Annotated in this window: 58 protein-coding genes, 1 pseudogene and 1 riboswitch (2 of these 60 cut by a window edge); of the genes and pseudogenes, 12 read left to right on the top strand and 47 right to left on the bottom strand. The window is 61.8% G+C overall.

The window, feature by feature from the left end:
• Positions 1 to 255 carry the 3' portion of a GNAT family N-acetyltransferase gene (locus CDV44_RS00770; RefSeq protein WP_087686279.1) on the top strand. 231 nt of this gene lie to the left of the window's left edge, so 255 of the gene's 486 nt are visible here — the last part of the coding sequence; its start codon lies off the left edge, out of view; the stop codon is at positions 253 to 255.
• A gap of 75 nt (positions 256 to 330) precedes the next feature.
• On the opposite strand, the gene CDV44_RS00775 is transcribed toward CDV44_RS00770, so the two are convergent.
• Genes CDV44_RS00775 through CDV44_RS00790 form a run of 4 tightly spaced genes read right to left on the bottom strand, consistent with a single transcriptional unit; the run spans position 331 to position 3,760 of the window.
• Positions 331 to 1,560: a thiamine phosphate synthase gene (locus CDV44_RS00775; protein WP_249277358.1), complete on the bottom strand. Its 1,230-nt coding sequence runs from the start codon at positions 1,558 to 1,560 to the stop codon at positions 331 to 333.
• Entirely contained in the window at positions 1,557 to 2,405 is an 849-nt protein-coding gene (locus CDV44_RS00780) for a thiazole synthase (protein ID WP_087686280.1), read from the bottom strand. Before CDV44_RS00780 ends, CDV44_RS00775 begins: the two co-directional genes overlap by 4 nt.
• A 1-nt stretch (position 2,406) precedes the next feature.
• A complete protein-coding gene (thiS, locus tag CDV44_RS00785) occupies positions 2,407 to 2,604 on the bottom strand; it encodes a sulfur carrier protein ThiS (RefSeq protein ID WP_087686281.1) in 198 nt (65 codons plus the stop codon).
• A gap of 16 nt (positions 2,605 to 2,620) precedes the next feature.
• Positions 2,621 to 3,760: an FAD-dependent oxidoreductase gene (locus tag CDV44_RS00790; RefSeq protein ID WP_087686282.1), complete on the bottom strand. Its 1,140-nt coding sequence runs from the start codon at positions 3,758 to 3,760 to the stop codon at positions 2,621 to 2,623.
• Positions 3,761 to 3,893: 133 nt separating this feature from the next.
• Positions 3,894 to 4,019, bottom strand: a riboswitch (TPP riboswitch).
• A gap of 310 nt (positions 4,020 to 4,329) precedes the next feature.
• Between CDV44_RS00790 and CDV44_RS00795 the strand changes: the two genes are divergently transcribed.
• The 3 genes from CDV44_RS00795 (at position 4,330) to CDV44_RS00805 (ending at position 8,445) form a co-directional block, all read left to right on the top strand.
• The gene (locus CDV44_RS00795) at positions 4,330 to 6,135 is read left to right on the top strand and encodes an ABC transporter ATP-binding protein/permease (protein WP_087686283.1); all 1,806 of its coding nucleotides are present in this window, start codon (positions 4,330 to 4,332) and stop codon (positions 6,133 to 6,135) included.
• A 156-nt stretch (positions 6,136 to 6,291) separates the two neighbouring features.
• Complete coding sequence (locus CDV44_RS00800) at positions 6,292 to 7,080, top strand: SDR family oxidoreductase (RefSeq protein ID WP_087686327.1); 789 nt, start codon at positions 6,292 to 6,294, stop codon at positions 7,078 to 7,080.
• Positions 7,081 to 7,185: 105 nt separating this feature from the next.
• Positions 7,186 to 8,445, top strand: coding sequence for an MFS transporter (locus CDV44_RS00805; protein ID WP_087686284.1), 1,260 nt, complete (start codon positions 7,186 to 7,188; stop codon positions 8,443 to 8,445).
• Between the two features lie 172 nt (positions 8,446 to 8,617).
• On the opposite strand, the gene CDV44_RS00810 is transcribed toward CDV44_RS00805, so the two are convergent.
• The 6 genes from CDV44_RS00810 to CDV44_RS00835 form a co-directional block, all read right to left on the bottom strand.
• Positions 8,618 to 9,586, bottom strand: a complete 969-nt coding sequence (locus CDV44_RS00810; protein ID WP_087686285.1) for an SMP-30/gluconolactonase/LRE family protein — start codon at positions 9,584 to 9,586, stop codon at positions 8,618 to 8,620.
• Positions 9,583 to 10,407: an NAD(P)-dependent oxidoreductase gene (locus CDV44_RS00815; RefSeq protein ID WP_087686286.1), complete on the bottom strand. Its 825-nt coding sequence runs from the start codon at positions 10,405 to 10,407 to the stop codon at positions 9,583 to 9,585. The genes CDV44_RS00810 and CDV44_RS00815 overlap by 4 nt, the downstream gene beginning before the upstream one ends.
• A gap of 154 nt (positions 10,408 to 10,561) precedes the next feature.
• The gene (locus CDV44_RS00820) at positions 10,562 to 11,872 is read right to left on the bottom strand and encodes an MFS transporter (protein ID WP_087686287.1); all 1,311 of its coding nucleotides are present in this window, start codon (positions 11,870 to 11,872) and stop codon (positions 10,562 to 10,564) included.
• 442 nt (positions 11,873 to 12,314) lie between these two features.
• Positions 12,315 to 13,781 carry a glutamate synthase subunit beta gene (locus tag CDV44_RS00825; RefSeq protein ID WP_087686288.1) on the bottom strand — a complete coding sequence of 489 codons (1,467 nt, stop codon included), beginning with the start codon at positions 13,779 to 13,781 and terminating at the stop codon, positions 12,315 to 12,317.
• A gap of 96 nt (positions 13,782 to 13,877) precedes the next feature.
• Positions 13,878 to 18,611 (bottom strand): glutamate synthase-related protein, encoded by a 4,734-nt coding sequence (locus CDV44_RS00830; RefSeq protein ID WP_371328714.1) that lies wholly within the window; start codon positions 18,609 to 18,611, stop codon positions 13,878 to 13,880.
• A gap of 390 nt (positions 18,612 to 19,001) precedes the next feature.
• Positions 19,002 to 19,703, bottom strand: a complete 702-nt coding sequence (locus CDV44_RS00835) for a transposase (protein WP_087686289.1) — start codon at positions 19,701 to 19,703, stop codon at positions 19,002 to 19,004.
• 198 nt (positions 19,704 to 19,901) lie between these two features.
• Between CDV44_RS00835 and CDV44_RS00840 the strand changes: the two genes are divergently transcribed.
• The 3 genes from CDV44_RS00840 (at position 19,902) to CDV44_RS00850 (ending at position 22,445) form a co-directional block, all read left to right on the top strand.
• Positions 19,902 to 20,750, top strand: a complete 849-nt coding sequence (locus CDV44_RS00840) for an OmpW family protein (protein WP_087686290.1) — start codon at positions 19,902 to 19,904, stop codon at positions 20,748 to 20,750.
• A gap of 268 nt (positions 20,751 to 21,018) precedes the next feature.
• On the top strand, positions 21,019 to 21,771 hold the full coding sequence (locus tag CDV44_RS00845) for an OmpW family protein (RefSeq protein ID WP_087686291.1): 753 nt from the start codon (positions 21,019 to 21,021) through the stop codon (positions 21,769 to 21,771).
• Between the two features lie 296 nt (positions 21,772 to 22,067).
• Positions 22,068 to 22,445: a YqjD family protein gene (locus CDV44_RS00850; protein WP_087686292.1), complete on the top strand. Its 378-nt coding sequence runs from the start codon at positions 22,068 to 22,070 to the stop codon at positions 22,443 to 22,445.
• Positions 22,446 to 22,500: 55 nt separating this feature from the next.
• On the opposite strand, the gene CDV44_RS00855 is transcribed toward CDV44_RS00850, so the two are convergent.
• From CDV44_RS00855 to pilM, 6 genes and pseudogenes are all read right to left on the bottom strand, one after another.
• Positions 22,501 to 23,637, bottom strand: coding sequence for a deoxyguanosinetriphosphate triphosphohydrolase (locus CDV44_RS00855; protein ID WP_087686293.1), 1,137 nt, complete (start codon positions 23,635 to 23,637; stop codon positions 22,501 to 22,503).
• A 15-nt stretch (positions 23,638 to 23,652) separates the two neighbouring features.
• Positions 23,653 to 24,729: a 3-dehydroquinate synthase gene (gene aroB / locus CDV44_RS00860; protein ID WP_087686294.1), complete on the bottom strand. Its 1,077-nt coding sequence runs from the start codon at positions 24,727 to 24,729 to the stop codon at positions 23,653 to 23,655.
• Positions 24,730 to 25,018: 289 nt separating this feature from the next.
• Positions 25,019 to 25,537, bottom strand: a pseudogene (locus CDV44_RS00865) (shikimate kinase); the annotation flags it as partial.
• Complete coding sequence (gene pilQ, locus CDV44_RS00870) at positions 25,443 to 28,028, bottom strand: type IV pilus secretin PilQ (protein ID WP_170935813.1); 2,586 nt, start codon at positions 28,026 to 28,028, stop codon at positions 25,443 to 25,445. The gene pilQ and the pseudogene CDV44_RS00865, both read right to left, overlap by 95 nt.
• Before the next feature lie 166 nt (positions 28,029 to 28,194).
• Positions 28,195 to 28,854, bottom strand: a complete 660-nt coding sequence (locus CDV44_RS00875) for a PilN domain-containing protein (RefSeq protein WP_087686296.1) — start codon at positions 28,852 to 28,854, stop codon at positions 28,195 to 28,197.
• The gene (gene pilM, locus CDV44_RS00880) at positions 28,845 to 29,921 is read right to left on the bottom strand and encodes a type IV pilus biogenesis protein PilM (RefSeq protein WP_170935814.1); all 1,077 of its coding nucleotides are present in this window, start codon (positions 29,919 to 29,921) and stop codon (positions 28,845 to 28,847) included. Before pilM ends, CDV44_RS00875 begins: the two co-directional genes overlap by 10 nt.
• A 266-nt stretch (positions 29,922 to 30,187) precedes the next feature.
• Here pilM and CDV44_RS00885 point away from each other — a divergent pair, with 266 nt between their 5' ends.
• On the top strand, positions 30,188 to 32,584 hold the full coding sequence (locus CDV44_RS00885) for a penicillin-binding protein 1A (protein WP_087686298.1): 2,397 nt from the start codon (positions 30,188 to 30,190) through the stop codon (positions 32,582 to 32,584).
• Between the two features lie 71 nt (positions 32,585 to 32,655).
• Here the strand turns inward: CDV44_RS00885 and cyaY are convergent, their stop codons facing one another.
• On the bottom strand, positions 32,656 to 32,976 hold the full coding sequence (gene cyaY / locus CDV44_RS00890; protein WP_058379944.1) for an iron donor protein CyaY: 321 nt from the start codon (positions 32,974 to 32,976) through the stop codon (positions 32,656 to 32,658).
• 57 nt (positions 32,977 to 33,033) lie between these two features.
• Here cyaY and CDV44_RS28695 point away from each other — a divergent pair, with 57 nt between their 5' ends.
• Positions 33,034 to 33,261, top strand: a complete 228-nt coding sequence (locus tag CDV44_RS28695; protein WP_367649234.1) for a lipoprotein — start codon at positions 33,034 to 33,036, stop codon at positions 33,259 to 33,261.
• A 148-nt stretch (positions 33,262 to 33,409) separates the two neighbouring features.
• Positions 33,410 to 34,672 carry a diaminopimelate decarboxylase gene (gene lysA, locus CDV44_RS00895; protein ID WP_087686299.1) on the top strand — a complete coding sequence of 421 codons (1,263 nt, stop codon included), beginning with the start codon at positions 33,410 to 33,412 and terminating at the stop codon, positions 34,670 to 34,672.
• 188 nt (positions 34,673 to 34,860) lie between these two features.
• Here lysA and ccsB read toward each other — a convergent pair whose 3' ends face one another.
• The 3 genes from ccsB to CDV44_RS00910 all read right to left on the bottom strand — a co-directional run bounded on the left by ccsB (position 34,861) and on the right by CDV44_RS00910 (position 39,016).
• On the bottom strand, positions 34,861 to 36,045 hold the full coding sequence (ccsB, locus tag CDV44_RS00900; protein ID WP_087686300.1) for a c-type cytochrome biogenesis protein CcsB: 1,185 nt from the start codon (positions 36,043 to 36,045) through the stop codon (positions 34,861 to 34,863).
• An 11-nt stretch (positions 36,046 to 36,056) separates the two neighbouring features.
• A complete protein-coding gene (locus CDV44_RS00905; protein ID WP_087686301.1) occupies positions 36,057 to 38,192 on the bottom strand; it encodes a cytochrome c biogenesis protein ResB in 2,136 nt (711 codons plus the stop codon).
• 167 nt (positions 38,193 to 38,359) lie between these two features.
• Positions 38,360 to 39,016: a cytochrome c gene (locus tag CDV44_RS00910; RefSeq protein ID WP_058376363.1), complete on the bottom strand. Its 657-nt coding sequence runs from the start codon at positions 39,014 to 39,016 to the stop codon at positions 38,360 to 38,362.
• 298 nt (positions 39,017 to 39,314) lie between these two features.
• On the opposite strand from CDV44_RS00910, the gene yihA reads away from it, so the two are divergent.
• Together yihA and hemB are read left to right on the top strand one after the other, a co-directional pair.
• A complete protein-coding gene (yihA, locus tag CDV44_RS00915; protein WP_087686303.1) occupies positions 39,315 to 39,983 on the top strand; it encodes a ribosome biogenesis GTP-binding protein YihA/YsxC in 669 nt (222 codons plus the stop codon).
• A gap of 560 nt (positions 39,984 to 40,543) precedes the next feature.
• Positions 40,544 to 41,542, top strand: a complete 999-nt coding sequence (gene hemB / locus CDV44_RS00920; protein ID WP_087686304.1) for a porphobilinogen synthase — start codon at positions 40,544 to 40,546, stop codon at positions 41,540 to 41,542.
• Between the two features lie 193 nt (positions 41,543 to 41,735).
• Here the strand turns inward: hemB and dsbD are convergent, their stop codons facing one another.
• The 27 genes from dsbD to rplB form a co-directional block, all read right to left on the bottom strand.
• Positions 41,736 to 43,709: a protein-disulfide reductase DsbD gene (gene dsbD / locus CDV44_RS00925; RefSeq protein ID WP_249277360.1), complete on the bottom strand. Its 1,974-nt coding sequence runs from the start codon at positions 43,707 to 43,709 to the stop codon at positions 41,736 to 41,738.
• A 49-nt stretch (positions 43,710 to 43,758) separates the two neighbouring features.
• Complete coding sequence (gene cutA, locus CDV44_RS00930) at positions 43,759 to 44,091, bottom strand: divalent-cation tolerance protein CutA (protein WP_087686306.1); 333 nt, start codon at positions 44,089 to 44,091, stop codon at positions 43,759 to 43,761.
• Between the two features lie 193 nt (positions 44,092 to 44,284).
• Positions 44,285 to 44,677 carry a 50S ribosomal protein L17 gene (gene rplQ, locus CDV44_RS00935; RefSeq protein ID WP_058376367.1) on the bottom strand — a complete coding sequence of 131 codons (393 nt, stop codon included), beginning with the start codon at positions 44,675 to 44,677 and terminating at the stop codon, positions 44,285 to 44,287.
• A 156-nt stretch (positions 44,678 to 44,833) separates the two neighbouring features.
• Entirely contained in the window at positions 44,834 to 45,811 is a 978-nt protein-coding gene (gene rpoA, locus CDV44_RS00940) for a DNA-directed RNA polymerase subunit alpha (protein WP_058376368.1), read from the bottom strand.
• Positions 45,812 to 45,913: 102 nt separating this feature from the next.
• Entirely contained in the window at positions 45,914 to 46,537 is a 624-nt protein-coding gene (rpsD, locus tag CDV44_RS00945) for a 30S ribosomal protein S4 (protein WP_058376369.1), read from the bottom strand.
• 153 nt (positions 46,538 to 46,690) lie between these two features.
• Positions 46,691 to 47,095, bottom strand: a complete 405-nt coding sequence (gene rpsK / locus CDV44_RS00950) for a 30S ribosomal protein S11 (RefSeq protein ID WP_010804113.1) — start codon at positions 47,093 to 47,095, stop codon at positions 46,691 to 46,693.
• Positions 47,096 to 47,113: 18 nt separating this feature from the next.
• Positions 47,114 to 47,479, bottom strand: coding sequence for a 30S ribosomal protein S13 (gene rpsM, locus CDV44_RS00955; protein WP_058376370.1), 366 nt, complete (start codon positions 47,477 to 47,479; stop codon positions 47,114 to 47,116).
• Between the two features lie 35 nt (positions 47,480 to 47,514).
• Positions 47,515 to 47,631 carry a 50S ribosomal protein L36 gene (rpmJ, locus tag CDV44_RS00960; protein ID WP_084656468.1) on the bottom strand — a complete coding sequence of 39 codons (117 nt, stop codon included), beginning with the start codon at positions 47,629 to 47,631 and terminating at the stop codon, positions 47,515 to 47,517.
• 19 nt (positions 47,632 to 47,650) lie between these two features.
• Complete coding sequence (infA, locus tag CDV44_RS00965; RefSeq protein ID WP_010804116.1) at positions 47,651 to 47,869, bottom strand: translation initiation factor IF-1; 219 nt, start codon at positions 47,867 to 47,869, stop codon at positions 47,651 to 47,653.
• A gap of 12 nt (positions 47,870 to 47,881) precedes the next feature.
• On the bottom strand, positions 47,882 to 49,219 hold the full coding sequence (secY, locus tag CDV44_RS00970) for a preprotein translocase subunit SecY (protein ID WP_058376371.1): 1,338 nt from the start codon (positions 49,217 to 49,219) through the stop codon (positions 47,882 to 47,884).
• A gap of 23 nt (positions 49,220 to 49,242) precedes the next feature.
• A complete protein-coding gene (rplO, locus tag CDV44_RS00975) occupies positions 49,243 to 49,677 on the bottom strand; it encodes a 50S ribosomal protein L15 (protein WP_039393709.1) in 435 nt (144 codons plus the stop codon).
• A gap of 11 nt (positions 49,678 to 49,688) precedes the next feature.
• Entirely contained in the window at positions 49,689 to 49,874 is a 186-nt protein-coding gene (rpmD, locus tag CDV44_RS00980) for a 50S ribosomal protein L30 (RefSeq protein WP_058379946.1), read from the bottom strand.
• Positions 49,875 to 49,885: 11 nt separating this feature from the next.
• Positions 49,886 to 50,404, bottom strand: coding sequence for a 30S ribosomal protein S5 (rpsE, locus tag CDV44_RS00985; protein WP_058376372.1), 519 nt, complete (start codon positions 50,402 to 50,404; stop codon positions 49,886 to 49,888).
• Positions 50,405 to 50,417: 13 nt separating this feature from the next.
• Positions 50,418 to 50,783 carry a 50S ribosomal protein L18 gene (rplR, locus tag CDV44_RS00990; protein WP_039393713.1) on the bottom strand — a complete coding sequence of 122 codons (366 nt, stop codon included), beginning with the start codon at positions 50,781 to 50,783 and terminating at the stop codon, positions 50,418 to 50,420.
• 11 nt (positions 50,784 to 50,794) lie between these two features.
• Positions 50,795 to 51,328, bottom strand: coding sequence for a 50S ribosomal protein L6 (rplF, locus tag CDV44_RS00995; RefSeq protein WP_087686307.1), 534 nt, complete (start codon positions 51,326 to 51,328; stop codon positions 50,795 to 50,797).
• 15 nt (positions 51,329 to 51,343) lie between these two features.
• Positions 51,344 to 51,739, bottom strand: a complete 396-nt coding sequence (gene rpsH, locus CDV44_RS01000; RefSeq protein WP_087686308.1) for a 30S ribosomal protein S8 — start codon at positions 51,737 to 51,739, stop codon at positions 51,344 to 51,346.
• A 13-nt stretch (positions 51,740 to 51,752) separates the two neighbouring features.
• Positions 51,753 to 52,058 carry a 30S ribosomal protein S14 gene (gene rpsN, locus CDV44_RS01005; RefSeq protein WP_058376374.1) on the bottom strand — a complete coding sequence of 102 codons (306 nt, stop codon included), beginning with the start codon at positions 52,056 to 52,058 and terminating at the stop codon, positions 51,753 to 51,755.
• 7 nt (positions 52,059 to 52,065) lie between these two features.
• A complete protein-coding gene (gene rplE, locus CDV44_RS01010) occupies positions 52,066 to 52,605 on the bottom strand; it encodes a 50S ribosomal protein L5 (protein ID WP_058376375.1) in 540 nt (179 codons plus the stop codon).
• A gap of 19 nt (positions 52,606 to 52,624) precedes the next feature.
• Complete coding sequence (gene rplX, locus CDV44_RS01015; RefSeq protein WP_058376376.1) at positions 52,625 to 52,936, bottom strand: 50S ribosomal protein L24; 312 nt, start codon at positions 52,934 to 52,936, stop codon at positions 52,625 to 52,627.
• An 11-nt stretch (positions 52,937 to 52,947) separates the two neighbouring features.
• Positions 52,948 to 53,316, bottom strand: coding sequence for a 50S ribosomal protein L14 (gene rplN / locus CDV44_RS01020; RefSeq protein WP_010804127.1), 369 nt, complete (start codon positions 53,314 to 53,316; stop codon positions 52,948 to 52,950).
• Between the two features lie 264 nt (positions 53,317 to 53,580).
• Positions 53,581 to 53,853 (bottom strand): 30S ribosomal protein S17, encoded by a 273-nt coding sequence (gene rpsQ / locus CDV44_RS01025; RefSeq protein WP_039374937.1) that lies wholly within the window; start codon positions 53,851 to 53,853, stop codon positions 53,581 to 53,583.
• The gene (gene rpmC, locus CDV44_RS01030) at positions 53,850 to 54,044 is read right to left on the bottom strand and encodes a 50S ribosomal protein L29 (protein WP_058376377.1); all 195 of its coding nucleotides are present in this window, start codon (positions 54,042 to 54,044) and stop codon (positions 53,850 to 53,852) included. The genes rpsQ and rpmC overlap by 4 nt, the downstream gene beginning before the upstream one ends.
• A 14-nt stretch (positions 54,045 to 54,058) precedes the next feature.
• Entirely contained in the window at positions 54,059 to 54,475 is a 417-nt protein-coding gene (rplP, locus tag CDV44_RS01035) for a 50S ribosomal protein L16 (RefSeq protein WP_010804130.1), read from the bottom strand.
• A 2-nt stretch (positions 54,476 to 54,477) separates the two neighbouring features.
• The gene (gene rpsC / locus CDV44_RS01040) at positions 54,478 to 55,281 is read right to left on the bottom strand and encodes a 30S ribosomal protein S3 (RefSeq protein WP_058376378.1); all 804 of its coding nucleotides are present in this window, start codon (positions 55,279 to 55,281) and stop codon (positions 54,478 to 54,480) included.
• 9 nt (positions 55,282 to 55,290) lie between these two features.
• Positions 55,291 to 55,620, bottom strand: coding sequence for a 50S ribosomal protein L22 (gene rplV / locus CDV44_RS01045; protein ID WP_058376379.1), 330 nt, complete (start codon positions 55,618 to 55,620; stop codon positions 55,291 to 55,293).
• 11 nt (positions 55,621 to 55,631) lie between these two features.
• Entirely contained in the window at positions 55,632 to 55,907 is a 276-nt protein-coding gene (gene rpsS / locus CDV44_RS01050) for a 30S ribosomal protein S19 (RefSeq protein ID WP_010804133.1), read from the bottom strand.
• An 11-nt stretch (positions 55,908 to 55,918) separates the two neighbouring features.
• A protein-coding gene (rplB, locus tag CDV44_RS01055; RefSeq protein WP_058376380.1) for a 50S ribosomal protein L2 crosses the window boundary here: on the bottom strand, positions 55,919 to 56,568 show its 3' portion. It continues 178 nt past the right edge of the window; 650 of the gene's 828 nt are visible here — the last part of the coding sequence; its start codon lies off the right edge, out of view; the stop codon is at positions 55,919 to 55,921.

Genomic DNA, 56,568 nt, shown 5'->3' on the forward strand with positions numbered 1-56,568 from the left:
GATTGCTGGTACGTCCACGATATGGCGCTCGCGCCACGTACGCGAGGCGCGGGCGTAGCGGCTCGCCTGTACGAAGCCGCATTGGCCTCGGCACAGACACTTGGGCTTGCCGCCTCCGCGCTCGTTGCAGTGCAGCAATCGCAAGGCTTCTGGGCGCGTTTCGGCTACGTGGCCGCTGCCGACGTCTCACCGCTGATCGCGGCGAAGCTGGCCGGTTACGGCGACGGCGCGGTGTTCATGACGCGTACGTTGTAATTCGGGCGGCAGTGCACGGCACATCGCCGCCACCCTCACCACCTCCCGCACACGACGTCACGCCCTCACCCGTCGTCATGCCCGTTTCGCAAATTCCGTTTGCATGCCCTTGACGGCCACTGCCACGTCGGCGGCCTCCGTCACGGCGCGCACCACAGCCGTGCAACCCACGCCAGTCTCCAGCACCTGCGGCAAGTTCTGCGCATCGATGCCGCCGATGGCAACGAGCGGGTAGTGCGGCGAAATCAGCTTCACGTAGCGCGCGAGCTTGGCCAGCCCTTGCGGCGCGGTGGCGATGACCTTGGTCGTCGTCGGGAACACGGCCCCCACGGCCAGATAGCTCGGGCGGAAGTGGTGAGCCGCGAGAATCTCGTAATAGCCGTGCGTGCTGATGCCCAGTCGCATGCCGCTTGCGTGCAGCGTTTCAACTTCAGCGGCGGAAAGCGCCGCCATGTCCTCCTGCCCCAGATGCACGCCGTAGGCGTTTGCCTTCGCCGCTTCGCGCCAATGGTCATTGATGAACCATGCGCTGTCGTGTGTCACGCGCTTGCCGGCGGCCACCGTGCGCGCGATCTCCGACGTTAGCGCGGGATGGGCCGGGTCCTTGACGCGAAGCTGCACGGTGCCGACCTGAAGGTCAGCCATGCGCTCGCACCAGTCGGCATCGGGGAGGACCGGGTACAACCCCAGCCGTGCCGGACACGCGGGAAATTCACCGGGGCTCGGCACCTGACCAACCACTTCCGGGAACGTCGCCAACACCGTCGGCCAATCCCCCAGTGCGTCGGCATCTTCTGCCCGCGCATGGCTTCCGTCGGTACGCCACGCGCGGCCAAGCACGAGTGCGTCGTGCGGCGCAAAGCCGCAATCGAGAAACGCGGCGAACGCGGGGAAAAACGCAGGATCGTCCACGCCGGCCACGCGATAGATCTCGCCGTCCGCATACAACGTGTCTTCGACGCCACCGCGCGGCAACGCACGCGAGCACAGCACAACCGCACCCGCCGCACGCCACACGTCGATCTGCACCGAGGTGCCGGTATCCAGTGCACCTTGCGGCGTCAGCGGCCACCAGAACACGTCACCTTTGGCAAAACCGCCCGGCGGCACCTGCGCGTGCAGTCGCCATTGCGCGGTAGTCCGGGCATCCGGCCAAGGCGCGAGACGAGCGCGGATCGCGCTGGCCGCCTGTTGCCACGCCAGCGCAAGCGGCGCATCCGCCGGCAGGCACTGCACGTGATGCAAAGGATCGATATGCCCTGAATCACCGGGCGTTCGTGCAGCCGCGCGGGCGGACATCGTCATGAGTAGTCCTTGCTGTGCCAGAACGGCACGCCGACCACCGGCGTGCTGGCCTCGGCGCTCTCGCGCTCGGCCATCGGCCCGGCGAGCCACGCACTGCGACCCGCCTTGATGGCAGACGCGAACGCACCGGCCATTTCCACCGGTTGCGCCGCCAGCGCCACGGCCGTGTTCAGCAGCACGCCATCGAAACCCCATTCCATCACCTGACAGGCATGCGACGGCAGACCGAGACCCGCATCGACGATGAGCGGCGTGTCGGGCAGGCGATCGCGCAGCAAGCGCAGGCCATACGGATTGATCACACCCTTGCCGGTGCCGATCGGCGCGCCCCACGGCATCAGCGCCTGACAACCGACGTCGAGCAGACGGCGGCACAGCACCAGATCCTCGGTGCAGTACGGCAGCACCTTGAAGCCGTCGCGAATCAATTGTTCAGCGGCCGTGACGAGACCAAACGGGTCGGGCTGCAACGTGTAGTCGTCACCGATGAGTTCGAGCTTGATCCAGTCGGTCTCGAACACTTCGCGCGCCATTTGCGCGGTGGTCACCGCTTCCTGGACGGAATGGCAGCCCGCCGTATTGGGCAGCACGGGCACGGCGAGGCGTCGCAGCGTGTCCCAGAAATGGCTTTCCGACGCCTGCGCGCCGGTGCCCGAGAGTTGACGGCGCAGCGCCACGGTCACCATGCCGGGGCGGGCGGTGTCGATGGAATCGTTCAGCGCCTGCAACGACGGATAGCGCGCGGTGCCGAGCAAAAAGCGGCTGCCGAAGCGGGTGTCATAGAGGGTCAGCGCGTCGCGCGTGCTGCCTGCGGCCACGTTGGCCGATTCGGTAATTGCGTTCATTTCAGCCTCCGGCGACCGGTTGCACGACATCGACTTTGTCGCCCGGCACGAGCGCGCGCGCAGCGTATTGGGTCTTGGGCACGAACTGCCCGTTCACGGCGGCCGCGAACGGCGGCTTGGCGCCGTAGGCCGCCAGTGCGTCGGCAAGCGTTGCCGCGTCTGCCACGCTCAGCGTCTGTTGATTGATCTGGATATCCATTGCGTACTGTTCCCTCTCAAGCCCGGCGGAACAGGTCCGGCCAAGGCCGGCTTGCTCGCCACGTCTCCCAATCGAGCGCGTCTCCTACTGCCGTTGGCGCGCCCTTCGTTTGCATCAATGCCTGCGCCAGTGCGCACGCTTCGCCCGTCACCGCCGGCGCCAGCAGATAGCCGTGCCGGTAGAGGCCGTTCACGCGCAACAGCCGCGCACCGTCCCACTGCACGCGCGGCAGGTGATCGGGCAGCGCCGGGCGGCAGTTGACGTTCAACTCGACGATGCGCGCCTCACCGAACGCAGGGTTCAGCGAATGCGCCGCCGAGAGCAATTCGAGCGCCGAGCGCACCGTCATCGGCGACATGTCTTCAGATTCGAGCTCGGTCGCGCCGATCACATAGAGATCGTTCTCTTTAGGCGCGATGTAGATCGGATAGCGCGGATGCAGCAATCGCACCGGACGGCGCAGGCCGATCCCCGGCGCGTGAATGCGCACGACTTCGCCGCGCACACCGCGAAGCTGCGTGAGCGCAGCGCGTGCGCCCAGGCCGCGACAGTCGATGACGAGACCCGCGTCGGGGTAGTCCCCTTCGGTAATTTCGGTGTTCCAGTGCAATTCGGCACCGGCTTTTGCCAGCCCAGCGGCGAGTGCACGCAGCAACTGGCGGTTATCGAGCTGGCCCTCGTTGGGCAGCAGCCAGCCTTCCTGAAAGCGTCCGGCGAGCGCGGGCTCGACTTCGGCGAGCGATTTCGCCCCTTGGCCGCCGAGGCGTTCTACACCACCACGCAGCAACTCAGGCGGGGCGTTGGCGCGCATGCGGCGGTCGAACATCACGGCTTCGGCGCGGTCGGGCTGGTGCCACACGACGAGCGTGCCGTTGCGTTGGAAAAACACGTGTTCGGGCAGGCCGTCGATCAGCCCGGGCCAGCGCTCGAGCCCGACGGCGCCCATTTCGACGATGCTCGGCTCGGCCACGGCCGCTTCGGCCAGCGGCGCGAGCATCGCGGCGGCGACCCAGCCGGCGGCAGACGAGCCGTCGGCATCGCCGCGCTCATAAAGCGCGACGCGCGCGCCGGCGCGAATCAGTTGCCACGCGACGAGACGGCCGGACAGCCCCCCGCCGAGCACGGCAACGTCGGGACGTGAAGTCGTGGCGCTCATACGCGCACGCCCGCACAGGCCATCTCGGCGTGCAGGCACTCAGGGCAATGCGAAGGAATTTGCGGAAGGTAACGCATGGGGTCCTTTCCTCATGAAAGCAAAAGGACGAAACGGTGCCAGGCACCTTACCCCACTGGAGGAGTCGGAAACTTCCCACGCCGGTATTACCCGGGTCGGGTGCAAAGGGTCTCTCTCAGCCCCGCGATCGTCACGCATGGTCTACACCCGCGTCAGATACGGAGCACCCCTGTTTCGCCCGCAGCCATTACAACATAGATGCCGACGCCCGTGCAAGCTGGCTTCCCGGGTGGGTAGACGCTCGACGCGTCTCGTTTTTTGACGTTTTTCCCGGGCGTTGTAACAGCGCGTAAACTGAATTTCGGCGTGACGCGAGCCCTGGGCCGGGAATCGTGCAACACACTGAGGAAGACGACGGTCAAACGAACCGTCGGGTACCGGTGAAGCCGTCGGGGCGTCATCGGGCACTCGATCCGGAACACGCGCGGCCGCGCGCCTCCGGGCACTCCCCATAACACGTTGCACCACTGCGGCAACGCCGCCAGACGATCATGGCCCACACGCCGACGCCACCCACGCCACCCGCCTCGCCGGAGGTTCCGCCGCCGGGCGCCACCGATCCGGCGAAGCCGGCGCCAACGCCCCCGAAATCGCCCACGGCATGGCAACTGATCCGGCCGTACTGGGTCTCCGAAAAGCGTTGGGAAGGACGCCGCCTGCTGCTGCTCGTGATCGCCCTGAATCTCGCGGTGGTGTTCATCAACGTGCGCCTGAACGCGTGGAACGCGCGCTTTTACGACGCCCTCGACAAGCGCAACTGGCCGATCTTCACTTCGTCGCTGATGGAGTTCGCCGTGCTGGCGTTCAGCTTCATCATCATCGCGACGTTTCGCACGTACTTCCGGCAGATGCTGGAAATCAAGTGGCGGCAGTGGGTTACCGATACGAATCTGACGAAGTGGTTCACGCGTCAGGCGTATTACCGCATCGAGCGCGATCATCTGGCGGACAACCCCGACCAGCGTATTTCCGAGGACATTCGTACGCTGGTGAATTCCTCGCTGGCGCTCTCGCTGGACCTGCTGACCACGCTCGTCTCGCTGTTCTCGTTCGTGACGATTCTCTGGACGATTTCGGGTGCCGTCTCGTTCGCGCTTGGCACGATGAACGTGACGGTGCCCGGCTACATGGTCTGGGTCGCGGCCCTGTATGCCGTGGTCGGCTCGTTCTTCATCTTCAAGGTCGGCCGCCCGCTCGTCGGACTCAGCTATCGCCAGCAACAAGTGGAAGCCGACTTCCGTTTTCTGCTGGTACGGCTGCGTGAAAGCTCGGAGCAGATCGCGCTGTATCGCGGCGAAGGCGCGGAGCTTTCGCGCCTGAAATCGGCCTTTGGCGCGGTGCGCGACAACTGGTGGCAGATCATGGTCGTCACCAAGCGGCTGATTTTCGCGAACTCGATTTACGGTCAGATAGCCATCGTGTTTCCGATCATGGCAGCGGCGCCCCGGTACTTCGCGGGCGCCTTCACGCTGGGCGTGCTGATGCGCATCATCGATGCGTTCGGACAGGTCAGCGATGGTTTCTCGTGGTTCGTGAACAGCTTCACGACGCTGGCCGACTGGAAAGCCACGATCAACCGGTTACGGGAATTTACACGCGTGATCGACGAACCGCCGCGCGCCGGCGGCATTGCGGTGGTCCCCGCGCAGGCCGGTGCAGCACCCGCGTTCACCGCCACCGATCTGCAACTCGCGCTGCCGAACGGCGCACCGCTCGCGAACGTCGGCTCGTTTGCCTTCGCACGCGGCTCGCGCTGGCTGGTGCGCGGGCGCTCCGGCTGCGGCAAGAGCACGATGTTGCGCGCGCTGGCCGGGCTGTGGCCATTCGGCAGTGGACAGGTCGACGTGCCCGCCAATGCGCGCGTCCTGTTCCTGTCGCAACAGAGCTATCTGCCGATCGATACGCTGGCGGCTGCGCTTGCCTTCCCGTCGCCGCCGCAAAGCTTTACCGATGCGCAGTATCGCGATGCACTCGCTGCGGTGAGCCTCGGGCAATACAGCAACGATCTGCAAACCGTCGCGCATTGGGCACGGCGTCTGTCGGGCGGCGAACAGCAACGGCTCGCGGCAGCCCGTGCGCTGCTTCAGAAACCCGACTTCCTCTTTCTCGATGAAGCGACCAGCGCGCTCGATGTCGAAACCGAGGAAGCCGTGTACGACGCGCTGCACGCTAATCTTCCCGATACGACGATGGTCAGTGTTGCGCATCGCGAGACACTCGGCCGATTCCATCAGCACACCATGACGCTGCATCCTGTCGAGGAGGTTGCGCCACCGCGCGCGGTTGGCGCGGCATAGTGATTTGCGCCTCGTTTCACCGCTGCTTTCGGCATTCGCACAACGGTATTGGCCGCGTCTTTGTTCACTTCCTAATTAATATTGACGCGGCTATTCCACGCCTCGCCCCGTTTGGCATAATCACACGCACCCTCCGCTTTATCCGGGCTCACTGTGATTACCCCTACTTCTTCGTCCGGCGGCCACGCCAGACGCACTATCGTCGTGACCGGTGCCGCCTCTGGCATCGGTGCCGCCATCGCACGACACCTCGCCGCCCCCGACACGCAACTTCTGCTGCACACACGCGGCAGTTCCCCTGAGAGCCAACAGCGGCTCGCCGACGTTCGCACCCTGTGCGAATCGCTCGGCGCGAACTGCGCTGTGTGGCTGGGCGATCTCTCGGATGTGTCTGCGGCCGCGCGACTGATCGACGCCGCCCGCGACGCCTTCGGCCCTATCGATCAGATCGTCAGCAATGCGGGTTTCGCGACACGCCAAAGTCTCGCTGACATCGACGACGAGGCCTTTGCTCACGCACTGGCGGCCATGCCCGGCACCTTCGCCGCGCTGCTGCGCTGCGCCCTGCCCGACTTGCAACGCTCGTCGCGCGCGAGCATCGTCGCGATCAGCTCGTTCGTCGCGCATCGTATCGCCGCGAACACGACCGGTTTCCCCGCGACAGCCGCCGCGAAAGCCGCCATCGAAGCGCTCGCGAAAAGCGCCGCCGCCGAGTACGCGCGCGCCGGTATTACGGTGAACTGCGTGGCACCGGGCTACACCCGCAAGGACGGCGGACACTCCGCGATGGACCCGGCCGCATGGCAACGCGCTGCCGACGCCACCCCGACCGGCCGCCTCTGCGAACCCGATGACATTGCCGCACTCGCCGCCTTCCTGCTCGGCCCGCACGCCCGGCAGATCACCGGCCAGGTCATTCACGTCGACGGCGGCCTGACGATTTAACACCGCGTCAGAACAACAACACCGTGCGACGGCACAGGTGACCGGCGCAGGCAGCGCTGGCAGCACACACATAACGACAAATACACGATTCACCGAGGAGTCTTCATGGCATTTTTTTCCTGGTTCAACGAACTCAACACGAAGGAACGCAAGGCCCTGTATGCGGGCTTTGGCGGCTACGCCGTCGACGCGTTCGACTTCATGATCTATTCGTTTCTGATCCCGACGCTGATCGCCGCATGGGGCATGACGAAGGGTGAAGCCGGCATGATCGCGACCAGTTCGCTGATCTCGTCAGCGGTCGGCGGATGGCTCGCCGGGATTCTCGCGGACCGCTACGGCCGCGTTCGCGTCCTGCAATGGACGATCGCCACGTTCTGTCTCTTCACGTTCCTCTCGGGCTTCACCAACTCGTTCTGGCAACTGCTCATCACGCGCACGTTGCAAGGCATCGGTTTCGGCGGGGAGTGGACGGTGGTCACGATGATGATGGGCGAAATGATTCGCTCGCCCCAACATCGCGCGAAAGCGGTCGGTACGGTGCAAAGCAGCTGGTCCGTGGGTTGGGCCGCGGCGGCGTTGCTCTACTGGTTCTTCTTCGCCGTGCTCGATGAAGGCACGGCATGGCGCGCCTGCTTCTGGATCGGCATTCTGCCCGCCGTGTGGATCACCTACGTGCGCCGCAACGTGTCGGACCCGGAGATCTTCACGCAAACGCGCAAGAAGATTGCGGAGGGCAAACTGCAAGGCAACTTCACGCAGATTTTCGCGCCCGAGCATCTGAAGACGACGATTCTCGGCAGCCTGCTTTGCAGCGGCATGCTCGGTGGTTACTACGCGATCACGACGTGGCTGCCGACGTATCTGAAAACGGTGCGCGGTCTGTCGGTGTTCAATACGAGTGCGTATCTGATCGTGCTGATCGTCGGCTCGTTCGTGGGCTATATCGTCGGCGCGATTCTTTCGGACAAACTCGGCCGTCGCGGCGCGTTCATCTTCTTCGCCGTCGCCTCGTTCGTGCTCGGCATGGTCTACACGATGCTGCCGATCACCGATAGCGCGATGCTGTGGCTGGGCTTCCCGCTGGGCATCGTGGTGCAGGGTATTTTCGCGGGCATCGGCGCGTATCTCACCGAGTTGTATCCGAACCATATTCGCGGCTCGGGTCAGGGCTTCTGCTACAACCTCGGGCGCGGCATCGGTTCGTTCTTCCCGATCGCCGTGGGCATGCTCGCGCAAACGGGCTCGCTCGTGAAAGCCATCGGCTTCGTCGCCGGTGGCGGCTATTTGCTGGTGGTGGTCTGCGCGCTACTGTTGCCCGAGACACGCGGCAAGGTGCTTACGACGCCGGACTTCACACACTGATTGCGCACTGATCAAGCACTGAAATGGCAAAACGGGATGCCGGATCGCGAACGACGTTCGATCCGACATCCCGCTGCCTCACCGGGCGCTCGCCTGAATCACCGCGAGCGCGCCGGACAACTACCGCGGTGCGCGCCGCTTGTGCGCGGCGTCGCGACCGTCATACCCCCGCCTACACACCCGCTACCGGCCCAACATTCAACACGCCCGCATAAGGCGTTTCCGGCAAACCCTGCACGCCGCATCGCACGGCGAACACGTGACCATCGTGCTCGTTGGCATTCGCCCCCGGACGGATCGACGTGACAAACAACGTATCGTACTCTCGCCCGCCAAACGCGCACATCGACGGTTTGGACACCGGCAACACGATCTCGCGATCCAATACACCGGCAGGCGTGAAGCGCAGCAACCGGCTGCCATCGTTCGCACAAGTCCAGTAGCAACCGTCCGCATCGACCGCCGCGCCATCGGGACGGCCCGGGTACTGGTTCATATCCACGAACAGGCGCTGCCCGCTGATCGCACCGCTATCGATATCGAAGTCGAACGCCCACACGAGACGCCGCGTCGGGTGCGAATCGCTCAGGTACATCGTGCGGCCATCGGGCGAGAAGCCCAGACCGTTCTGCGTCACCAAGGCATCAACCAACGGCGCCGACAACTGGCCCGCGGCGTCGAACCGGAACAACGCGCCGGCATCGCTCGCCAACGACATGTCCTGCACCATCGTGCCCGCCCAGAAGCGGCCCTGCCGGTCACAACGTCCGTCGTTGAAACGCATGCCGGGCGCCGGAAACACCGGCGCGGCGAGACGTTGAAATTTCGCCGTGTCGACGACGCCCGACTTACCGGGATCAGCGAGGTCATCGCGGTGCACAGCGAACAGCCCGGTCTCGGCACCGGCGAGCAGGGTGCCCGATGCGTCGAACGTGAAGCACGCCACCTGCTCGGGGAAGGTCCACTGGCGATGTGCGCCATCGGCCGGCGTCAGCCGATGCAGTTGCTTCGCCGGAATATCCACCCAGTAGAGCGCCTGTTCGTCAGCGCGCCAGAGCGGGCTCTCGCCCACCGCGTGCGGTGTCGCACGCGCCGGCTCCAGTCGCTCAACGTGCTCGACGCGTTCGATCGACAGACTCATGCCTTGGGCTCCATCGGCCCCATCAGCACGAACGGACCGCCTTGGTAGCGCTGGGTCCAGTCATCCATTTGCGTATCGGGTGCCTTCGCCGGGAACAGCCCAGCGAATTCAGCCGAACTGTCGTGCGGGCGGTAGCCGAGGAACGATGCCTTGGTGTTGTCGACCCACAGCGTCGGGTTGTCCGACACGCCGTAGACGATGGCGTGGCCCACGCGGTTGGTGAACAGCGAGCAGCGCACCAGTTCGGCCAGATCGCGAAAGCTCAGATACGTGATCATCATGCGCGGATTCTTCGGCTGCTCGAACGACGAGCCGATGCGCAGACACACGGTCTCGAGACCGAAGCGATCGAAGTAGTAGCGCGACAGATCTTCGCCAAAACACTTCGACAGCCCATACATGCCATCGGGACGGTGAGGCGCGTCGGTGTCGAGCACTTCGGTGACTTCATGGAAGCCCACCGCATGGTTGGAACTCGCGTACACGATGCGCTTCACGCCCTGCTTCTGCGCTGCGCTGTAGACGTTGTACAGCCCCAGAATGTTCGCTTGCAGAATGTCGTCGAACGGCGCTTCGACGGAAATACCACCCAGATGCACGAGCGCATCCACGCCGTCGAGCAACGCGTGCACGGCGGCGCGATCTGCGAGATCGACCTGCATCGCTTCTTCGTGCGGTGCGTCTGCGGTGACCGGCACGATGTCGCTCACGCGAACGATGTCCGCCCATTCGGCAAGCTTGCCGCGCAATTGTTTGCCGAGGTTGCCCGCCGCGCCGGTCAGCAACAGACGGCGGAAGGGTTTGCCGGAAGTCTGGCTCATGTCACTCCTTGTTCATCGGTAGATCGCCATGCATACGTCGATGCATCGCTACAACGAAATCGACACTGCGCCACACACCCATCGAGGTGCGCGGCGCAGTGTCCGTCAAACTTGCTGTTCAGACTTGCGTTCAGGTTCAGGCGAAAGCGCAGGCTCACGCATTCGCCGTGCGCCCCACATCGACACGCTGCGCCGGTGCCGGGGTCGCCGTGCCGGTGATATGCGGCTTGACCACGGTCCACAGAATCACCGCACCGATCAGGTCGCCCAGACCCAGTGCCACGAAGAAGGGCGCATAACCGACGGCGGTCACGAACGCACCGATCACCAGCGTGAACAACAGGTTGCCAATACCGGCCGAGAGACCCGCCAGCCCGGTGACCGTCGCCACCTCGTTACGCGGAAACAGGTCCGCCGACATGGAGATCACGCTGATCGAAAGCGTCTGATGCGCGAAGCCGCCGAGGCACAGCAGGAAGATTGCCATCATCGGGTCTTTGACGAAGCCCACGCCGCACATCGCCGTCATGACGAACGCACCGATGGTGAACACCACGCGCTTGCCGTTGAAGATGGTGATCTTGAAATGCTTGTTGAGCCACACGGAAATGGTGCCACCCATCAGACAGCCGATGTCGGCCGCCACGAACGGCAGCCATGCCGTCGCTGCAATGGTCTTCAAATCGAAGCCACGCGCCTGACTCAGGTACAACGGCATCCAGAACACGATGGTGCCCCACACCGGGTCGGCGAAGAAACGCGGCAGGGCGATGCCCCAGAAATTACGCTGACGCAGAATCGAGCGCAGGTTCGGCTTGCGCGCATCGGCCGCCGCATCGACGACGTTGCCTTCGTTGATGTAGTCGGATTCAGCCTGCGTGAGCGCCGGGTGGTCCGTCGGATGACGATAGAACGCGAACCACAGCGCCCCCCACACCAACCCCAGCGCACCGGCGATGACGAACGCGGTTTCCCAGTTGTAGCGCAGGATCGACCAGGCGATCAGCGGCGGCGCAAGAATGGCGCCGATGGATGTGCCGATGTTGAAGATGCCCGCCGCGAACGCGCGCTCTTTCGACGGAAACCAGAAGGCGGCGGCACGCATGCCGGCCGGAATAAACGACGCTTCGGCCAGCCCCAGCAAACCGCGCAGGACGAACAGACCGACCCAGCCGTCTGCCAGACCGTGCAGCATGCACACGATCGACCACATCACGCCGCACAGCAGGAAGCCCAGACGCAGGCCGATGCGGTCCATCAGGTAGCCCGTCAACGGGGCACCGATCGGGTACAACACGAGGAATGCCCCCGTGATCCAGCCGTACTGCTGGGTGCTGATGTGGAGATCCTTCATTACCGTGGGGGCGGCAACGGCAAGTGAGCTGCGCGCAAGGTAGTTCATGACCGTGCCGAGTGTCAGCAGTCCGATCATCCACCAGCGCAGGCCTTTGATCTTCAGTGCCATGATGGTTGTCTCTCTGTTGTGGATTTTTTTGTTGCGAGTGCATGGCTCGCATGGAGAGGCATCCTACGTGAGACGATGTACGATGACAATGCCTGTTTATGGCGTTTACGGATAATCCCTAGTGTTTTGATTCGCCCCGGCACGACGCGCCATACGCCTTATATACATTGATGTTTGCACATGTTGGGAAGGATTTCCCACATGTCGGCGCATTGAAAAGATGTTTTGTTGTATGACATCTTATATTTAGCGATTTACTGAATTTCCAGCTGAGCGAGCGTTGCACCCGACAGCGCCTGCGCAAGACGAACAGGCAAGAAAAAACCGCCCGAACGTTGCCGTTCGGACGGTTTCTCCACAGCGACGCGACTGCCTACGGCCGCGCCCCCTCCTCTCAAACCCAACTACACCCCGTATTTGTGGTTTTGGCAGGCAAACTTGCTTAGCGCGGCAGTTCCGAATGGCCCATCAGGAACTCGTCGACCGCACGTGCGCACTGACGGCCTTCGCGAATCGCCCACACCACCAGCGACTGACCGCGACGCACGTCACCGGCTGCAAACACCTTCGGCAGATTCGTCGTGTAGGCGCGCTCGCCTTCGGTCGAGGCACGCACATTGCCGCGCGCATCCTTGTCCACGCCGAACGCGTCGAGCACGGTCTGGAGCGGCGAGACGAAGCCCATGGCGAGCAGCACCAGATCGGCCTTCAACTCGAATTCCGAACCAGCCACTTCCTGCATCTTTCCGTCCTTCCATTCGAGGCGCACGGCGATCAGCTTTTCCACCTTGCCGTTCTTGCCTTCGAAGCGCTTCGTCGCGACCGACCAGTCACGCTCGCAACCTTCGTCATGACTCGACGACGTGCGCAGCTTGGTCGGCCAGTACGGCCACACCATCGGCTTGTTTTCCTGCTCCGGCGGCTGCGGCAGCAACTCGAACTGCATCACGTGCTTGGCACCGTGACGGTTCGACGTGCCCACGCAATCCGAACCCGTATCGCCGCCGCCGATCACGATCACGCTCTTGCCGGTTGCCAGCATCTGGTTCGCCAGCTTGTCGCCCGCGTTGACCTTGTTCTGCTGCGGCAGGAATTCCATCGCGAAATGCACGCCTTCGAGCTCACGCCCCGGCACCGGCAGATCGCGCGGCTGTTCCGCACCACCCGCGATGACCACGGCGTCGAACTGCGCTTGCAGTTGTTCCGGCGAAATCGTCTCTTTCGAGAAGTTGTTGATGGTGGCATCCGGCGCCTCTTTGCCGATGTACACACCGGTGCGGAAGGTCACGCCCTCGGCTTCCATCTGACGCATGCGGCGATCGATCAGCCACTTCTCGAGCTTGAAGTCGGGAATGCCGTAACGCAGCAGGCCGCCCACGCGATCGTTCTTTTCGAACACGGTCACGTCGTGACCGGCGCGTGCCAGTTGTTGCGCCACTGCCAGACCCGCCGGGCCCGAGCCGACCACCGCAACCGTCTTGCCAGTCTTGTGCTTGGCGGGCTGCGGCTCAACCCAGCCTTCGCTCCACGCCTTGTCGATGATTGCGTGTTCGATCGACTTGATGCCCACGGCGTCGCTGTTGATGTTCAGCGTGCACGCGGCTTCACACGGTGCCGGGCAGATGCGGCCCGTGAACTCCGGGAAGTTGTTCGTCGAGTGCAACACCGCAATCGCCGACTTCCAGTCCTGGCGATACACCAGATCGTTGAAGTCGGGAATGATGTTGTTGACCGGGCAACCGTTGTTACAGAACGGGATGCCGCAATCCATGCAGCGCGCGCCCTGTACTTTTGCCTGATCGTCGGAGAGCGCGAGCACGAACTCCTTGTAATGCTTGACCCGTGCCAGCGGTGCTTCGTACGACTCGCTCTGGCGCTCGAATTCGAGAAAACCTGTGACCTTGCCCATGTTTCTTCAGTCGGAAAGTTTTGTGGTTACCGTGCCTCACCCGCGCGCGGCACGCCGACAGGGCCCTCACCCTGTGACGTGACCGCGCATTCGGTATCAGGCCGCCAGTGCTTGTTTGTCGTTGGCTTTGGCCATTTCGCCCAAAGCGCGTTTGTATTCGTTCGGGAACACCTTCACGAACTTGCGGCGGGCGCTGTCCCAGTCCTCGAGCAACGCCTTGGCGCGCATCGAACCGGTGTACTGGAAGTGACGCTCGATCAGCTCGCGCAGCAACGCTTCGTCGGTCTGGCCGCGATGCCACAGGCCTTGACTCACCGTACGCTCCTGCTCGCCGTGCGGCAGCACCGGATCCAGCGCGACCATCGCCGTGTTGCACTTGGCGCCGAAGGTGCCGTCGGCGTCGTAGATGTACGCCACGCCACCCGACATGCCCGCAGCAAAGTTGCGGCCCGTCTCGCCCAGCACGACCACCGTGCCGCCGGTCATGTACTCGCAACCGTGATCGCCCGTGCCTTCCACGACGGCCGTAGCCCCCGAGTTACGCACGCAGAAGCGCTCGCCGGCCACACCATTGAAGAACGCTTCGCCTTCGATGGCGCCGATCATCACGGTGTTGCCCACGATGATGTTGTTCTCCGCGTCGCCGCGGAAGTCGTTGGTCGGACGCACGATGATGCGGCCGCCCGACAAGCCCTTGCCGACGTAGTCGTTACCGTCGCCCACGAGATCAAGCGTGATGCCGCGCGCCAGGAAGGCACCGAAGCTCTGACCCGCCGTGCCCTTGAGTTGCACGTGGATCGTGTCGTCCGGCAGACCTTCGTGACCGTAGCGCTTGGCGACTTCGCCCGAGAGCATCGCGCCGACCGTACGGTTACGGTTACGCACCGGCTGAATGAACGAGACGTGCTCGCCCTTCTCCAGCGCCGGCAATGCCTTCTCGATCAACGCGTGGTCGAGTGCCTGCACCAGACCATGATCCTGCGACTCGACATGCAGACGCGGCACCGAGTCTTCGACTTCCGGCAGGTAGAAGATGCGCGAGAAATCGAGACCCTTCGCCTTCCAGTGCTCCACGCCCGACTTGGTGTTGAGCAGGTCGGCACGGCCGATCAGGTCATCGAACTTCGCGATGCCCAGTTGCGCCATGATTTCGCGCACTTCCTCGGCCACGAAGAAGAAGTAATTGACGACGTGTTCCGGCTTGCCCTGGAATTTCTTGCGCAGCACCGGATCTTGCGTCGCCACGCCCACCGGGCAGGTATTCAGGTGGCACTTGCGCATCATGATGCAGCCTTCGACGACGAGCGGTGCCGTCGCGAAGCCGAATTCGTCAGCGCCGAGCAGCGCACCGATCACCACGTCGCGGCCGGTCTTCATCTGACCGTCGGCCTGCACGCGGATACGGCCGCGCAGACGGTTGAGCACCAGCGTTTGCTGCGTCTCGGCCAGACCCAGTTCCCACGGCGAGCCAGCGTACTTCACCGACGACAGCGGCGAGGCACCCGTGCCGCCATCGTGACCGGCGATCACGACGTGATCGGCCTTGGCCTTGGCAACACCGGCAGCCACCGTGCCCACGCCCACTTCGGACACGAGCTTCACCGAGATCGACGACGAGGCGTTCACGTTCTTCAGATCGTGAATCAGCTGTGCCAGATCTTCGATCGAGTAGATGTCATGGTGCGGCGGCGGCGAGATCAGACCCACGCCCGGCACCGAGTAGCGCAGCTTGCCGATGTACTCGGTCACTTTGTGACCCGGCAATTGACCGCCTTCGCCCGGCTTCGCGCCCTGCGCCATCTTGATCTGGATCTGATCGGCCGAAACCAGATAGTCGGCCGTCACACCGAAACGGCCCGAGGCTACTTGCTTGATGCGCGAGCGCAGCGAGTCGCCGTCTTGCAGCTCGATGTCGGCTTCGATGACATCGTGGCCCACGATCGAGGCAAGCGATTCGCCCTTCTTGATCGGAATGCCCTTGAGTTCGTTGCGATAACGGCGCGGATCTTCACCGCCCTCACCCGTGTTCGACTTGCCGCCGATACGGTTCATCGCGACGGCCAGCGTGGCGTGCGCTTCGGTCGAGATCGAACCGAGCGACATGGCGCCCGTCGCGAAACGCTTCACGATATCTTTGGCCGACTCGACTTGATCGAGCGGGATCGCGCGTTGCGGATCGACGCGGAACTCGAACAGACCGCGCAGCGTCATGTGGCGCTTGCTCTGGTCGTTGATGAGGTTCGCGTATTCCTTGTACGTCTGGTACGAGTTGGAACGGGTCGAGTGCTGGAGCTTGGCGATGGCGTCCGGGGTCCACATGTGGTCTTCACCACGAATGCGGAACGCGTATTCGCCACCGGCGTCGAGCATGTTGGCCAGCACCGGGTTGTCGCCGAAGGCTTCGCGATGCAGACGCACTGCCTCTTCCGCCACTTCGAAGATGCCGATACCGCCGACGTTCGATGCCGTGCCCTGGAAGTACTTGCGGACCAGTTCCTGCGACAGGCCGATCGCTTCGAAGATCTGCGCACCCGTGTACGACATGTACGTCGAGATGCCCATCTTCGACATGACCTTGTGCAGGCCCTTGCCGACGGCCTTGACGAAATGCTTCACGGCCTTCTCGGGCGTCAGGTCGCCGCCTTGCTTGCGGGCGATCTGAGCGAGCGTTTCCATTGCGAGGTACGGGTGCACGGCTTCGGCACCGTAGCCGGCCAGCAGCGCAAAGTGATGCACTTCACGGGCCGAACCGGTTTCCACCACGAGACCCGTGCTCGTGCGCAGGCCTTGCGCCACCAGATGCTGGTGCACGGCCGACGTAGCGAGCAGCGCCGGCATGGCGACTTGTTCGCGATTCGTCAGACGGTCGGAGACGATCAGGATGTTGTAGCCCGACTTCACCGCGTCAACGGCTTCGGCGCACAGCGATGCGAGGCGGGCTTCGATGCCTTCCTTGCCCCAGGCGACCGGGTAGCAGATGTTCAACTCGTACGAGCGGAATTTGCCGCCGGTGTACTTGTCGATGTGGCGGATCTTCGAGATTTCCTTGAAGTCCAGCACCGGCTGCGACACTTCGAGACGCATCGGCGGGTTGATGTTGTTCGTGTCGAGCAGGTTCGGCTTCGGGCCGATGAACGACACCAGCGACATCACCATGTTCTCGCGGATCGGATCGATCGGCGGGTTCGTCACCTGCGCAAACAACTGGCGGAAGTAGTGGTAGAGCGTCTTGTTCTTGTTGCTCATGACCGCGAGCGGGCTGTCGTTGCCCATCGAGCCCACGGCTTCTTCGCCGTTGATTGCCATCGGCGTCATCAACAGCTTCACTTCTTCCTGCGTGTAACCGAACGCCTGCTGCAAGTCGATCAGCGGCGTGGCCGTGTCGTGATGCACACCGGCCTCTTCCACCTTCGGCTCGATCTCGTCGAGCTTGATGCGCACGGCGTCGATCCAGCTCTTGTAGGGCTTCGCGTTGGCGAGGTTGTCCTTGAGTTCCTTGTCGTCGATGATGCGGCCCTGTTCCATATCGATCAGGAACATCTTGCCCGGTTGCAGGCGCCACTTCTTGACGATCTTCGACTCGGGAATCGGCAGCACGCCCGACTCCGACGCCAGAATCACCATGTCGTCATCGGTGATGACGTAGCGCGCCGGGCGCAGACCGTTACGGTCGAGCGTCGCGCCGATCTGACGGCCGTCGGTGAAGGCGATGGCGGCGGGGCCGTCCCACGGCTCCATCATCGCGGCGTGGTACTCGTAGAACGCGCGGCGGTTCTCGTCCATCAACGTGTGCTGTTCCCAGGCTTCCGGGATCATCATCATCATTGCGTGGGCGAGCGGGTAGCCGGCCATCGTGAGCATTTCGAGGCAGTTGTCGAACGATGCCGTGTCCGACTGGCCCGGATAGATCAGCGGCCACAGCTTTTGCAGATCGCTGCCGAGCACAGCCGACGAGATCGCGCCCGTGCGGGCGTTGATCCAGTTGACGTTGCCCTTTACCGTGTTGATTTCGCCGTTGTGCGCCACCATGCGATACGGGTGGGCGAGTTCCCAGGCCGGGAACGTGTTGGTCGAGAAGCGCTGGTGCACGAGGGCGAGCGCGGAGACGGTGCGCGGATCGGCCAGATCGCGGTAGTAGCGGCCGACCTGATCGCACAGCAGCAGGCCCTTGTAGACGATGGTGCGTGCCGACATCGACGGCACGAAGTATTCCTTGCCGTGCTTGAGCTTGAGCGCCTGAATGCGGTGGCTCGCGGTCTTGCGGATGACGTACAGCTTACGTTCGAGCGCGTCGGTCACCATGATGTCCTGACCGCGCCCAATGAAGATCTGGCGGATCACCGGCTCGGTGGCCTTCACGTTCGGCGACATCGGCATGTCGCGGTCGATCGCGACATCGCGCCAGCCCAGCACGACCTGACCTTCGGCCTTCACGGTGCGCTCGAGCTCTTGTTCGCAAGCGAGACGCGACGCGTGTTCCTTCGGCAGGAAGATCATGCCCACGCCGTACTCACCGGCCGGCGGCAGCGTGACGCCCTGACGGGCCATCTCTTCGCGGTAGAACTGATCGGGAATCTGAAGCAGGATGCCGGCACCGTCGCCCATCAGCGGGTCGGCGCCCACGGCGCCCCGGTGATCGAGGTTCTCGAGGATCTTCAGACCCTGCTCGACGATGGCGTGACTCTTCACACCCTTGATATGGGCCACGAAGCCGACACCGCAGGCGTCGTGTTCATTGGCCGGGTCGTACATGCCCTGTGCGTCCGGCGCCACGTACGCCTCACCCGGCAGCGCTGCTGCCGTCGCAATCGGTTGCTGTTTCTTTTCCACGAGTTACACCGTCTCTTGGCGAGGCCGCCGCGCGCATGTTCGTCACGGTCGGCCGGGTTAAGTGGGGGTTGGCCGGGCAGGCCAGACTGCGGTGTCGCACGCGTCGAAGATCATTCTCGAGTGTCGCCACAGGTACCGACTCAGTGCGCACGGTTTTGCGCATCGCACCAATCGGCCGAAGTTGGAATATACGCTATGAAATTCACAATGACAAAATATTTTAATGGGGTCAGATTCCAATTAGAGACCGCACCAAAAGAAGGCTTATTTTTATTGGGGTCAGATTGTTTTCGGCAATTTGACCGCTGCCATTAATTTGTTGAATTTCAAGCAGTTGGGGGAGATTGGCGAACCCGGACAGGTTCGCCGATGGGGAGATTCAGCAGGGGATCAGAGCACGTCGCTGGCCGACTTACGTGGACGGCCACGGGTAAGTGGACTCACTCGGCGATTCGCCGCCAGCGACATTCGCGCCAGATATTCGGGGCCGCCAAGCAGCCATCCCTTCTGCGTTGCTGTACGCAGCGCGTCAACCTCATAGGGTGGCAGCGGAACCGAGAACCCCTCCGCGTAGGTGCGTTGACGCTCGAACGGCGTATTGCCGAGTGACCAATACAGCGCGTGATCGGTCACGAGGCTATCGACCGTCAGGCCCACGTGATGGTTGTAGCTCGACCACACATAGTTGCCCGGGGTGTCGGCCAGCCCGGCACGCACCGGGTTGAGTTCGACATAACGGCTCGCGAGCAGCAGATAGTGCTCGGCCTCGATGACCGTCGCCCGGTAGCGCCCTTCCCATAAGGTGCCGGTGCGCTGGTGCCGCCGGTTGAAGTACAGCACGTAATAGCGCCCGACCGCCTGAAGCGTGGCGGGCAGGCTGCGCTCGTCGGCCGGTGTCGCGACCAGGTGGAGGTGGTTCGGCATCATGCACCACGCGTGAATCGCCAGCCCGTGCGCTCGCGCGGCCTCGCGCAGACGGTCATGGAATACACGCCGATCCTCGTCGTCCACGAAGATGGCTTGCCGGTTGTTGCCGCGCAGAATCACATGCTGCGGCTGACGGGGAATAAAGAGTCGCGGTAATCGGGCCATGCGAATTCAAATGTAAAGCTTTAAAGCTCGATATCACGATTCGCGAGGCAGTTTCAACAGCAAAAACCTCTTTAAATACTGATATCTAGCCAATTCCCTTTGATTCGTACAAAAACTCTAGATTCGACGATTGCGCCCAGAGTCCACCAGCGCATAATGCATCGAAAAATAAATAAATAATCTTGGGAGGATAGACAAATGACAACTCGGACCTACCGGTCCGCAGCGTGCTTTTGCGCGCTCGGTATCGGCATATCACTGGCGTCCACCAGCGCCACTGCACAACAAGCCGGCGACAACGTCGTCAACCTCGGGTGGTTTCACATCGCGCCGCAAGACTCAAGCAAGCCGATGACCACCAGCACCAATCAGGACGGTCTCACCCCAGCGCTCGTGCCGGCGAACTTTACCTCACCGGGCTCTGGCGCGAAGGTCAGTAATGCCGACACGCTCGGGCTCGTCATCACCCACTTCATCACCGACAACATCGCCTTGCAAACGGTGGCCGGCGTTCCTGCCAAATTCAAGCTCACCGGCCAGGGCGTGATTGCACCCCCGGGTCTCGCCGGCGCGCTCACGAGTATCGACCTCGGCGCCGCGCAAAACAACCCGATCGTGCAAAGCGTTCGGCAATGGAGTCCCGCGCTGGTATTCCAGTATTACTTCGGCCAGGCGAATTCGGCCTGGCGTCCTTTTCTCGGCGTCGGTGTGAGCTACACGTTCTTTACAAACGTCAGTCTCAATCCGAATTTCGAATCAGCGCTGAATCAGAATTTCGGTAGCGTGCTCGCTTTTACTTCCGGACATAACGGTCCGACGACGGTAGAAGCGAAATCATCGGCATCGTGGCAACCGGTTGTGAATGCCGGTGTCTCTTATGCGTTCGACAAGCACTGGGTCGCAAGCGCATCGGTTTCCTACATTCCGCTCAAGACCACGGCCAACATCAAGATCAAGGCACAGGACGGTACGGTGCTTGCGTCCTCAGATGCCGAAATCAAGCTGAATCCGATTGTGACCTTCGTCTCGCTCGGCTACAAGTTCTAAAGCCAGCCTGCGGGACGCTAATTGCGTTCGTAATATCGGAGTCCGGAGGTTTTTTCTCAAAGCGTGCCTGACGTATAAAGGCACGCTTTTCTTTCGTCCAGCGCTTTTTTCTAAGGGCATTCCATGAGTCGATGCGTGGAAACAACACCTTTAGAGCGACACCTCCAGTCTCATGCTACCCGCGACTTTCCACGCTCGGCATAATGGCCCTGAATTTCATTTACCGAAATTCTCGACAATAAAGAATCTTGAGCAGGAGACGAATCAAATGAAGTTGAAGCATTTGACCATTGCTGCCGTGGCCATGCTGACGGCGTCGGGGGCCGCTTTCGCACAGAAAGCCGGCGATAACGTTGTCAGCCTCGGCTGGTTCCACCTCTCGCCGCAAGTTTCCAGCGATCCGTTGAAAGTGACGGGATCGAGCGTGCCGGGACTGGCTGCCGGCCTTAACGCTGCGCTTGGGGGCAATACGGGCGCCCAGGTGTCTGATGCCGATACGCTCGGCATCACGTTCGCGCATTTCTTCACCGACAACATCGCCGTCGAAGGCGTGTTCGGTGTTCCGCCGAAATTCCATCTGTACGGCCAAGGCCGCCTGCAACTGCCCGGCAACGGTGCACTGGCGTCGGCCAAGCAGTGGAGCCCGGCCCTGTTGCTGAAGTACTACTTCGGTCAGGCGGATGACAAGTGGCGTCCGTTCCTGGGGATTGGTGCCAGCTACTTCTGGTACTCGAACATCGAGCTCACGGATGGCTTCCAGGCACTGGCCAGCAACTCGCTCGCCCTCGGCCCGGGTGGCTCGACCACGGCAAAGCTGACCAACTCGTGGGCACCGGTGTTCAACGCGGGTATCAACTACAACATGGACCAGCATTGGACGCTGTCTTTCTCCGTGTCGTACATCCCGGTGAGCACGACGGCCAAGCTGACCACGACGCGCGGCCCGATCACCACGACCAGCGAAGCCAAGGTCAAGCTGAATCCGGTGGTCACGTTCCTGTCGCTCGCCTATCGCTTCTAAGTCACTGCCAAATCACGGCAGCGCGCTTCAAAGCGTCGCAATACGCTTCAGATGGATCAGAAAACGCCGCCTTGTGCGGCGTTTTCGCATTTCGTTACAAAATCCGCACTATCGCAATCGATCGACCGGCAAATATCTGCAACTTTCCCGTTTGGCCCGCTGTCTCTCATGGTGTACGCCCGCGAATGGCCACGCCATAATGGCCGCTCGCACCAGGTTTCCATCGGCATGGCGCCGGCAAGTCCCCCCGGACATGGCGCAGGCCGCATTTCAATACCACCATCAGGGAGTCAGAAATGGGAATTGCCTCGAAAGCGGAATCAGCTCTGAATAACGGCCTCGACGATGCCCGCTATGCGGGACGCCGCACGGCACGTGCAGCACGTCTGGCAACCGGCGACGTTTCAGCACGCGTTCGCGACCTGCTCGACGATCTCGATCACGCCCTCTCCAACGCAAAATCGGCCTCCGATATCGAAGCGCTGCGCACCGAAATCGGTGACAAGCTTCGTGAAGCACGCAGTGACTTTGACGATAGGCGCGCGCATCTGCGCCGTCGCGCCAATGAGGTCTGGGAAGAAGCCGATGGCTATGTGCATGAACGCCCTTGGCAGACGCTCGGGACCGTAGCCGCCGTGGCCTTGGTACTCGGGTTTATCGCCGGACGCAGTTAATCGCAGCGTAAAGGGCGGCCTCCCTCGCGGAGGCCGTCACCCACTCACCTATTCACTAAAGCGTCGGCTCGATCGTAAAGAGCCTACGGTATTCCTTGATCGCGTAGCGGTCCGTCATCCCCGCGACGTAGTGCGCAATCCAGCGCGGTTGATCCGCCTCATTCTCGGGGCGGTAGTTCGGCGGCAACAATCGAGGGTCAGAGAGAAACGCGGCAAACAGCTCCTGCACGATGCGCTGGGCTTTGGCCGCCATGCGCATCACCAGATAGTGCCGGTAGAGGTTCTCGAACAGAAAGCGCTTCAACTGGCCCGCCTGTTCCCGCATCTCGTCACTGAACGCCACCAGCGGCCCGACACCCCGTACGTCGTCCATCGAGGCCGGTGAGGCATCGGCCACGCGGCGGCGCGTCGTGGCGATCAGGTCGACGATCAGCGCGTTGATGATGCGTCGTGTCGTCTCATGCACGAGCCTCCGCCCGGATATCTCCGGCCACTCGCGCTGCGCGTCCGCGCAATAGCGCTTCCAGAGCGGCACAGCGTCGAGCTGCTCCAGCGACAACAACCCTGAGCGCACACCATCGTCGATATCGTGATTGTTGTAAGCGATCTCATCGGCGAGATTCGCAATCTGCGCCTCAATGCCCGGCTGGCGCCCTTTGAGAAAACGCTCACCGAGCTCACCAAGCTCCCGCGCATTAGCGCGCGAGCAGTGCTTGAGAATGCCCTCGCGCGTCTCGAAGCACAGGTTCAGGCCGTTGAATCCCCCGTAGTGCTCTTCGAGTTCGTCGACAACGATCAGGCTTTGCAGGTTGTGCTCGAAGCCACCGTAGTCGCGCATGCAGGCGTTAAGTGCATCCTGTCCGGCGTGACCGAAGGGGGTATGACCGAGGTCGTGCGCCAGCGCAATGGCTTCGACCAGATCTTCGTTGACACGGAGGTTGCGGGCGATCGAGCGCCCGATCTGGGCCACTTCGAGGCTATGGGTGAGGCGGGTGCGGAACAGGTCGCCTTCGTGATTCACGAAGACCTGTGTCTTGTATTCGAGCCGGCGAAACGCCGTTGAATGGATGATGCGGTCGCGGTCGCGTTGAAATTCACTGCGCGTCGCCGGGGCTGCCTCGGCAAACCGGCGTCCACGCGAATTCAGCGAACGGGCCGCGTATGGGGCCAGCGACGCTTCGTAATCGACCATCGCCAGCCCTCCCGCTTACACGTTGGCGCGCAGCGTCGCGCGCAGTTCGGCATCGGGCACACGCGTCATGAACGCTTCGCCCAACCGGTTAAGTAGCACGAAGCGGATATCACCGCCCTCGGCTTTCTTGTCGACCCGCATCAGATCGATGTAGCGATCTTCGCCGAGTGCTGGACCAGTCACCGGCAGCTTGGCCGCCGCGACGAGGGCCTTGATGCGCGGCACCAGGGCTTCGTCGATGTAACCGAGCCGCGCCGACAGATCGGCGCCCATCACCATGCCGCACCCGACCGCTTCGCCGTGCAGCCACTCGCCGTAGCCGAGACCCGCTTCGATGGCATGTCCGAAGGTATGTCCGAAGTTCAGCGTGGCGCGCAAGCCTTGTTCGCGTTCATCGCTGGCAACGACGGCGGCTTTGATCTCGCACGAGCGTTGCACCGCATACGACAGCGCCGCCGTATCGCGCGCATTCAACGCGTCGATATTGGCTTCGATCCAGTCGAAATACGCTTCGTCCGCGATCGCACCGTGCTTGATGACTTCCGCAAGCCCCGCCGCCAACTCACGTTCCGGCAGCGTCGACAACGTGTCGATGTCGGCCAGTACGGCGCTCGGCTGCCAGAAGGCACCGATCATGTTCTTGCCCAACGGATGGTTGATGCCCGTCTTGCCGCCCACCGACGAGTCGACTTGCGCGAGCAGCGTCGTCGGCACCTGCACGAACGGGACACCGCGCATGTAGCACGCTGCGGCAAAGCCCGTCATATCGCCCACCACTCCGCCGCCCAGCGCGATCAGCGTCGCCTTGCGATCGGCTTGTGCGCCCAGCAGTTCGTCGAAAATGAGATTCAGCGTCTGCCAGTTCTTGTACTGCTCTCCATCCGGCAGCACCGCCGTGACGACGCGCTTGCCCAGTCGCTGGAGGGTCGCGGCGACTTTCTCCGCATACAGCGGCGCGACGGTCGTGTTCGTCACGATGATCGCGTGCGTGCCGCGCACATGCGGCGCGAACAAAGCATCCTGCGTGAGCAGGTCTGTGCCGATGTGGATAGGGTAGGCGCGCTCGCCAAGTTCGAGTTTGAGGGTAATCATGCCGCTGACTGGCTAGTGCTAGTTATCGTGGTCGGCAACATCAGCGTGAGGCCGTGTCACGAATCGGTGACATGGCATTTCCCGCTGCGTCGCTGGGTATGGGTTCGTTGGCGTGCGTGCTGGCGTTCGGCATGCCGTCGGCCGCCTCGCTGGCGCTCCCGGTGCTTTCGGTGCTTTCGGTATTCCCGATGCTTTCGCCGCGGGCGTCATTACCTTCGCCTTGCGCATCGACATCACCAACACCATCCGCTTGGGCATCGGCTTCGAGCTCATGGTGAGGCCCGATCGGCACGATGCCGGCGACCTCCAGTTGCATGAGCACCATGTTGACGAGCGCATTGACGCTTGGCCGGCCCGTCTCGATGACAAACGTCGCACACTCGCGGTACAACGCGTCGCGCTCCTGAAACAATTGTTCAAGGCGCGCGCGCGGATCCGCCGTTTGCAGCAACGGGCGGTTTTTGTCGCGACGCGTGCGCAACCACAAGTCATGCGGTGTGGCACGCAGATAGACGACGGTACCGCGCGACTTGATGCATTCGCGGTTTTCTGCGCGCAGCACCGCGCCCCCGCCGGTGGCGAGAACGATGCCGCTGCGCTGTGTGAGTTCGTCGATGGTGTGCGCTTCGCGCTGGCGAAAGCCGTCTTCGCCTTCGTGCTCGAAGATGACCGGGATTCGCACGCCTGTACGCGCTTCGATCTCGTGGTCGGAGTCATAGAACTGCCGTCCGAGACGTCGCGCGACGGCGCGTCCGACCGTGGTCTTGCCCGCCCCCATCAATCCGACAAGTATTACGTTTTCCAGCATGAATCGCTGATATTTGGGTTCCAATCCCTGATGATACCGGGATATGCGTCGGGCGTGCGGAACGCGTCGCCTCCAAAGACGCCGCCGTCAGCCTGGCGTGCCCCGCTGGAACATCGTTTGCCGGCACCTCGGGGAGGCCTGCCGGTTGGTCCGGCGCCCCCCGGAATGCCTTGCGTCCGGGCATCTCCTCGCTGCCGCCCCGTAACGGCGCGGGCCTGCCAGGGGCGACATTGGCGTCCACGCCACCGGCCTCCGGCACCACGCTGGGGGTGATGAACACAAGCAACTCGGTGCGCCGGTCCTCCTCCGAACGGTTCCGGAATAGCGCACCCAGCAGTGGCACATCGCCTAGCCACGGCACCTGGGCACGCGAACCGCGCCGTTCCTCCTGATAGATCCCCCCGATGGCCACCGTCCCGCCGTCTTCGACCTGCACCTGTGTCTTGACGTGACGGGTATCCACGGCAAAGCCGTCGGCGACCTCGTGCCCCACGCTGTCCTTGCGCACATCCACGTCAAGAATGACCTGCCCGTCAGGCGTAATCAGTGGCGTTACCTCCAGACGCAGCGTGGCTTTGCGGAACTGCACCGTGGACACGCTTCGCCGCCCGCTACGGGCCTGATAGGGCAGTTCGGTTCCCTGCTCGATGACCGCTTCCACCTTGTCCGCCGTCACCACCCTCGGACGCGACACCACCCGCCCCCGTCCACTGGTTTCAAGCGCCGACAGTTCGAGTTGCAGAAAACGCGTGGCAGACCGCCCGAACAGCGTAATGGCCAGACTTGGCGGCGCCACGCCCGCGAGTGCCGCCGCGGGCAGGGCGCTGTCGAGTATGTCGACCAATCCCGGAGACCCCGTGCCGGCCGGCGAGCCGCCCCCCTTAGCCCCACGAGTCCCCTGCATCCCCTTGCTCTCGTTACCCGCCGCACTGCCACTTCGCCGCGACGTGGTGTCGCCACCCCGAGAAGGCGCGGCATTTCCGGCCTTCTGGGCATGGGTCCGTGCGTAATCACCGGCGAGGTTGACGCCGAGCGACTCGCTGAACCGGTCATCGGCTTCAACGATGCGTGCCTCGATCAACACCTGCCTGACCGGCACATCGATACGCGCGATAAACGCGCCGAGGGCATCGAGGCGTTCCGGCAAGTCCGTCACGAAGAGCTGGTTGGTGCGAGGGTCCGCGATCAAACTGCCTCGCGATGACAACAGCCGCTGCGTTTTGCGATCCTTCTCGCCGATGATGACTTCGCGCAATTCCAATGCGCGCGGGTAATTCAGCGTGAAGCGCCGGCTGACGAGAGGTTGCATGGTCTCGCGCTTCGCTGCGGTTTCCAGTTGCGCCTGCTCGTCAGCGAGCAATTCGGCCTTCGGCGCCACCCAGTCCACACCGTGTAACGATCGCACGCCCAGCCCTGCTGCCCGGATCAGCACCTCGAAGGCCGTCGCCTGGGACACGTTCGCCATTTCCACGTCAAGCCGCCCCGCGACGCGTTCGCCCAGCACCAGATTTCTGCCCGTCAGACGCGCGAACGCCTTCAGTGCATCGACCGTATCCACCCCATGCAGCGTCACATTGATCTGCGTTTCGAGGTGCGGTGCGGGAGGATGTGCCGGCCCCGCCCAATCCGAGGTCACGCCGTTGGCGACACGCCGGAAGGTCACACGACGCGCCCCGGCCTGCATTTCGCCGATGGGGTCGGCGACATCAACGGCTGACACGGCTGGCACCGCAGGATCCAGCACCATTGCGGCAGTCGCCTGCCCCGGACGCCCCGTCAACGATGCGCGAAACACGTCAACCATGGCCGTCGGCATCTGCCACGGCGTCAGCGTTTCCGGCAGCTTGGGCATCGGCACAGCATCACTCACGGCGCCAGCGGCTAACTCGCGATGCCACACATAGGCCGCTATCGTTACCTTTAGGGTTGCCTGCCCGTTTGCGTCATGCGCCGCACTCGCATCTACCGCCTGCAAGTTGAGCCGCTCGATGACAAGCTGGCGCGGCGACCGCTCGATCTCGGCAAGCAGACCGATCAAACCCGCCACCGGCCCCGTCACCCGCATTTCCGCTCGCTCGGTGTCGATACCGGCTTTCGCGTCGAATGCCCCCGGACGGGCCATCTCCAGTACCAGCCCAGCGCGCGCGACAAGCGACTCGAGGTCGGCACGCCACATCCGATCAGATCCCGCGTACGCGATATTCGACCCGCCTCGTGGTACCTGCCGCTGGCGTGGCTGCCGCCTATCCCCGGGCAATCTATCGACCGCCGCCGCGGAAGCGATTCCCATAGGCGCCCCCGGAGGTGCGTCCGATGCCGCAACCGGCAACAGGCGCTCCCACGCCACCGTCTCAGCCTCCGCGTTTCGCAGCGTCGTCATTAACTGCGGTAATTGCTTCGCCTGCGACGTCGCGAGATCCAGCGCCGTGCGCCCGGCGGCGATGTCGTTGCTCAGCGACGTGCGCACCGGCAACCCGATGAGCCACCACATCGACCAACTCAGCGTCAGCGCCCCCAGCAGCACCGCTGCCCCAAGGCTCCAACGCACGGGCAACGGCCATTCCTGTGGCGAAACCGATGCCCACGCAGCCCAGCGCGTCCGGCAACGCGCGGCAAGATCGGCGAGAAGATCGCGGACATCGGCCGGTGATTGGCGGTCATTTGTCATCGATGCCCTCCTCCGGATCCCACACGTCGTCGCCAGCAAACGCCGGTTCCGCAACGGGCCGGTGCACGACGCGCACAGCGAAGCGCCGCACGGCCGGCAAGGACGCCGGGGGATTGGCCCCCATCAATTGCCGCGCCACGCCCTCGGGGATCAGACTCGATTCGACTTCCGCGACTTTTTTAACCCACGGCAGGCTTCGCAAGCGCTTCTGCATCTCGCGCACACGGGACTGTGTTGTCGCGAAGCCGCTGACATTTAGTTGCCGGTCATCGATATCGACGCCTGCTAAACGCACGCCATCAGCACACGCTCGCATGACGTCGAGGAGCCGGCCCGCCATATCCTGTCGGCGCGTTATCAGCGCCAGCGCCGCCCTCCGGTGTGCCCGAATACCCGCCAGCGCGCGCCGCGTCGTGTCGAACGACGCGGCCGCTGCGTCGAGCTGCGAGCGTGCGGCGTTCAGCGCCAACAATTTTGCCCGCCCTTCGCCGCGCGCATGAACTTCCCAAGTGATCGGCAGCAGCGCCAGCAAGGCACCCGCCAGCGCGAGCGCCCCCCAGATTCGCCACTGATGGCGAAAATCACGCTGACGCCGCTGCGCCAGCGTGGGCAGCAAATCGATGGGCGGAAGTCGAGGCATCACGCCCATGGCAGACCTCGCATCGACATGGCGCGTAACGCCAGACCACACGCGACGGCAAGCGACGCACGTTCAGCAAACGTCTGCCTCAGACGCGCCGGTGCGCTCGCAGCGTCGAGTCGGCCGAGCGGGTCAAACGGCCGCACAGGGACACGGCACGCCGAGACGAGGCCGTCGCACATCGCCACAAAAGCGCCCGGCGTCATGCTTTGCGCCGCCACATGCAGCGAACTGGCCGCGACCGGTAGTCTGCCGAGCAGCTCACACACCACACTCGCTAATGCTTCGGGGTTCCCGTTCACGCCGTCGAAGCGCTCGCGCAAGTCGCCCACGCACGTCTGCGCATCGAACACGGCCAGATCGATGTCGTGATCGCTGACCTGGAGCAGCGCCATCGGCGATGGCGGCGATCGAGACGAAATCGGCGTCTCATGCGCAGGCTCGCCCATCACCGGCCACGCCCATTGGAACGCCCGACGCCCGGCGGCATGGGTCACGTCGACGGCATGGGCACGCAAGCCCGCCATTTCCAGTGCAGCAAGGCGGTCGTCGACCAGTTCGGCCTCACAGGCATACAGCCGTAGACGGTGGCTGCCCGGTTCGGCCCAAGTCACCCCCACGCGCGAACGCAAACCCGGACCGCCGTCACCCGGCAACAGTAGCGCCGCGTGCCGCTCACACCAGGCGCGCAGGGCCCGCTCAGGCATACCCGGCGGGTACTCGACCACGTGAGTCTTGAGCAGATGCGCAGGAAGCGCCAGCACGATGGTGTCGTCGCGCAGGGACTCGACACTCGTGCCGACACGTTCGAGCAGTTCACCGAGGCGTCGGGCCGCTGCTTCGGGTTTGGCCAGCACCCCGCCGCGCAACACATCGTCGTCGAGTGCCGCAGTGCCGTAGGCGTCGAGGCGCAGCCGTGCCGGGCCGGCCACGCGTGTCAGGCGAACAAATTGCAGGGTTCCTGCGTCAAAGTGAATACCGCACCCGCCACCGTCGAGACGCGGCAAAAGGGCCGCGAAGGGGCGTGCGAGGGGGTGTGTGATGTGGCGCAAGTTGCGCAGAGCCGCTTCGATCATGACGTGCCTCCCATGTGGGTCGATGTCGATGCAATCGATCCTAGCCATCGGGGAAGCGGCCTCCAATCGGACGAATCCGAATCTTGGCGCGGCAATCGCGGTTCGTTTCGCTTTCGGAATCCGCGCCGCTTTTTTCTCGTCTTTGTCCGAGTCACGACACGCCTGGAATCCCATTTCTGACATCTTCGGTAGAGAGGCACCGGCCGTTCGGGGGGTCTTCGCTAACCGTTCGTTATAATCGGCCCATTGTTTTTTTCGACTCCCCCATGGCAAGCACACCCCAAACAGAGACCCCACGCGACAAGCGCCCACCCAAACCGCGCCGCTCCATCTGGCTGCGCATCGTTTTGTGGTTCGTCGGCCTGATCGCCGCGATGCTCGTCTGTGGCGCGTTGCTGGCGGGGTACATCCTGGTGGTCATGACGCCGCAGTTGCCGTCGCTCGACACCATCGTCGACTACCGGCCGAAGATTCCGCTGCGCATCTATACCGCCGACGAAATTCAGATCGGCGAGTTCGGCGAGGAGCGCCGTAACGTCGTGCGCTTTGCCGACATTCCGGATGTGATGAAGAAGGCCGTCCTCGCCATCGAGGACGATCGCTTCTATCAGCATGGCGGCGTCGACTTCATCGGGATCTTCCGGGCGGGCGTGGCCAACGTCGCTCGCGGCGGCTCGTCGCAAGGCGCCAGTACGATCACGATGCAGGTTGCACGCAACTTCTTCCTGTCGAGCGAGAAGACGTACACGCGAAAGATTTACGAAGCGCTGCTCGCCTACAAGATCGAGTCGCGCCTGACGAAGGATCAGATTCTCGAGCTGTACATGAATCAGATCTATCTGGGCGAGCGCGCGTACGGTTTCGCGAGCGCTGCCCGCGTGTATTTCGGCAAGGACATCAAGGACGTCACGCTTGCCGAAGCCGCAATGCTGGCCGGCCTGCCCAAGGCGCCGTCAGCCTACAACCCGATCGTCAACTACAAGCGGGCGCGCGTGCGTCAGGAGTACATCCTCAAGCGCATGTACGACCTCGGTTACGTGTCGAAAGCAGAATACGATCAGGCGATCTCGCAAGAACTGGTCGTGCGCGGGCTCGGCAGCGAGTTCAGCGTGCATGCGGGTTACGTCGCGGAAATGGTGCGTCAGCTGCTTTACGCCCAGTTCAAGGACGAGATCTACACCCGCGGCTTCAACGTCTACACGACGATCAATTCGGCCGATCAGGAAGCGGCCTATGAAGCCCTGCGCGCCGGGGTCATGGCCTACGAACTGCGTCACGGCTATCGCGGGCCGGAAGCCAACATCGATCTGCCGAGCGATCAGGACGATCGCGAACAGCTGATCGACGACACGCTGGTCGAGCATCCGGACAGCGGCGACATGGTGGCGGCCGTGGTGCTGGCCGCGTCGCCGCAGCAGGTCAAGGCGGTGCTGCTCAATGGCGACGACGTGAACGTGACGGGCGACGGACTGCGCTTTGCCGCGGCCGGCCTGAGCGCCAAGGCACAACCCAAGCAGAAGATTCGCCCGGGTTCGGTCATTCGCGTGACGAAGGACGCCAAGGACAACTGGCGCATCGTGCAGATGCCCGATATCGAAGCGGCATTTGTCTCACTCGACCCGCAGAACGGCGCGATTCGTTCGCTCGTCGGCGGCTTCGATTTCAATCGCAACAAGTTCAATCACGTCACACAGGCGTGGCGTCAGCCGGGGTCGAGTTTCAAGCCGTTCATCTACTCGGCTGCGCTGGAAAAGGGCTTCGCGCCGGCGACGATCATCAACGACGGTCCGCTCTACTTCACCGCGGCGCAAACCGGCGGTCAGCCGTGGGAGCCTAAGAATTACGGCGGTGGCTTCGAGGGACCGATGCCGATGCGCGTCGCGCTGATGCGCTCGCGTAACCTCGTGTCGATCCGGATTCTGCAAAGCATCACGCCCGGCTACGCGCAGAAGTACATCGCGCGTTTCGGGTTCGAAGCCGACAAGCATCCGGCGTATCTGCCGATGGCGCTGGGCGCCGGCATGGTTACCCCGCTGCAAATGGCGAGCGCCTACGCCGTGTTCGCTAACGGCGGCTTCCGCGTGAATCCGTTCATCGTGGCGCGCATCACGGACTCGAAGGGCAACGTGATCATGGAAGAGAAGCCGGCCACGGCGGGCGATGAGACGTTCCGCGCCATTCCGGCCCGCAACGCCTTCATCATGAACTCGATGCTGCACGACGTGGCAACGCGTGGCACGGCCGCCAAGACGAACGTGCTCAAGCGCAACGACCTCGCAGGCAAGACCGGCACGACCAACGATTCGCACGACGCCTGGTTTGCTGGATATCAATCGCAACTGGTGGGGGTGGCGTGGATCGGGTTCGATCAACCGCGCAATCTGGGTGACCGGGAAACCGGTGGCGGTCTGGCACTGCCGATCTGGATCGACTACATGACCAAGGCTTTGCGTGGTGTGCCGGAATCGACGCGCCCGGTGCCCTCGGGAATCATTCAGGCGAACGGCGATTATTTCTACGACGACTATCCGCCGGGGCGCGCAGTCAGCACGGTGGGGCTGAGCGCCGATACCGCGCCGGACGGCACGACAACCAGTGCGCCGCCCGGGCCGGTCGATACGCAGGAGCGCCAACGCATCCTGGATATGTTCAACAAGCCTTGATGGGACTTACCCGGGGAAAGTGATGATGTGCGTGGTGGGAAACACGCACATCAGTAGCGGACGCGGCAGCCTCAGTCGGCTTGCAGCGTCACCGTCTCGCCGGCTTGCTGCGACGCGAAACGCGAGAGCGCCTCGAACAACTCGGCGTCGTCGCGAGTGTCGCGCCATTCGTCGCCCTTCAGGCGATAGTGGTAGCCGCCCGAGCGCGCCGCTACCCAGATTTCACTCATCGGCGTTTGCAGATTCACGATGATCTTGCTGCCGTCGTCGAACTCGAGCGTCAGCACGTTGCCCGTGCGTTCACAATCGATGTCCACATCGCTGTCTTCGACAGCCGCCTCCACCCGCGCCAGCACAGCCTCGGCGAGCGCCAGGAATTCACTTTCCGTCATGCTAAACTCCACGGTTTGCGTCATCGATTGCATGCCGCACCACGCGGCGATACCCCCATGACAGCACCTATTCGAACCTGCGCGATTGTAGCCTCGATTGCCCTGCTGAGCGTATTAGCCAGCTGTGGCCAGGCCGGCCCCCTTTATTACCCGGCGCGGCCTATCAAGCCGACGCCGCCGCCGGGCGCACCGGTGCCCCCGCCGCCGCTCGTGCCTGAGCCGCAGCGCGGTCCGTCGGTTGAAGTGCCGCCGGCAGCGTCGCTGCCCGCCGCCAAACCGGAGTAAGCTTGTCGGCACCGTTGTCGGGCACCCGATAGCCAACACCCGGCAACGGGCCCGACGGCCAGCGTTCCGAACTGCCGGACAAGCGTTTCCCGCCTGTTTATATTGCGCGCCACGGCGCGTGCCCTTGCCGATTACCCGAGTTTCCGCGATGTCCAACGCCTTCTTCTCTTACCGCGACGACGTACTCCATGCCGAGGGCGTGGCCCTGCCCGTACTCGCCGAGCGCTTCGGTACGCCTTTGTACGTGTATTCGAAGGCGGCCCTGACGTCCGCCTATCAGGCTTACGCCAAGGCTTGCGAAGGGCGTAACGCGGCGGTCCATTACGCGGCCAAGGCCAACTCGAATCTGGCCGTCCTCGGCGTGTTCGCCAAGCTGGGCGCCGGGTTTGACATCGTCTCGGCCGGAGAACTGGCACGCGTGATCGCCGCCGACGGTGACGCCAGCCGCGTGGTCTTCTCCGGTGTGGGCAAGCACGCCGACGAAATGCGTTATGCGCTCGACAAGGATGTGTTCTGCTTCAACGTCGAATCGCGCCCCGAGCTCGACCGCCTGAACGAAGTGGCCGCCCAGATGAACAAGCGCGCGCGCGTGTCGCTGCGCGTGAATCCGAACGTAGACGCCAAGACGCACCCGTATATTTCTACCGGCCTGCGCGGCAACAAGTTCGGCGTAGCTTACGAAGAAGCGTTCGACGCTTACCGTGCGGCGGCAGCCATGTCGCATCTCGATGTGGTCGGCATCGATTGCCACATCGGCTCGCAAATCACGGAAATTTCGCCGTACCTCGACGCCATCGACAAGCTCCTCGATCTGGTCGAAAAGCTCGACGACGCCGGAATCTCGCTGCATCACATCGATGTGGGCGGTGGCCTCGGCATCCAGTACACGGATGAAACGCCGCCGGACATCACCGCGTTTGCCACCACGGTCATCGACCACATCGCCAAGCGCGGCCATGCACACCGTCAGGTGCTGTTCGAGCCGGGCCGCTCGCTGGTCGGTAACGCCGGCGTGTTGCTCACGCGCGTGGAATTCCTCAAGCACGGTGAGACCAAGAACTTTGCCATCGTCGACGCGGCCATGAACGATCTCGCCCGCCCGGCAATGTACGAGGCTTATCACGGTATCGACCCGGTGACGCGCCGTGCGGCTGACGTGGTGACATACGACGTGGTTGGCCCGGTGTGCGAAAGCGGCGACTGGCTCGGCCGTGACCGCGCGCTGGCGATTGCGCCGGACGACCTGCTGGCGATCCGCTCGGCCGGCGCGTACGGCTTCACGATGAGCTCGAACTACAACACGCGTCCGCGTGCGGCAGAAGTCATGGTCGACGGCGTCGATGTCCACCTCGTGCGTGAGCGCGAAACGGTCGAATCGCTGTTTGCCGGTGAACGTCTGCTGCCGGCCTGAAGTTGCTACAACCAGTCTGAGCGGACCGATCTCCTCCGGTTTGCCGACGCCCGCACACACGGGGCGGCAAACCGAAGCGCCGCCCAATAAAAAAGCCGCCTGCGCATTTCGCGCGGCGGCTTTTTTACTTCACGCATCGACCGGCCGTGTACTGCGACTGCTGGCCGTATCGACACGTGGATGACACGTCAGAGCTGTCCGTAGCTGTGCAGGCCCGACAGGAACATGTTCACACCGAGGAACGCGAACGTCGTGATCAGCAGGCCCGTCAGCGACCACCATGCCGCCACCACGCCACGCAGCCCCTTCATCAGGCGCATGTGCAGCCACGCCGCGTAGTTCAGCCACACGATCAGTGCCCAGGTTTCCTTCGGGTCCCAGCTCCAGTAACCGCCCCAGGCATCGGCCGCCCACAGTGCCCCGAGAATCGTGGCAATCGTGAAGAACGCGAAGCCCACGGCAATCGCCTTGTACATCACGTCGTCGAGCAATTCGAGCGACGGCAGGCGTGACGAAAAGAAACCGCTGTCGATCGCCTTGCCCGCTGCAACGTTACGCTTTTGCTCGCCGGACTTGAGCAGATAAGCCACCGCCACCATGGCTGCCAGCGCAAACGTGCCGTAACCGATGAAGTTAGCCGGTACGTGGATCTTCATCCACCAGCTTTGCAGCGCAGGCACGAGCGGTTGAATCTCGTAGGCACTGCGTGCCACGCTGTACCAGAGATTGAAGCCCACCGCGGCGCTGATGACCAACAGCACGAACGGGCCGAGGGCGCGCGTCGCATAGTGTTGCTCGTAGTACAGGTAGAACAGCGACGTGATCAGACAGAAGAGGACGAACACCTCATACAGGTTCGAGATCGGGATGTGCCCAACGTCAGCGCCCACCAGATACGACTCGTACCAGCGCACCATCATGCCGGTGAACCCGAGCAACACTGCCGCCCAACACAGTGCCGACCCGACGCTCGCGCCGAACGGCGAGCGCGCCAGCAAGCCGCCCCAATAGAACAGTGTCGCCAGGAAGAACAGCGCGCTCATCCAGAGGATGGCCGACTGACTCGAGAGGAAATACTTCAGGAAGAACGCCTGATCGGCGCGGGCCAGATCGTGGTGATAGAGCCCGATGCCGGAGAGCGCAAGAATCGCGATACCCGCCATCAACCAGCGCACCGAGCGCCAGTGCCAACCCAATACCGCGAAAATCGGCACCGAGAGCACCAGAATCGTGTGCTCGTAGTAATCCATAAAATGGCCGTAGCGATTGAGCGCGAAGCCCGCCCCAATCGCCAGCGCCAGTGCGAACAGCCAGTCACCGATACTGCGCCGGCGCAGCCACGAGACGTCTGAATAGCCTTGCGATAACTCCATGTCTCTCACCTTCATCGTTTTGTGACGATCGCGTCCAACTCCGCCTTCGTGCGGGCGAATTCCTTGTCGAAATCCAGCGTACGACGTGTGGTCGACGCTGCCATCATGACCGAGCTGCCGCCGTCAGGAGTGTCTTTCACCCACAGCCAGAGACGTCGTTCACGTACGTAAAACATCGAGAAGATGCCGAGTACCAGCAGCAGACTGCCAAGATACACGATCTTCTTGCCGGGCGAGCGCGTGAGCTGGAAGACGCTCGCTTGAATCTGATCGAATGAGTCGAGTTGCAGGAACACCGGCGCGTCGTACAGGAAGTTGTCCGACAGCGCGTTGGTTGCCGTGTGCACGAAACGCTCGTTGTCCGGCGTTGGCGTCGCCGCCGGTTGGCCTGCCTGCTCGCGCGCGACCTGCCAGAGTTGCCAGATCGTGCCGTCGAGGATACGCCGGAACATGTCGGCCGCACTCGATTGCTGCTCCTGCGGCACCTTCTCGCTCACGAACTCGGCGATCGCTTGCAGCCCGCCCGTCGCGTGGCCATTCGCGCTGGCCGAAATGGCACCGGCAAACAGGTCAAGCTCACGCTTGGCGCTTTCCTGCAATTGGCCACGCAGTTCCGCCGAGGTCTGCGACGGCAGCGATTGGGCCGCGAAACGGCGCGCGGCTTCCACCCGGGCTCCGTCATCCTGAAGGGCTGCGCGCAGCAGCATCCATTGTTTGACGGAGCCGTCTTCGTCGGCCGGAATGCGCAAGTACTGGAACGGGCCGTCCGGGGTGTCGCGCACGCCCGTCATGAACACGCGCTGCCCGTCTTCCACCAGAATCGGCAGCATGTAGTTGCGGTATTCCTTCGCCTGCCCGCTGCGGTCGCGCACTTTGTACTGCACCGACGGACCGACGTTGCGCAAGTCCTTGTTCAGATCGGTTTTCGCGCCCGACCCCAGTTGTGCACTCAGATCGTCGCGGAACGATTTACGGGCCACGCCGCGTACGTCCTGCTGCCCGCTGCCGTTACTGATGTTCTCGACGTTGATCGCGCGGAAATCGCTGAATTCAACCGTGTACTCGTCTTTGGCTGCGGCACCGCCCTTCAATTGCGTAGAGCCGCCGATGTCGCCTGAAAAGGCGAACGTCTTGTCGGACGCGCCGCGCATGGGGTAGCCAGTGAGCTTGAGCTTGCTGCCGCCATCTTCAAAGCTCGACTGATAGATCGCGACACCCTTATAGATGAAGGGCTCGTTGACCTTCACCGTGGCATCCATCGACTTGCCGGTCTCGGGATCGGTCACCACGATGTCGCTCGCGAAGAGCTTGGGCATGCCCGTCGAGTAATAGTCGACGTGGAATTTCTTCAACTCGATGGAGAAGGGCAGGTCCTGCACGACCGAGCCGTCCTGGAAGTTCAGAATCGCAGTCGTCGACTTGCCGCCCTCGGGCACGAATGCGTAGCCACGGAACGCGGGGTTGCTCGACGACAGGCGATGTTCCTCTGGGATCTGTGCGATGACCGCGTTGCCTTGCAACGGCGACTTGCCGAACAGGGCCATCTGCATGCGGGTGAGCAAATCGCTGTCGACCAGACCACCCAGACAGATGATCACGATGGCGCTGTGCGCGAAGATGTAGCCGATCTTGTTGATCGCCCCGGCCTTCGCCGCCACGAGCGTCGCTCCATCGCGATCGCGCACGACGAAGCGGTAACCGCGCCGCCCCAGAAAGCCCGTCAGTCTGGGCAGCAGCTCGGCGCGCGGCGTCGGGCCTGAGAACTCGCCCTTGTGACCGAAGGCGCGCAGGCTGCCTTCACGCACGTGGTCGCGCCAGCTGCGGATGTCCGCGATCATCTTCGGCGCGTTGCGCACAACGCACAGCGTCGTCGACGCCATCAAGAAGAAGAGGATCAGCAGAAACCACCACGAGCTGTAGACCTTATAAAGGCCGAGCGAGCGGAAGACGTCGGCCCAGAACGGGCCGAACTGATTGACGTAGTTGGGGTAGGGGTCGCCTTGCTTGAGCACGGTGCCGACAATGCTGGCGATCGCAAGCACGGTGAGCAGGCTGATGGCAAAACGCATCGAACTGACCAGTTCGACACCGTCGCGCACCCATCGCTGCGCGCTTTTGATCTGCATTCCCGAAGTACTGATACTCATCCTGTTTCCGGCAACAAAAAAGGGCGGGAGCGCGTTTTTCACGCGCCCGCCACCCTGTGTATGCTAAACCAGTTCTATCCCGTCACCCTGCGGCGACGGAGCTGGTTTCGTTATAAGTCAGCGAATATACCCCGACGTTCACACGATGTCAGGGCAGACCTTACCGATCAGCGCAAACCGGCGATGTAATCCGCGACTGCCTTGATTTCCTTGTCCGACAGTCGCGACGCAACGGCATGCATCGGCGCGTTGTTCAAACGCGTTTCGTCGCGGAAGGCCACGAGTTGTGCAGCGGTGTAATCGGCCCACTGGCCGCCGAGGCGCGGGTATTGCGACGGCATGCCGGCACCGGCCGGACCGTGGCAGGCAGCGCAGGCGGGTACGCCTTTCTCTGCAATACCGCCACGGAAAATCTTTTCGCCCAACGGCACGGTGTCCTTGTTGCGCGCAGCGCCCGGTTTCTCGGTTTGCGACGCGAAATAAGCGGACACGTTGCGCATATCCTGATCGGACAGCGCAGCGACCATACCGGCCATGATGGGATTGTTGCGCGCCGGTGTCTTGCCGGGCTGCGCCTTGAAGTCGGTCAGTTGCTTGTAGAGGTATTCAGCGTGCTGGCCGGCGATTTTCGGATAAGCACCACCGGTGCTGTTACCGTCTGCCGCGTGGCACGATGCGCAGACCTGACTGGCAATTGCCTGTCCCCGGTTCAAGTCTGGTTTGGCTGGCGCCTGAGGCTCGGCGGCTTGTCCTGCGCCGCTCAGTAGAAAGCATGCCAGCGCCAATGGTGTTGCAGCGAGAGACTTCCACACTCCTCGGTTCATTCGCACACCTTATATCTGTTTTGTCGGGAAATCGGTCGTTCGAACTCACCGTCCGGCGCCGTGTTTCTCCTCCAACCTCACGGCGTGCGAGACGTTCGGACAAGCCTTGGCAAGGCCAAGGTTAACTTTCGTATTGTACAATAAAGTCTTTCCCCGACTTTAGGGGATTCCATGTAGAAGGCCGCAGAGCGGGGCTTCCCGGGCTTTGGCCGGCAGCATCCCTACTCATCGTTCTGCGCCCCCTGCGCCCGCGTTGCCAGCCCATCTCCTGTGGCTGCGGCGCTCCCCGGTTCCTTTCATGTCCCTACTTCATCAAGCCCGCTTCTTTACGACCGTCAATCATCTGCGCGATCTGCCGCCCACGGCCGTGCCCGAGGTCGCCTTCGCGGGTCGCTCGAACGCGGGCAAATCCAGCGCGCTGAACATCCTGTGCAATCAGAAGCGGCTGGCCTTCTCCAGTAAGACGCCGGGCCGCACGCAGCACATCAATTACTTCGAGATTGCCCACCTCGAGCACCTCTATGGCTATCTCGTCGACCTGCCCGGCTACGGCTATGCCGAAGTCGGCGGCGGCGTGAAAGTGCACTGGCAGCAACTGCTTGGCGATTATCTGGTGCAACGTCCGCAACTGCGCGGGCTGGTGCTGGTGATGGACTCGCGTCGACCGTTCACGGATCTCGATTGCGAACTGATCGACTGGTTCCTGCCAACCGGACGCCCAATCCACGTATTGCTGACCAAAGCCGACAAGCTCACCCGTCAGGAAGCCACGGTCGTCCTGCGCGACACCCAGAAGCGTCTGAACGCCCTTCAGCGCACCGACGGACTCCCGGCGGACGATCCCAACACGCTGCCCCAGTTCACTGCGCAGCTGTTCTCGTCGCTCAAGCGCACCGGTGTCGAAGCCGCGCAACGCGTGCTCGAAGACTGGCTCGCCATTCCGCCGCGCGAATCCGCGAAGAAATGAGCGTGTCTCAGTAATTTCGCCCTCCAGCACGATTCGGCACCACGCTGCCAAAACCCAAAGGTAGATGACGCACGAGCCCGCCGGGCGCGACATATCGTCGCGGCCAGCGGTGTGGTCGTTTGGGTCAACGTAAAGAAAAATCGGGACGGCGGTCGCTGCCTCAACCGAACGGATGAGGGGGCACACGAAGATATCGGGATTGACCGAGATGCCTGTACGCGCCCGATTTCCGGGGCGTTGGATGCAGTAGTTGGTGCGATAAAGCGAGCGCACATAAAAAAACCGCCGTGTAGGCACGGCGGGTTTAAATGAGCCTTATCGTAGAACGACAGGCGCCCGCTCAGGGAGGAGAAGCGGGGGACGCCACACACAGTGCGAACATCCGGTTGGTATGATATACCATGCGTCCGAAAGTTTCCCGGCAAGCGGCCTTTTTTGCGCGCTTTCCTCCTTACGGAATCGTTGAGCCGATCGCAACGGCAACGCCTTTTCGGGACGTCTTTACCCGACGAAACACGGAATTTTCAGACGCGCTATTCCCCGTCCAAAGGACCGATCGCATGAGTTCCTATCCCCTGCTTCGCCCGCGCCGCATGCGACGCGATGACTTCTCACGCCGCCTGATGCGTGAAAACCACCTGACCTGTGACGACCTGATCTATCCGGTGTTCGTGCTCGAAGGTCAGAACCGCCGCGAGGCTGTCGACTCGATGCCGGGCGTCGAGCGCGTCTCGGTCGACGAGCTGCTGCGTGTGGCCGATACGTGCGTCACGCTCGGCGTGCCCGTCATTGCGCTGTTCCCGAACATCGACGCGTCGTTCAAGACACCCGACGGTATCGAAGCGACCAACCCCGAAGGTCTGATCCCACGCGCCGTGCGCGAGATCAAACGCAACTTCCCCGATCTCGGTGTGCTCACCGACGTGGCCCTCGATCCGTACACCAGCCACGGTCAAGACGGCGTACTTGATGAGAACGGCTACGTCATCAACGACGTAACGACCGCGATCCTCGTTAAGCAAGCCCTCACGCAGGCAGAAGCTGGCGTGGACATCGTCGCACCGTCCGACATGATGGATGGCCGCATCGGCGCCATCCGGGAAGCCCTCGAAGCCGCCGGACATATTCACACGCGCATCATGGCTTACGCGGCCAAGTACGCGTCGGCCTTTTACGGCCCGTTCCGCGACGCCGTCGGTTCGGCATCGAATCTCGGCAAGGGCAACAAGATGACCTACCAGATGGATCCGGCCAATTCGGACGAAGCGCTGCGTGAAGTGGCGCTCGATATCGAAGAAGGTGCGGACATGGTCATGGTCAAACCCGGCATGCCGTACCTCGACATCGTGCGCCGCGTGAAGGATGAGTTCCGCTACCCGACGTATGCCTATCAGGTCAGCGGCGAATACGCGATGTTGAAGGCCGCTGCCCAGAATGGCTGGCTCGATCACGACAAGGTGATGATGGAGTCGCTGCTCGCCTTCAAGCGCGCAGGGGCCGATGGCATCCTGACCTACTTCGCACTCGACGCAGCGCGCCTGATTCGCGCACAAGCCTGAGTCGACTGAGTAGAAGACGAGGAGGCGTCGGCCACCGGTTGCGCCATCCGCTCAAGTTCTCGCAGACGAAAGACAAACAGCTAGTCCGGTGACGGACTAGCTGTTTGTTTATGTAGCGGTCTGAACGGCCACCTTCGTGGCATTCAGCGCAGCAGACTCAACCGCGCATCCCCTGATCCTGATCCTGATCCTGTTACGCTGCCGGACCGTAGGCCTTATCCAGACTGCGCAGGAATTGATCGGCTGACTGCGCACCGATCACACGCGAACCCGCCACCTCAGCGCCCTTGCCATCGAAGAAGATAATCCCGGGCGGTCCGAACAACGCAAAGCGCTTTAGCAACGCCTGATCGTCGGCATTGTTTGCCGTAACGTCGGCTTGTACGAGCACCATCTGATCAAGGCGCGCCTTCACGCGTGGATCAGTGAACACGAACCGCTCCATCTCCTTGCAACTGATGCACCAGTCAGCATAGAAGTCGAACATGACCGGCCGGCCAGCGGCGGCAACGACCTGATCGAGTTCGGCGACACTTCGCACACGCTGGAATTTCACACCCTCAGCGGTCTGCGCACCGGCACTGGCACTTCCCGACGCAGCGGCCGACAAACCAGCCAGCGGAGCCAACGGGTCGCGTGCACCTGCGGCAGCGCCCACCAATGCCACGGCCCCGAGCAGCGCAACCGCAACACCGAGTCCTTTGAGCAGGCGCCGAGTACCGCTCACACCATCGGGCAAGGTGTCGAAGACGCGCATGAACGTCGCGGCCACCAGCAGCAACACCCCCCACCCGAGCAGCAAGACTTGTGTCGACAGCAACGGACGCACGATCCACAGCGCGACACCCAGCAGCAGGAAGCCGAAGAACCGCTTCACACCATCCATCCAAGCGCCGGCGCGCGGCAGCAACGTGCCACCACCACCGGCCAGAATCACCAGCGGCAAACCCATACCCAGCGACAGGGCGAAGAGCGTGGCGCCACCAAAGACGGCATCTCCCGTCTTGGCAATGAAGGCAAGCGCAGCGGCAAGCGGTGCTGTCACACACGGGCTGACGATCAGGCCGGACAGGATACCCATCATCGCCGCCCCCACCCACTGCCCCGATTTCTGTTTGCGGGCGGCATCGTCGATACGCTCACGCAACGCCGACGGCAACTGAATCTCGTACATGCCGAACATCGAGAGCGACAGAATCACCATCAACAACGCAAACAGCGCGAGCACCCAAGGCGCCTGAAGAAACGCGATGAGGCCTTGCCCGAGCAAGCCCGCCGCCACACCGATCACGGTGTTCACGATGGCCATACCGAGCACGTAGGCGATTGCCAGGCGCACTGCCTTGCCGCGACTGGCCTCCTGACCTGCGACGATCGACAACAGGATAGGCACCATCGGCAAGACACACGGCGTAAAGGCCAACCCAACGCCCAGTGCGAAGAAGATCCCCAACGCCAGCAGGAAGCTGCCACCCGAAAGAATGCGCTCGGCTTCGCTGTAATCGTCGCGCGCCGAGAGCCAGCCGCCACCCGAACCGCTTGGCGTCGCAGCGTTTGCATTAGGCGTCGCCGCCGCGGGCTTGGCGCCGAGCAGCGCCTGCGTGGGACCGACAGCGGTTTGCGATGACATCGACAACGCTCCGCCGCTAGCGCCGGCACCGCCGCCGCCCTCCGCGCTACCGACGGCCGCCGAGATCTTGAACGGCTTGTCCATCGGCGGATAGCACAACCCCTTGTCCGCACAGCCCTGCATCGTCACCGTCAGCGTGAAGGGGGCCGTAGCCCCAGTGACTGGAATCCGGACGTCGATGGGCTCGTGATAGACCTCCATATCCTTGCCGAAGGTCTCGTCATGCTTGACCTCCCCTTTCGGGAATTCAGGGGTCCCGAGTTTGACGTTGGCGTTATCGGCGGCGAAGGCGAAGCGCTCACGATAGAGGTAGTAGCCTTTGGCAACTTCAAAATGAAGCAGCACCGCACCGGGTTGCTCCGACTTCGACACCTTGAAGGCAACATCCGGATCGAGGAAATCGTCAGCGGCATGGGCGCGGCCGACACCGGCCGCCATTAGCAGCAGCGCGGTACAAAGCCATGCAAAGACCCAGAATGCCAGCCCCTTTCGCATGCCGTTGAGCACTCGTCCCGAGCCGCCATCCGCTCGAGCCATGGACACGTCGTCATGCCGGGCAAATACCGGCCCAGCTACGATCGTCGATTCAGACATGCAACTTCCCCCGAGTCTCATCCTCAACCCAGCGCGCGTACGCGGGCAACGCGGCCGTCGCGGGCCACGCCACGATTTCCGGCACGTCGTAGGGATGGTGTTCCTTGATGAACTGCTCGAGCGCCGTGTAACGCGCGGCGCTCGTCTTGATCATGAGTGGCACTTCAACACTCGTCTCGCGCTTGCCTTGCCAACGATAACTTGAGCGCACCGGGGCCATCTGCTGCACACAAGCCGCCAACTGCGCAGCCAGCATGCCGTCGATAGCTGCCTCGGCACTGGCCTCGTCGGGAAACGTCGTCATGACGATAAGAAGGGCATCCATAGTGTGCAATAGACCGGTCAAACGTAGCGATTGTTCACTGTACACCGGCCACAAGCAATCTGCGCAGACAGGCCGTTATTCCGGAGATATCTGCTGCGGGGTTCGGACAACACCTCAAATGAAAAAAGCCAGGTCAATGACCTGGCTTCTCTCCTACAGCTCACGGTACCCGAAGGTCCGTTGCGCAAGTCGCTTACTCAGCAACTTCCGGCGCTTCCGTATCAACTTCCGGACGGTCCAGCAGTTCGACGAACGCCATCGGGGCGTTATCGCCAACGCGGAAACCCATCTTCAGGATACGCAGGTAGCCACCCGGACGGGTTGCAAAGCGCGGGCCGAGCACGTTGAACAGCTTCGACACCGAGTCACGATCACGCAGGCGGTTGAAAGCCAGGCGGCGGTTAGCCAGCGAGTCCTTCTTGCCCAGGGTGATGAGGGGCTCGACGACCTTACGCAGTTCCTTGGCCTTCGGCAGGGTGGTCTTGATCGCTTCGTGTTCGATCAGCGAGTTCGACATGTTACGGAGCATTGCCAGACGGTGGCTGCTCGTACGATTCAGTTTACGCAAACCATGACGGTGACGCATTTCAACTTTCCTTTAAACAGAGTTTTTCGACCAAGCTCTTCTATCGGTGACAACCACCGCGGGCCGGTGTCGTTACAAACGGCCGTATCGGATCACTCCGACGCACCGCACTTTTGTTGCAACACGGCCGCCCGAAGGCGGCCATGTCTTCACAACTTACTTCTCGAGACCAGCCGGCGGCCAGTTTTCGAGCTTCATACCCAGCGTGAGACCACGCGAGGCCAGCACTTCCTTGATCTCGTTGAGCGACTTGCGACCCAGATTCGGGGTCTTGAGCAATTCGTTCTCGGTACGTTGGATCAGGTCGCCGATGTAGTAGATGTTTTCGGCCTTCAAGCAGTTGGCCGAACGCACCGTCAACTCGAGATCGTCCACCGGACGCAGCAGGATCGGATCGATCTGCGGCGCACGCGACGGCGCTTCGCTGGCGGCTTCCGTGCCTTCCAGCGCAGCGAACACCGACAGTTGGTCGACGAGGATGCGAGCCGATTGACGGATCGCTTCTTCCGGCGACACAACACCGTTGGTTTCGATGTTCATCACGAGCTTGTCCAGGTCGGTACGCTGTTCCACGCGGGCCGATTCGACCGCATAGCTCACACGCTTGACCGGCGAGAACGACGCGTCGAGGACGATACGACCAATTACCTTGGCCGAATCATCGCCATAACGGCGCACGTTACCCGGGACATAACCACGACCCTTTTCAATCTTGATCTGGACGTCGAGCTTACCGCCCTTGGCCAGATGTGCAATCACGTGATCGGGGTTGATCAGTTCGACGTCGTGCGGCAGTTCGATATCCGAAGCACGCACCACACCTTCACCATCCTTGCGCAGCGTAACGGTGACTTCGTCACGGTTATGCAGCTTGAACACAACACCCTTCAGGTTCAGCAGGAAGTTGACAACATCTTCCTGAACGCCGTCGATGGTGGAGTATTCATGCACGACGCCAGCGATCGTCACTTCGGTCGGCGCATAGCCGAGCATCGACGACAACAGCACGCGGCGCAGCGCATTGCCCAAGGTGTGGCCGTAACCACGTTCGAACGGCTCCATCACAACTTTGGCGTGATGCTCACCGACTTCTTCAACCTCGATGATCTTGGGCTTCAATAAACTGTTTTGCATAGGTTTCCTTTTCAATACCCTCGGCTCGTTACACCGATAAGGCTGATGGGTGACAAACCTGCACGGAACGCAAACGCGCCGTGAGGCGCGTCAGCGTTTGGATTAACGCGAATACAATTCGACGATCAGGCTTTCGTTGATGTCGCCCGCGATATCGCTACGTTCCGGCAGTGCCTTGAAAGTGCCTTCCATCTTCTTGGCGTCAACCGAAACCCAGATCGGGAAACCGACTTGTTCTGCCAGCGTCAGCGATTCTTGAATACGCACTTGCTTCTTGGCCTTTTCGCGCACGGTGATCACATCACCCGGCTTGACCTTGATCGACGGGATGTTGGCGACAACACCGTTCAGCACGACGGCCTTGTGGCCAACCAGCTGGCGCGCTTCAGCGCGCGTCGAACCAAAACCCATGCGATAGACGACGTTGTCCAGACGCGACTCGAGCACTTGCAGCAGGTTTTCACCCGTGTTGCCCTTCAGACGATCGGCTTCCGCGAAATAACGACGGAACTGACGCTCGAGCACGCCGTAAATACGCTTGACCTTCTGCTTTTCGCGCAGTTGGTTGCCGTAGTCGGACGTACGAGCACCCGAGGTGCGGCCATGCTGACCCGGCTTGCTATCCAGCTTGCACTTGTCGGCGAGCGAGCGACGTGCGCTCTTCAGGAAGAGGTCAGTACCTTCACGACGGGAGAGTTTGGCCTTCGGGCCGATATAACGTGCCACGGTTGTTCCTTTATCTCAAAATTTGACGCAGCGGCGCCTTGTCCACTACGCAAGTCCGGTACCGATGTACCGGACGGTGGTCTTAGAAATTGCTTCGCGCACGGCCGAGACCGTGCGCGAACCCGCGATTATAGCAGGATTTTCTAAAGCGTCTTAGATACGACGACGCTTCGGCGGGCGGCAGCCGTTGTGCGGGACCGGCGTCACGTCCGAGATGGCCGTGATCTTGATACCCAGCGCATTCAGTGCACGAACCGCGGATTCGCGACCCGGGCCCGGGCCCTTGATGCGAACTTCCAGGTTCTTCACGCCGTATTCCAGCGCCACGCGGCCAGCCGATTCAGCAGCAACTTGGGCAGCAAACGGGGTCGATTTACGCGAACCCTTGAAGCCCTGGCCACCCGAAGTCGCCCATGCCAGTGCGTTGCCCTGACGATCGGTGATCGTGATGATGGTGTTGTTGAACGAAGCGTGGACGTGCACGACGCCTTCAGCAACGCTCTTCTTGACCTTCTTGCGAACGCGCTGTGAAGCGGCGTTGTTCTGTTGCTTAGCCATGAGTTTCCTATCCTCTGGTTACTTCTTCAGCGAGACGCCGGCCTTACGCGGGCCCTTGCGGGTACGCGCATTGGTACGGGTGCGCTGGCCGCGGACCGGCAGGCCCTTGCGGTGACGCAGACCACGATAGCAGCCCAAGTCCATCAGGCGCTTGATGCTCATGGTCACTTCACGGCGCAGGTCGCCTTCAACCGTCAGCTGACCGACTTGGTCACGCAGCTTTTCGAGATCGTTGTCGTCGAGGTCCTTGACCTTCTTCGAGAACGGCACACCAGCGGCTTCGCAAATCTGGCGAGCGCGCGTGCGACCGACACCGTAAATAGCCGTCAGGCCGATTTCCGTGTGCTGGTGGTTCGGGATGTTAACCCCTGCAATACGAGCCATTCGTAATTCCCCAACTAAATAGCGTTAAAGGCCGATTAGCCCTGACGTTGCTTGTGGCGTTGATCCGTGCTGCAAATCACGCGCACTACGCCTTTGCGCTTCACAATCTTGCAATTGCGGCACAGACACTTAACAGATGCCAAAACTTTCATGACAATTCCCTCTCTCTAATCACTTCGCCCGGAAGACGATCCGCGCACGCGACAGATCGTAGGGCGTCAACTCAACCGTCACCTTATCTCCGGGAAGGATGCGGATGTAATGCATCCGCATCTTGCCGGAAATGTGTCCGAGTACTACATGGCCATTTTCCAGTTTCACCCGGAAGGTGGCATTGGGGAGGTTTTCAAGGACCTCACCCTGCATTTGAATAACGTCGTCTTTCGACATGATCCCAGATGATCAGCGAAGCGTCATGTTATTGCCGCCCTTGAAATTCGCCTTGCGGAGCAGCGACTCATACTGTTGCGACATCACATACGACTGCACTTGCGCCATGAAATCCATCGTGACCACGACGATGATCAGCAGTGACGTTCCGCCAAAATAAAACGGGACGTTCCAGCGCAACACCAGGAACTCGGGCAGCAGACACACCAGGGTGACATAAGCTGCACCGGCCAGCGTCAGACGCGTCAAGATCTTGTCGATGTACCGTGCCGTCTGGTCGCCCGGACGGATACCCGGTACAAACGCGCCGCTCTTCTTCAGGTTCTCGGCCGTTTCTTTGCTGTTGAACACCAGTGCGGTGTAGAAGAAGCAGAAAAACACGATTGCCAAAGCATAGAGCATCACGTAGATCGGCTGACCCGGCGACAACTTGGCCGCGATGTCCTTGAGCCAACGCGTGTTGTCACCTGCGCCGAACCAGTTCGCGATCGTTGCCGGGAACAGGATGATCGACGACGCAAAGATCGGCGGAATTACACCAGCCATATTCAGCTTGAGCGGCAGGTGCGATGCTTGACCACCGTATACCTTGTTGCCCACCTGACGTTTGGCGTAATTCACCAGAATCTTGCGCTGACCCCGTTCCACAAACACGACGAAGAACGTCACGAGCACAACGAGCGCACAGATCACGATCGCCGAGAACGGACCAATCGAACCAGTACCGACAAGCTCAAACAGGCCGCCCACAGCATTCGGCAAACCGGCCGCGATACCACCAAAGATGATGATCGAGATACCGTTACCGAGGCCGCGTTCAGTGATCTGCTCACCGAGCCACATCAGGAACATCGTGCCGGTTACGAGCGTGATCACCGTCGTCAGGCGGAACATCATGCCTGGATCAACGACGAGCCCCGGCTCGCTTTCCAACGTCACCGCGATTGCAGCTGCCTGGAAGAGCGCAAGCACCACCGTGAAATACCGGGTGTACTGCGTGATCTTGCGTTGGCCGGCTTGGCCTTCCTTACGCAAGGCTTCCAATTGTGGCGAAACCATCGCCAGCAACTGCATGATGATCGACGCCGAGATGTACGGCATGATCCCGAGCGCGAAGATCGTGAAACGCGACAACGCACCGCCCGAGAACATGTTGAACATGCCCAGGATCCCGCCCGACTGGCGCTGGAACAGCTGCGCCAGCTGATCGGGGTCGATGCCCGGCACCGGGATATGCGCACCAATACGGTAGACGATCAACGCCAGCAGCAGGAAAACCAGCCGCCGGCGCAGATCCGCATACTTCGGGCCCTGCGTACCAGGCTTAGCGAGATTAGGAGACTTGGCCAATGATGGCTCCGGGGTGTCCTAACTTACTCTGCGACCGAACCGCCAGCCGCCTGAATTGCCGTGAGCGCACCCTTGGTGACGCCCAGACCCTTCACAACGACCTTGCGGGTGATCTCGCCAGCGGCGATGATCTTGGCCGACAACGACAGCTCGCTCACCAGACCGGCCTGCTTCAGAACCAACAGATCGATTTCGTCGACCGGCAGGTTGTTCAGGTCCGACAGGCGAACTTCGCCCACGAAACGGCGCGTCAGCGACTTGAAGCCACGCTTCGGCAGACGACGTTGCAGCGGCATTTGACCGCCTTCGAAGCCCACCTTGTGGAAGCCGCCCGAACGCGACTTCTGACCCTTGTGACCACGGCCGGCGGTTTTACCCAGACCCGAACCGATGCCACGGCCAACGCGGCGCTTGGCGTGTTTAGCGCCTTCTGCCGGCTTAATCGAATTCAATTCCATTTTGCCCTCGCTCAGTCGACGATCTTCACAAGGTACGAGACCTTGTTGATCATGCCCCGCACAGCGGGCGTGTCCTGCAACTCATACGTCGAATTGAGGCGACGCAGGCCGAGACCGCGAACGGTTGCACGATGTTCTTCGCGCGTACCGATCAGGCTCTTGACCAGCTTGACTTTCACAGTTTGTTGCTGCGACATATTGATCACCCTTAGCCGAGGATCTCTTCCACCGACTTGCCACGCTTAGCGGCGATGTCAGCAGGAGTCGATTGTTTCTTCAGGCCGTCGAGCGTGGCGCGGACCAGGTTGTACGGGTTCGTCGAGCCAAGGCTCTTCGTCACCACGTTGGTCACGCCCATCACCTCGAACACCGCACGCATCGGGCCACCAGCGATAACGCCGGTACCGTCTTTCGCCGGCGACATCAGGACGCGCGAGGCGCCATGCTGGCCGAGAACGTTATGTTGCAGGGTGCCATTCTTCAGGGCGACCTTGAACATATTGCGGCGGGCTTGTTCCATTGCCTTTTGAACGGCAACCGGGACTTCCTTCGCTTTGCCTTTGCCCATGCCGATGCGGCCATCGCCGTCACCAACCACGGTCAACGCGGCAAAACCGAGAATACGACCACCCTTCACCACTTTCGTGACGCGGTTGACCGAAATCATCTTCTCGCGAAGGCCGTCGTCGCGTTCGTCAGCCTGAACTTTCGCTTGCATCTTTGCCATGACGGATCCTTACTTAGAACTTGAGGCCGGCTTCACGGGCAGCGTCGGCCAAAGCCTTGACGCGACCGTGATAGCGGAAGCCCGAGCGGTCGAAAGAGACGCTTTCGATGCCGGCAGCCTTCGCCTTCTCGGCGATACGACGGCCGATCAGCGCAGCAGCAGCAGCGTTTCCGCCCTTGCCTTCCTTGTCGCCCAGTTCCTTGCGCACTTCGGCTTCCAGCGTCGAAGCGCTGGCCAGCACTTGCGTGCCGTCTTCCGAGAAAACTTGCGCGTAAATGTGCACGTTGGTGCGATGCACGGAAAGGCGATGCACCTTTTGAGCTGCCAGCTTGATACGAGTCTGGCGAGCGCGGCGCACACGTGATTGTTTCTTGTCCATGTTTCGCACCCTTACTTCTTCTTGGTTTCCTTGAGGATCACCACTTCGTCCGCATAGCGGACACCCTTACCCTTGTAGGGCTCGGGCGGACGGTAACCGCGAACTTCCGCAGCCACTTGTCCGATGCGTTGTTTATCAACGCCTTTGATGATGATCTCCGTTTGCGTCGGGGTTTCCGCCTTAACACCTTCCGGCATGGCGTGCACAACATCGTGCGAGAAACCCAGCTCGAGCTTCAGGTTGTTACCGTCAGCCTTGGCGCGATAACCCACGCCAACGAGTTGCAGCTTCTTCTCGAAACCCTTGCTCACACCAGTCACCATATTGTTGACCAGTGCACGTTCCGTACCATACAGCGCATTCGCTTCACGGCTTTCGTCAGCCGGGGCGAAGGTGATGGTGGCGTCTTCAATCTTGACGTTCACGAGGGTGTTGATGCCGCGGGTCAACGAACCCAGGGCGCCCTTGATCGTCAGCACATTGCCAATCAGCGTTGCGTCAACGCCCTTCGGCAGTGCAATAGGACTCTTACCTACGCGAGACATTTAAACTCTCCTCGGTTAGGCGACGTAGCAGATGACTTCGCCGCCCACGCCGGTGGCGCGTGCTTTGCGATCGGTCATCACGCCCTTCGGGGTCGAGACGATTGCAACGCCGAGGCCATTCATGACCTGCGGGATCTCGTTGCGGCTCTTGTACACACGCAGACCCGGACGCGACACGCGCTCGAGGCGCTCAATCACAGGACGGCCAGCGTAGTACTTCAGTGCGATGTTCAGCACCGGCTTGGTTTCTTCTGCCTCAACCGCGAAGTCTTCGATGTAGCCTTCGTCCTTCAGGACTTTGGCGATCGAGACCTTCAGCTTGGACGAGGGCATCTTCACGGATGCCTTCTCAACCATCTGAGCGTTGCGGATGCGGGTCAGCATATCGGCGATAGGATCGCTCATGCTCATGGTGCTTCTCCTATTACCAGCTAGCTTTGGTCACGCCCGGGATTTCGCCACGGAAGGCGATTTCACGGATCTTGTTACGGGCCAGGCCGAATTTGCGGAAGGTTCCGCGCGGACGGCCAGTCAGTTCGCAACGATTGCGTTGACGCGTCGGGTTGGCGTTACGCGGCAGCTGTTGCAGCGCCAGACGTGCTTCATAACGCTCGTCTTCCGACTTGCTGGTGTCTTCGATGATCGCTTTGAGGGCGTCGCGCTTGGCAGAAAATTTCTGCGCCAGACGGGCGCGTTTCTTTTCGCGTTCGATAAGTGCCAGTTTAGCCACGATTACCTCAGTTACGGAACGGGAATTTGAACGCCGACAGAAGAGCCTTGGCTTCTTCGTCAGTCTTCGCGGTGGTGGTGATGCTGATGTTCAGCCCACGCAGCGCGTCGATTTTGTCGTACTCGATTTCGGGGAAGATGATCTGTTCCTTCACACCGATGTTGTAATTGCCACGACCGTCGAACGCACGACCCGAAATACCGCGGAAGTCACGCACGCGCGGCAGAGCCACGGTGATGAAACGATCCAGGAATTCGAACATACGCTCACCGCGCAACGTCACCATCGTACCGATCGGGTAACCTTCGCGGATCTTGAAACCGGCGATAGCCTTGCGAGCCTTCGTCACCACCGGCTTTTGGCCGGCAATTTTCGTCAGATCGCCAACGGCGTGTTCAATGATCTTCTTGTCAGCAACCGCTTGACCAAGGCCCATGTTCAGGGTGATCTTGGTGATACGCGGCACTTCCATGACAGACTTGTAACCGAACTGAGTCGTCAGAGCGGCAACAACCTTGTCTTTGTAGAACTCTTGCAAACGGGCCATTTTCTATACTCCCTGCGACTTAGGCACCGACGACCGTAGCACCGGTCGTCTTGAGGAAGCGGACCTTCTTGCCGTCTTCGACCTTGATGCCCACACGCGACGGCTTGCCATTGGCATCCACCAGCGCCACGTTCGAAACGTGGATCGGCATCGTCTTGTCGACCACGCCACCTTGCGTGCCCTTCATCGGGTTCGGCTTGACGTGCTTCTTAGCAACGTTCACGCCCTCGACGACCAACTTGTCGCCATCAATGGCCAGGACCGTGCCACGCTTGGCCTTGTCCTTACCCGTCAGCACGATGACCTGGTCACCCTTGCGAATCTTGTTCATGTGTCGGCTCCTTACAGCACTTCCGGGGCCAGCGACACGATCTTCATGAAGCGTTCGGTACGCAGTTCACGCGTAACCGGTCCGAAGATACGGGTGCCGATCGGCTCGAGCTTGGTGTTCAGCAGCACGGCGGCGTTGCCGTCGAATTTGACCAGCGAGCCGTCTTGGCGACGCACGCCCTTGGCGGTACGCACGACCACTGCATTGTAAATTTCGCCCTTCTTGACGCGACCACGCGGCGCAGCGTCTTTCACGCTGACCTTGATGATGTCGCCAATGCCGGCGTAACGACGCTTGGAGCCGCCCAGCACCTTGATGCACATCACTTCACGCGCACCGGTGTTGTCGGCCACTTCGAGCCGGGTTTCAGTTTGAATCATGGTGTTATCTTCCCAACTTAATCCGACACCAGGGCGTCGGTCAGTCTTGGTCCCCGTCAGCATCAAAGGATGCCGTTTGGGTTGAGTCGTTCAAAAGTGGACAACCTTGCTACCTCAACACGACTCGTAGAGGATACGAATCAGTCTCGGAAGCCATCCACTCCCTTGCGAAACCAAAGACCGGTTTTGGCGAAAGAAGCGGAAAGTCCGGAATTATACATCGATAATTCCGGACTTGCAAGTCAGCCTTCGCTTCAGCGCGCCTTAGATGATGCGGGCGGCTTCCACGAGACGGGAAACCGTCCAGGCCTTGGTCTTCGACAGCGGACGAGTTTCTTGAATCTCGACCGTATCGCCTTCCTTGATCTGGTTGGTTTCATCGTGCGCGTGATACTTCTTCGAACGCACAATGTACTTGCCGTAGAGCGGGTGCTTCATTTGACGCTCGACCAGCACGGTAACCGTCTTGTCCATCTTGTCGCTGACAACCTTACCCACGAGGGTACGCTTCAGCGAGGTCTTAGCGGTATCGTTCATTTCTGGCTCGCCTTCTCAGTCAACACGGTACGCACACGCGCGATGTCCTTGCGCACCTTCTTCAGCTGGCTGGTGTTGCTCAGCTGTTGGGTGGCCGCTTGCATGCGAAGACCGAATTGGGCCTTCAGCAGATCCGACAGCTCATTGTTCAGAGCGACGGGATCCTTGGCACGAAGTTCGGATGCTTTCATTTCAATCTCTCCAATCAAGCGCCAAGGCGACGGACGAAGAACGTCGTCTGAATCGGCAGCTTAGCGGCAGCCAGGCGGAACGCCTCGCGTGCCAGTGCCTCATCAACACCGTCCATCTCGTACAGCATCTTGCCCGGTTGAATCTCGGCGACGTAGTACTCAGGGTTACCCTTACCGTTACCCATACGCACTTCGGCCGGCTTTTGCGAGATCGGCTTATCCGGGAAAATGCGAATCCAGATACGGCCACCACGCTTGATGTGACGGGTCATGGCGCGACGAGCGGCTTCAATCTGACGAGCCGTCAGACGACCGCGACCGACCGCCTTGAGACCGAATTCGCCGAACGACACTTCGTTGCCACGGGTGGCGACGCCAGTGTTACGGCCCTTCTGCTCTTTACGATACTTTCTGCGTTTCGGTTGCAGCATGATTATTCTCCAGTCTTGGCGTCGCCTTCAGGCTTGCCAGCCGGACGGCGTGCACCACCGCGCTTCGCACCGGCCTTATCGCCAGCGTCGTCACGACGGGGGCGACGGTCGCCCGGACGCGCGTTGCGGCGCGGACGCTTTTCTTCGGCCGGCTCTTCAGCCACCGGAGCGTCGTTGCGGCCCAGCGTGTCACCCTTGTACACCCACACCTTGATACCGATGATGCCGTAGGTCGTCTTCGCTTCCGAGGTCGCGTAGTCGATGTCGGCGCGCAGGGTGTGCAGGGGCACACGGCCTTCGCGATACCATTCGGTACGGGCGATTTCGATACCGTTCAGACGGCCAGCGCTCATGATCTTGATGCCTTGGGCACCCAGACGCATCGCGTTCTGCATCGCGCGCTTCATTGCGCGACGGAACATGATACGGCGCTCAAGCTGCTGAGCGATCGAGTCGGCGATCAGTTGCGCATCGGTTTCCGGCTTGCGGATTTCTTCGATGTTCACGTGAACCGGCACGCCCATGCGCTTTTGCAGTTCGGCCTTGAGGATTTCGATGTCCTCGCCCTTCTTGCCGATCACAACGCCCGGACGCGAGCTGAAAATCGTAATGCGAGCATTACGGGCCGGACGCTCGATGATGACGCGGCCAACCGAAGCGTTCTTCAGCTTCTTCTTCAGGTAATCGCGAACGCCGATGTCTTCCTGCAACATCTGAGCGAAATTCTGGTTGTTCGCGTACCAACGCGAAGACCAGTTACGACTGACGGCCAAGCGGAAGCCAGTCGGATGAATTTTCTGTCCCATCGTGACCCCTTAGTTACCCAGCGTCACAGTGATGTGACAGGATTGCTTCTCGATGCGGTTACCACGGCCCTTGGCGCGCGCGGTGAAACGCTTGAGCGAGGTCGCCTTGTCAACGAAGATGCCCTTAACGCGCAGCTCGTCGATGTCAGCACCTTCATTGTGCTCGGCGTTGGCGATTGCCGACTCGAGCACCTTCTTGATGATGACAGCGGCCTTCTTCGGCGAGAAGGTCAGGACATTCAGTGCACGTTCGAGCGGCAGGCCACGAATCTGGTCAGCGACCAGACGCGTCTTCTGCGCCGAGATACGAGCACCGCGATGAATTGCTTTCACTTCCATGATCGGGCCCCTTATTTCTTCGCCTTCTTGTCGGCCGCATGGCCTTTGAAGGTACGGGTAAGTGCGAACTCACCCAGCTTGTGGCCGACCATGTTTTCCGTCACGTACACCGGCACGTGTTGACGGCCGTTATGCACAGCAATCGTCAAACCGATGAAATCGGGCAGAACGGTCGAACGACGCGACCAGGTTTTGATCGGCTTCTTGTCCCGCGATGCAGCAGCCGCTTCCACTTTCTTCAGCAGATGAGCGTCGCAAAACGGACCTTTTTTAACAGAACGAGTCATTTGCTAGCTCCTTAACGCTTCTTGCGACGCTGAACAATCATGCTGTCGGTGCGCTTGGTCGAGCGGGTACGCTTACCCTTGGTATGCTGACCCCACGGGCTGACCGGATGACGACCAGCAGCCGTACGACCTTCACCACCACCGTGCGGGTGATCCACCGGGTTCATCGCCACACCGCGAACGGTCGGGCGAATACCGCGCCAACGCTTTGCACCGGCCTTGCCCAATTGGCGCAGGCTGTGCTCTTCGTTACCGACTTCACCGATGGTGGCGCGGCACTCAATGTGCACGCGACGGATTTCACCCGAACGCAGACGCACCTGAGCGTACACACCTTCACGTGCCAGCAGCATTGCCGAGGTACCCGCGGCACGAGCGATTTGCGCGCCCTTGCCCGGCAGGATTTCGATGCCGTGGATCGTGGTACCGACCGGAATGTTGCGGATCGGCAGTGCATTGCCAGCCTTGATCGGCGCTTCCGAGCCGCTCACCACTTGCTGGCCGACGGTCAGACCGCGCGGAGCAATGATGTAACGACGCTCGCCATCGGCGTAGCAAAGCAGTGCGATGTTCGCGCTGCGGTTCGGGTCATATTCCAGACGCTCAACCTTCGCCGGAATGCCGTCCTTGTTACGACGGAAATCGACGATACGGTAATGTT

The sequence above is a fragment of the Pandoraea sp. PE-S2R-1 genome (genome assembly GCF_002179865.1).
GTDB lineage: Bacteria > Pseudomonadota > Gammaproteobacteria > Burkholderiales > Burkholderiaceae > Pandoraea.

Coding starts and splice junctions, on each gene's coding strand:
- CDV44_RS00775 (WP_249277358.1), bottom strand. CDS start 1,560: ATGACGATGTCCGCCCGCGCGGCTGCACGAACGCCCGGTGATTCAGGG.
- CDV44_RS00780 (WP_087686280.1), bottom strand. CDS start 2,405: ATGAACGCAATTACCGAATCGGCCAACGTGGCCGCAGGCAGCACGCGC.
- thiS (WP_087686281.1), bottom strand. CDS start 2,604: ATGGATATCCAGATCAATCAACAGACGCTGAGCGTGGCAGACGCGGCA.
- CDV44_RS00790 (WP_087686282.1), bottom strand. CDS start 3,760: ATGAGCGCCACGACTTCACGTCCCGACGTTGCCGTGCTCGGCGGGGGG.
- CDV44_RS00795 (WP_087686283.1), top strand. CDS start 4,330: ATGGCCCACACGCCGACGCCACCCACGCCACCCGCCTCGCCGGAGGTT.
- CDV44_RS00805 (WP_087686284.1), top strand. CDS start 7,186: ATGGCATTTTTTTCCTGGTTCAACGAACTCAACACGAAGGAACGCAAG.
- CDV44_RS00810 (WP_087686285.1), bottom strand. CDS start 9,586: ATGAGTCTGTCGATCGAACGCGTCGAGCACGTTGAGCGACTGGAGCCG.
- CDV44_RS00815 (WP_087686286.1), bottom strand. CDS start 10,407: ATGAGCCAGACTTCCGGCAAACCCTTCCGCCGTCTGTTGCTGACCGGC.
- CDV44_RS00820 (WP_087686287.1), bottom strand. CDS start 11,872: ATGGCACTGAAGATCAAAGGCCTGCGCTGGTGGATGATCGGACTGCTG.
- CDV44_RS00825 (WP_087686288.1), bottom strand. CDS start 13,781: ATGGGCAAGGTCACAGGTTTTCTCGAATTCGAGCGCCAGAGCGAGTCG.
- CDV44_RS00835 (WP_087686289.1), bottom strand. CDS start 19,703: ATGGCCCGATTACCGCGACTCTTTATTCCCCGTCAGCCGCAGCATGTG.
- CDV44_RS00840 (WP_087686290.1), top strand. CDS start 19,902: ATGACAACTCGGACCTACCGGTCCGCAGCGTGCTTTTGCGCGCTCGGT.
- CDV44_RS00845 (WP_087686291.1), top strand. CDS start 21,019: ATGAAGTTGAAGCATTTGACCATTGCTGCCGTGGCCATGCTGACGGCG.
- CDV44_RS00850 (WP_087686292.1), top strand. CDS start 22,068: ATGGGAATTGCCTCGAAAGCGGAATCAGCTCTGAATAACGGCCTCGAC.
- CDV44_RS00855 (WP_087686293.1), bottom strand. CDS start 23,637: ATGGTCGATTACGAAGCGTCGCTGGCCCCATACGCGGCCCGTTCGCTG.
- aroB (WP_087686294.1), bottom strand. CDS start 24,729: ATGATTACCCTCAAACTCGAACTTGGCGAGCGCGCCTACCCTATCCAC.
- pilQ (WP_170935813.1), bottom strand. CDS start 28,028: ATGTGGTGGCTCATCGGGTTGCCGGTGCGCACGTCGCTGAGCAACGAC.
- CDV44_RS00875 (WP_087686296.1), bottom strand. CDS start 28,854: ATGGGCGTGATGCCTCGACTTCCGCCCATCGATTTGCTGCCCACGCTG.
- pilM (WP_170935814.1), bottom strand. CDS start 29,921: ATGATCGAAGCGGCTCTGCGCAACTTGCGCCACATCACACACCCCCTC.
- CDV44_RS00885 (WP_087686298.1), top strand. CDS start 30,188: ATGGCAAGCACACCCCAAACAGAGACCCCACGCGACAAGCGCCCACCC.
- cyaY (WP_058379944.1), bottom strand. CDS start 32,976: ATGACGGAAAGTGAATTCCTGGCGCTCGCCGAGGCTGTGCTGGCGCGG.
- CDV44_RS28695 (WP_367649234.1), top strand. CDS start 33,034: ATGACAGCACCTATTCGAACCTGCGCGATTGTAGCCTCGATTGCCCTG.
- lysA (WP_087686299.1), top strand. CDS start 33,410: ATGTCCAACGCCTTCTTCTCTTACCGCGACGACGTACTCCATGCCGAG.
- ccsB (WP_087686300.1), bottom strand. CDS start 36,045: ATGGAGTTATCGCAAGGCTATTCAGACGTCTCGTGGCTGCGCCGGCGC.
- CDV44_RS00905 (WP_087686301.1), bottom strand. CDS start 38,192: ATGAGTATCAGTACTTCGGGAATGCAGATCAAAAGCGCGCAGCGATGG.
- CDV44_RS00910 (WP_058376363.1), bottom strand. CDS start 39,016: ATGAACCGAGGAGTGTGGAAGTCTCTCGCTGCAACACCATTGGCGCTG.
- yihA (WP_087686303.1), top strand. CDS start 39,315: ATGTCCCTACTTCATCAAGCCCGCTTCTTTACGACCGTCAATCATCTG.
- hemB (WP_087686304.1), top strand. CDS start 40,544: ATGAGTTCCTATCCCCTGCTTCGCCCGCGCCGCATGCGACGCGATGAC.
- dsbD (WP_249277360.1), bottom strand. CDS start 43,709: ATGGCTCGAGCGGATGGCGGCTCGGGACGAGTGCTCAACGGCATGCGA.
- cutA (WP_087686306.1), bottom strand. CDS start 44,091: ATGGATGCCCTTCTTATCGTCATGACGACGTTTCCCGACGAGGCCAGT.
- rplQ (WP_058376367.1), bottom strand. CDS start 44,677: ATGCGTCACCGTCATGGTTTGCGTAAACTGAATCGTACGAGCAGCCAC.
- rpoA (WP_058376368.1), bottom strand. CDS start 45,811: ATGCAAAACAGTTTATTGAAGCCCAAGATCATCGAGGTTGAAGAAGTC.
- rpsK (WP_010804113.1), bottom strand. CDS start 47,095: ATGGCTAAGCAACAGAACAACGCCGCTTCACAGCGCGTTCGCAAGAAG.
- rpsM (WP_058376370.1), bottom strand. CDS start 47,479: ATGGCTCGTATTGCAGGGGTTAACATCCCGAACCACCAGCACACGGAA.
- rpmJ (WP_084656468.1), bottom strand. CDS start 47,631: ATGAAAGTTTTGGCATCTGTTAAGTGTCTGTGCCGCAATTGCAAGATT.
- infA (WP_010804116.1), bottom strand. CDS start 47,869: ATGTCGAAAGACGACGTTATTCAAATGCAGGGTGAGGTCCTTGAAAAC.
- rplO (WP_039393709.1), bottom strand. CDS start 49,677: ATGGAATTGAATTCGATTAAGCCGGCAGAAGGCGCTAAACACGCCAAG.
- rpmD (WP_058379946.1), bottom strand. CDS start 49,874: ATGTCGCAGCAACAAACTGTGAAAGTCAAGCTGGTCAAGAGCCTGATC.
- rpsE (WP_058376372.1), bottom strand. CDS start 50,404: ATGGCAAAGATGCAAGCGAAAGTTCAGGCTGACGAACGCGACGACGGC.
- rplR (WP_039393713.1), bottom strand. CDS start 50,783: ATGGACAAGAAACAATCACGTGTGCGCCGCGCTCGCCAGACTCGTATC.
- rplF (WP_087686307.1), bottom strand. CDS start 51,328: ATGTCTCGCGTAGGTAAGAGTCCTATTGCACTGCCGAAGGGCGTTGAC.
- rpsH (WP_087686308.1), bottom strand. CDS start 51,739: ATGAGCATGAGCGATCCTATCGCCGATATGCTGACCCGCATCCGCAAC.
- rplE (WP_058376375.1), bottom strand. CDS start 52,605: ATGGCCCGTTTGCAAGAGTTCTACAAAGACAAGGTTGTTGCCGCTCTG.
- rplX (WP_058376376.1), bottom strand. CDS start 52,936: ATGAACAAGATTCGCAAGGGTGACCAGGTCATCGTGCTGACGGGTAAG.
- rplN (WP_010804127.1), bottom strand. CDS start 53,316: ATGATTCAAACTGAAACCCGGCTCGAAGTGGCCGACAACACCGGTGCG.
- rpsQ (WP_039374937.1), bottom strand. CDS start 53,853: ATGAACGATACCGCTAAGACCTCGCTGAAGCGTACCCTCGTGGGTAAG.
- rpmC (WP_058376377.1), bottom strand. CDS start 54,044: ATGAAAGCATCCGAACTTCGTGCCAAGGATCCCGTCGCTCTGAACAAT.
- rplP (WP_010804130.1), bottom strand. CDS start 54,475: ATGCTGCAACCGAAACGCAGAAAGTATCGTAAAGAGCAGAAGGGCCGT.
- rpsC (WP_058376378.1), bottom strand. CDS start 55,281: ATGGGACAGAAAATTCATCCGACTGGCTTCCGCTTGGCCGTCAGTCGT.
- rplV (WP_058376379.1), bottom strand. CDS start 55,620: ATGGAAGTGAAAGCAATTCATCGCGGTGCTCGTATCTCGGCGCAGAAG.
- rpsS (WP_010804133.1), bottom strand. CDS start 55,907: ATGACTCGTTCTGTTAAAAAAGGTCCGTTTTGCGACGCTCATCTGCTG.